The sequence below is a fragment of the Paraburkholderia dilworthii genome, from assembly GCF_000472525.1.
Lineage (GTDB): Bacteria > Pseudomonadota > Gammaproteobacteria > Burkholderiales > Burkholderiaceae > Paraburkholderia > Paraburkholderia dilworthii.
Window position 1 is genome coordinate 1 of sequence record NZ_AWZT01000020.1, and the last position, 57,671, is coordinate 57,671.

Below are 57,671 nucleotides of genomic sequence, written 5' to 3' on the forward strand. Positions count from 1 at the left end.
CATCCGTTCGGGACGATCAAGGCATGGATGGGCGCCACTCATTTCCTGACGCGGACCCTCGAACGTGTGAGCACGGAAATGAGCTTACACGTGCTGGCGTACAACATGAAGCGAGTGATCAAGCTACTCGGTTCAGAAGCGGTGATGACGGCGATGCGGGCGTGACGCCCGCCGGGAGGTGCTGCGCGGTCGCGATACTTTCGACTTTGATTTGACGTTTGGCCGCCGCAATCGAAAAGTCGCGACCTGCGGCAAGGCAGGTTTCGTTAATTTCCGGTGTCTACGCGTTTTGACACGCTCTGGGCCAGAAAGCGACGTTCACTTGATGACGCGGTTGGACATTCGAGCGTCGGTAGCACGCCGAAAGCCGTCACTGAACCTCCGAAAGTCGATGGCTGCTCATAGGCCATAGCAGTCATTTCGCTAACTATCGCTCGACGGCAGATCAGCATAGTAGAGCGGACATGGCCGTAGCCTACCGTGCTTTAATCTGAAACGAAGTGGTCAATCCCAAGAAGCGTGGCGATCCGCCGCTCCGGCCGGAAGTGGGTGGTTCCACTTGTCGGTGATCGTCACCTCTCGGCAAGATTGACGGAAACGACGCCCTAGGTTGAGTCAAAAGCCGGCACCGGCTGACACTAACATTTAAATGATCCTTGCGTGGTTATTGACCGGTCACAGAAGTTGTGGCGTTAGCAATGCGAAATCGAAAAGTCATTGTCTTCGGGAGAAGGATTCGGGCATGACGACGATGGAAGGATTCGAGCTAGAAGGGGCGGGGTATTTTGGGTGGCGTGATGAAGCATATCCACTCCGCATATACTCGATTGCACCAGACTTCACAATCGATGCCAACATCACAGCCAGACTGGCGCCCACATGATCACTTAGTCAGTTAAAATCCTAGAGAGGAACATAAATAGAATCCGAATCGAGGGGTCAAGGTGAAATTGCACGAAATTAAACCACGGGAACAAGCTGGCAGGGACACGCTTGCACGTTACAAGGCGCAAACGCGTGCGGCCGCAATTGCGGCACTTGCCATACTCGAGGCATCGTCTATCGATAGAGTTTACTGCGACTACCACGACGACTTTGTCGTACGGATGATTGCTAAATCTGGATTTCGTTATAAATTCTTCCAGGTCAAAACAAAGAAAAAACAGAACGCAAATTGGACGATAAATGAAATCTTCGGCTTCAAAAGCACCGTTAAAAATCAGGACAAGCAAGACTCCGATGCCATTCGGGATAGTTTCGCCGGAAAGCTTCTATTGCATACTGTGAATTTCTTCGACTCCTGTGAAGAAGTTGTTTTTCTTACCAACATCAACTTCGAAGATCGGGTTGAAGAACTGAACGTGGATATTAAATCATCAACGTTCTCTGATCCATACGCAATTGAGCTGGCCAAGCGATTTAATATGTGCTTTCCGTGTCCTACCGCGACGCCTGGTCAGCAAGAGATACATAATCTATTAAAAAAACTAACCTTCGAAGCCGATGTGGAATACATCAAGGAAAAGGAGGATGGTTTTTTTCCTTTGGCAGGACAAAAGATTTTTGACTATAGCGAAATTGATCTTTCCCACTCAGAAGCAAAGAAAATAATCAAAGATCTCCTTTCTCTCGTCGAGCGGAAATCGTCTGGAATAATTTCCGATTTTAGTGAAGCGAACATAGACCAGCAAGCCAGCATTGGCATCGTTGAATTATTAGAAATATTGGCAATATCAGCTGATGCATACGAACTGCTTCGCCAAGGCGGCGACGTCAAGGCCGTGAAGACCGCATCCGTTCTTCAGCGGATCATGGAATCGGCTGGCGCCGGGACAGCAGAAATCGAACTATGTGCTCGCTGCAAGACAGACTGGGACGTCTGGTTGAGAGAAAATCGCAACTCGATTAATGAGATCAACATCATCGCGCTCAACGCAGAGGTCGAAGACGTCTTTTCTTCGATGGTTGCTGTCACTGGCGCGTTTCGTGTATCGAAACTACGTGAACACCTTCAGGCGCTTCGGACCAGACTGGTCGACAAGAAGTTGATCTTTGATCTCCAGGATGAACAACTCCTTGGAGCCCTACTTTCGATCCTCGTACGGATCAAATCATGAATCTTACCCAATTCCTGAACAGCGCTGAGAAGCAGGATATCGCCGTATCAATCCGGCATGGACGTGCCCTCAAGCCATACGCACTCAGCAACGAAGCTTTATTTCACCTTCCGCTCATTGCAATGGTCCTGCTGATTCTGGCAAAAGATCGGCGCAAGCCGTTGGTTGCAGAACTAGGACAATTGGTAGGGGAATGTCTTGCTGCAACGGCTGATAGCTTTAAGGGCAGCGCTCATGAACTGGGCTGGTCAGCCAATCTCCGCGTTCGGACGGTAAAAGCCCTTAGCTTCCTGGAAGTCGCAAATCTTGTGAAAGTGGATAATCGAAAATCAAAGCTGCAAATCACCGAACTCGGAATTAAAGTCATCAACCTTGCAACAGAGGGAGACGACACTCTAGCAATCAAGCTCGCTCAGGTCCAGCGTGCATATCGCAATCTTATGGTCGAACGCCAACTGTCTTTGGGGCTTTTATGAGATTGGTTTCCCTCAGAATTGATCCGCGTGGAGCGAAAGGACTTTCGCTCCCACAACAGGTATTTGCCGCCGAAGTCACACAGCTTTATGGCCCGAACGGATCTGGCAAGACCCCTGTCGTCCAATCCATTGTTTACTGTCTTGGATTTCCGGTTAGCTTTCGCGCGGACATTGTTAGTCGATGCGAAAGCGCGTCGCTTGTCATTGAAATCACGGGCGACCAATATACGCTCAAGCGCCACATCAGTGCATCCGGACTTGATGTTGAAGTACTGGAGCCAGCAGGTACAACGCAGCACTTTTCCAATGAGAGAGACTACTCTGCGTTTCTATTTGAACTTCTCGGGCTAGACTTTCCGACGCTTGTTACCACGTCTAACGAACCGACTAGCCCATACATGGCAACGATCTTGCCATTCTTCTACCTGGATCAAGACGATGGGTATGGCACGTTCTACAAGCCACCCAAGATGTTTATCAAGGATCAGCTAGCGGAGATGGTGCGAATTCTCGGCCGGATGCCCTGCCGCAATTCGTTCGACGCAAAGAGAGATCTTATTCAGGCCACGAAGGAGCGCGACAGACTTGACAGGTTGGTGCTCGAAAGGCGTCAGGCGGTTGAGTCAGCAGGTGCAACCGAACTACACTTCTCTTCCGCTGCGTTGTCCGATCGCCTTAAGACAATGCGCGGGGAACTTGACCAGCTTCAACAAAGCGGCCTTACCAATACCGCCGCCATCGCTGCCCTCGAGCAACTGATCGGAGACCGTCGTAAGGAGTTGCGGGAGAACCAACTTGAAATTGCAGAGATCGACAAGCGTGCGGACAACATGTCGCAAATTGTCTCTGAAATTGAATCTGAGATTACTACGCTCAATTTAAATGAAGAGGCAAAGCGAGTATTTTCGTTGTTCAATGAAATATGTGGGGTGGCCGGCTGCGGGCTCTTCGCATTTAGCACGGATTCGTACGCGAAAAACCTTCTCTATCTTCGAGATCAAATCAAAGATCTTGAACGAATTTCTGTAACCGAAAGTACGCGGCGAGATGCCCTGCTTCAGCAAGCAGAGCAGTTGCGCACGCACATCCACGATCTGGAAGGACAAAGAGTCCGGTCCGCGACAGATACCGTTACCGTAGCGACTCGTACAGCTCTTGACGCGCTCACTAGCCAGGTTCTTGAGCTAGAGATACAAAAGCGCGACGTGCAGCGCCGCGAGCTGTTGCTTGAACGCTTGGTGGATGCCACCGCACAGCGCGAAGCTGCGGTAGATAGAGTGCAGACCCTTGCAAACCCTTCGACGCTGACGCCCAGCGTGGCGAGTTTCCGTACGGCGCTCAAAACCGCCTTGATACGTTGGCTCGATGTCCTTCAGATCAGCAATGTTTCAGCAGAGGTACGTTTTGTCGATGATTTCGTCCCGACGTTTGGCAACGAGGCCCTTGCTCAACTGAAAGGTAGCACGCGAGTTCGTGCAGTACTTGCATACCATGCAGCCCTGCTCGAAGCGTTGCTCTCTACGAGCAACAGCCTCCCCTTTCAATTCGTCATCATGGATACACCGAAGCAACACGAGATGCACAATGTCGATATTGGACGGTACATCGATGAGCTTAAGGAGTTTGGACATCAAAATGGTCTTCAAGTCGTTTTTTCGGCGACTGAATATCGTCATACAGGAAACGATGAGGATAGGGAATGGTCAGCATCATTCTCGGGTGAAAAGCACGAGATGTTCCTTGGTTAGCAGGTGCTTTCCATAGAATGAACTCGTATCGACCTAGCCGGGCGAGGATGCCTCTGGCCTGCCGGGGTAAAACGGCGCATAGAAGCTGGACTTGCGTCTTCATCGCGACACGTTGAAGTAGCTGTAGGCGTGCCTAGTACCGTTCGCAACTTGGAACGGCCGAACAACAGCCGTTCGACGCTTGATACTTCCTTTGACCGCTCAGGGTCGAAAGTGTGTTTCTCAGGTAAAGGAATCTGCCAGTGAGTTGCTGGATTCCACCACCGTCAGCAATGAACCAAATTACTGCCGCATAACCTAGCATGCTCTAGTGATCGCTATGGTTGAGAAGCGGCAGGCGACCCCGCGTCAGCGAACGGCCGTTGGGTTTTGAGAACCGTCGTTGCCGCCCCGTCGACGCGAATGACGGCAAGGGGTCGGGAGTACGCACTGACGACTGGCCGCTCCAGGGCAGCGGAATTCCACTGGCCGCTTTCCAGCGATGAGTTCGAAGAGATGACTGACGCAGCCCGACCCACTCCCGTCGGTCAATTCAGCGATGTATTTACGGCTGCTCCCTGACTAGGAACAGTCGGTCGTCCGAGCGTCGAAGTCTGCACGCTTGAGCGTTTGAGCGTCGCGCTTACCTGTTTTCGCAAGGCCCTCTGTCCGTTGTTTCCAAGTGCTTGTTCAATGTCAAAGGCGCGCGCCAACGGCGCGCCGGCCATATACGCTTGTCAAGCGCACTACCCGCCTGCGTCCAACGTGCACGCTAAAAGCAGTAACGCGGTCAACAGGCCCGCCATTGAACACCAATGGCCGCTAATCGCCCGCTCTCGGTCCCGCGTACATCTCCTTATTCCCCACGCGAGAGATTATCTGCCGACATTCGCCGGCCAAGGTCGACGCTTCAATGCGAAGTGATTTCTGAATGGACATTTTTCTTGAAAAGGCATACTTCGAAATAGCCTGCCACAGCTTTTCAGCGTCAATCGTCCCCACGTACGTCTGCGCGCGCTCTCGAGCCTTGTTTAGGTCCGCTACGTTTAGCTTCTTCGCTACAGGTAGCATTTCGCGATCCGCTGGACCAAGTGCCTCATCAGCTGACTGCTCGCACAGCAATAGTTGCTGGCGTGCGTACTCAGCGGCGGCTACCGGCGCCAACTCCTGCATCAAACGGCTCAGTGACGCCGCGTTAAAGACCTGAGAATCGTCCTTCGCAACAGCGATCGCAAATTCTTTGGCGGCCCAGTCGCTTATCAATGCCTGAAGTGTCGCCGCAGGTTTTCGTTCGACTCGCTCATCGAGAACAACTTCGACAACGTCGGGTGCAAACGAGGCGAGGTCGACTCGGCCTTCGACGAATTCACCAACGAGTCCTTCACAAGCCTCTGCAGGAGTTAGTCCCGCCGCCGCAGCGAGCTTGACAATAGAACTAGACGTTTCTGTACGCATCTTTTTGACTTGTTCACCAATCTCCTGCCACTCTGAATCTCCGAGGGCGCTTATCCCCCCCTCTTGCACACGTTCGTAGAAAACGAGATTGCGCGACCTAAAATCCGACAGAGCTTTCTCGGCTCGGACTGGAGCGTATGGTTTGCAAGCTATGAGAATGGCTTCGTGCCCGGCATACATTCCAAATCCGAAACTGTAGAACCATACGCGCTCCAGCGTGTTAAGCTTTTGAGTATCGACGTGCTCATCCTCACGGGCCGGGTCCGCTTGAAAGTCTATGGCGCGCTGAAAAACTCGAAAACACTGTCGGGCCGGGATAAGCCACTTGATGTATTCGTTACTCCAATCTGTGATAGCCTTGTCAAAGGCTACTAGATTTTCAATCAGCTCCTTATTTGAATCAGTCATGAGTGGCGCATTTTTATCAAGGAGATGCGCCGTGTCTTGCTTTTGGTTCGAGAGTGGGTAATGTTGTGCAACTAATTTGTTTCCTATTTCGGCAATCCGATGATTAGCCAGCCTGAACATGTTCGACAGCTGTTCCATATGACATTCGTCGGCAAGGCTTGCAAACACCCTGATAGCTCCTTGCTTTGCCTCTTGGGTTGTAATAGAGGCGTGCCGCGCTACGAGTGCATCATTGGTTCGATTCAAGCCCTTATCAATCGCATCCATTTTTGCAACCGCAAGATCAGAATATGAGTAGTACAATTCTGTCGGCACAAGAGCTCCATTAATGCATTTGCTATCCGCTCTATTAAGCTTGGCGGTTGGCCTTTGGCAGCGGGAGAGAAGCGCCGCATTTTCCTGGGCGGAACTTGCGAGATATTGAGCGCGTTTCAAACTTTCATCTATTCTTAGATACACGCCGAATGTGTCGCTGCCCAAGGCTGTCTTCACAGCTTTCAGTGTTTGGAGATCAGCGCTGCTATCAGCAAGCAGTGTCAGCTCGGGGAGATTCGCCGCAGTGGCGCCTTCAGGTGCTGGTGGCAGTTTTTCAAGATATTCCGCCGATATTGCCCAACCAAGGCCACCACCCGACTCTTCTTCTCCGCCAGAAAATATACCAATCACGGCTCCATCAACGATGACTGGACCACCGCTCATTCCATGATTGAGAGTGCCATCTATAGCAATCAGGTTCACTTCTCGCTTGGCGGAGAAGACGAAGCGACGAGCGCCGCTCTTTCCACTGAGAGAAGACCATTGGCTGGACAGAATAGTGGAGTCGCGGGGAAAGGTGACGTGAATCGCGAAATTCTGTTTCATGTCGGGATGTCCCAACACATATCCAGTGCGGGTTGTGAGTGCCGAAGGCAGGCGACCTAAACGAAGAAAGGACTGATGCAGCCCTGCTGGAAGCCGGACGGACAATACAGCTAAGTCTAAGCTGTTGTCGTACATTTTCAATCGGTATGTGCTAAACGATCCAGAACTGCTTACGATTTGAAGGGAGCGGGCGCCGCGAATCACGTGGTAAGCGGTAAGGATATCGCCGTTTTCCGAAATGAAGAATCCTGTACCGGCGACCTGGGCGGTACCAACGTCCGCGTAAATCTGAACGATTGACGGCAGGTATTTGGACATCGCCTCACCCGGTTGTTTTTGCGCGAGTGCGCCAGGTGATGTTGCCAGGAGCAGAACGGCGCAAATAAACAAATATTTAGTGCTCATTTTCTTGCACCATCAGTAGCTGCCTGACGCAAGGCGTCATACTGTTTATTCCGGCATAGCGCTTCCAGCTTATCAGCGTAAGAGGATGGTGAACTCTTGAGATATGGTTCGGACACGTCAGTGCGCGCCGCGGGAGTAACATCCATAAATCGATTGACTTTTACTGCGATGCCAGCGGATAGGCTCAGAATGAAGCCCGCGGAGAAAGCAACAAGCGCTTGACCGGCAGTGGCTCTGTCCTCGAGCCGCAATTTCCCGATGAATGAAACGAGGCTGCCGCCAATTAGGGCAAACAGCGCGGCCAGAAGCGGCAATGTGACTGAGGCGCTACTTAAGCCGCATGCGAACCCGATGCTCGCGCCAAGGGCAAAAAATCCGGTTGCTAACCACCTCGCCGCTGACCTCGTCTCGGAGCAATGGCTTGCCCGATTACCAGACGGTATTTTATTCATACGATCATCCCGCAGTGGGGCTGCACGCAAAGGCAAATTGTTACCGGAGTTTAGGCGAAAAACATCTATGATGTATCTCTTGGCTCGCCACGGTGATGTTCGGGTTAACGTTGGACGGCGCCGGGGCATTCTTCCACCGGTCTTGTCGATATTCATTGCAGCCGCTTGCCGTCTTCTATCAACGGGGCTTCTCGTATAGCCGTTTCATTAACTTCGATTTCGAGCGTGGACTCGATCATCGGGATCGCGGAGTCGACGAGTTGCTCGTATTGGCGCCTCGCATTTATCGGAACGAGGTTTCCCGCCTGCGCCAAGGTTCCGGTCAGCAGTTTGCCGTTCTCGTCGGTGTCCGTCCCACGCGAAGCCGCTTCGTTGTAGATCTCCGCGGCGCCACGTAGTTTAGTCAACGCTTTATCTAGATCTTCGGTTGCGGGCGGACGGACGAGAATGCCGCCTACGAATACGACTTGCGATAGGCCGAGAATTTGCAGCATGGTCGGCGGAATCTCAAACGTCGCGAGGTGAGCGGCGCCGTCGATGACTAGCGCAACGGCGACGGCGACGCTGAAGACGATGGTCTGAAGCTTGTAGACATCGAATTCCCGGTTGCTCAGCACGAGGTCCTTCCATTGCGGTCCTCGCTCCTCCTCGTTCTTCAGTACGCCGTGCGCCTCCAGCCACGCCCAGTTCTCGAAGCTCAGGCGTGTCTTCGAGGTGTACGTGATCTGCGAGACGGCCGCGCCGATGCCGGAGATGCCCAGCAGTGCAACGACAGTCCCGGACAGGTCAGTCAGCGCACCCGTTCTCATGACGAGGGACAGCACGAGACTGCCGACGATGAACGAGAACATCAGCACCTGGAACTTCTGCACGCTCGCCTGATTGAATGCGTTCGCGGTGAGCTGGATCGGATTGACGAAATCGAACCACTGGAACTGCTTGGCAGAGAAGACAGAAGGATACTTGCCGGCGAGTCTTCCTGCGGTCTTGCCCTCGAGCACGACCTTGCGCGATCGGTAAACCGCGTACGTTGAGAGAAGGAACACGGCCGTCGAAACGGGACCCCATAAATATGCCACCCAAGGCGAACTCACGTACGCCTGAACCGATGCCCACGACCTGAATTGACCCGCAGAACATTCCACGACGATGAAATCGCGCTTATGAAACAACGGCCACAGATGCTCTTGACGAGGGATCCAGACATGGAGCAGCACACTCTCGCCGGCGGCATAACCTTCGTTGACGGCGTTGGCCAGCGTTGCCACGGAGACGACGCTGAGCTGCGCCCTGCGGTCTGGTTCGAAGATGCGAAAGCGCTGCGGATTGGCGGCATCCAGTCGCTTGCCATAGACGATGCGCGCATCACCTTCCGCCGGAAGCGCGTTCGTTGCGGCCTCCGCGAGGACGAAGCCCACGTTTTGTCGTCGGGCCTGCACGGGGTCCGGGGTATCACTACAGAGGGCCGCCACCGCGGCAGGGATGACCGGTCCGGCGGCGCACGCCACAGTCATCCATGACAACAGGGTCAACACCGTCACGAGGCCGGTCGCGATTCTCCCACGACCGGTGTGCCGCGTTTCAAAGCGTTGTCGCATATCCGTCGGCTCTCTTCGGGAGGTGCGTCGAGCGCTAGCCCGGAATCAGGCCCAAGCCACGTTGATAAGCATCCTCGAATCGATCAAGTCCGTTGCAGCCGCCGTTCACCAGACTGCGTGCCAGACGCATATCGCCGGCGAGCAGCGCGGTCTTAATCTGCAATTCCTTGTCAGAGAGGAACCGAGCCAAGACGTCGGCCGCAACCCCAACATCGCCTGCGCGCTCGGGGTCGCCTATCAGATCAACCGGCTGCATAAGCCGTGGCCCGTAAGTGGCGTAGTTGTGCCGCCCGGTCAGTTGGACAAACCCCCGTCCCTTGAACGTCGCGCCATCGGGCGCGCCAAGGTTGCCGAGATCGCGGCGGTAGTCGTAAAGATCGAAGGGATGCCCTGCAGGCGACGTGTTGTACCGCGATTGCCCTTCGCTGATAGGCGCAAAGCATTCGACCTCGGCGCGCACGGTCGCGAGCGCCATAAGGATCATCGGCTTGTCCGAGACCTTATTGCTGACGAGCGACGATAAAACGGGCGGCAAATTCGCCTTGATGTTACCAATCGGGGTCGCCGGAAACATGCGGCTCACCACTTCGACGGTTACCTCCGCGACTGGCGAAGGCAAGGCGTTCGAATCGACCAGTCCGAGTGCGAACATTGTGCGCGGCCCGGTGACCCCGTCGGGCAACAGTCTTTCACTCTTCTGGAATGCAAGCACGGCCGCGACCGTGCCCTGCCCATACTCGCCATCGATCGCGCCAGGGTTGAAGCCGTGCTGAAGGAGCGCTTGCTGGAGGTGCCCAATATCATCGCCAGTGTCGCCTTGAGGAAGCGATTCTCTGTCCACGGCTGTCTCCGTAAGAGGACCACTTCGGCGATCGCCATAAGTGGATATTCGTTCGGTACCGGCTACTTCGCTGCGATCTATCATCGATGCCATGGCTGACCAAAGAATTCGATTTGCCGATGCGCGACATGCCATTGGTATCGGATTTGATGACCCCCTGCACTAGCGATGGACCTTGGTCGCCCCGGACTGCCCGTCTGATGGGTCGACGTCCGGGGGCATCCTTGGCTTTTCGGGTGCGCCAACTGTGACGTCGTTTAGGCGTTGTTCACCATTAACCCGCGTGATACGCGACGGTCCCTGAAAACGAACAGCTATGGTCGGATCTGAACACTTGCGGAGAAATATAGAGCACCCTTGGCCTAAGTGTCAGGGTGCAATTCCATCCATTTCCGCCACTGTTCCGTGGGAATGAGCCTTGGACAAGTATCTACAGCTCAGACACAGTGCCCTGTCCTCATCTTGATTTCCGAGTCTCTGCTTTTGACAGCGACTTCGGGCGACTAGCGGGTGTCGGTGTCAATTGCGGAGTCGACCCGGAAGTGTCCGAGCGGCGATACCGGCGAACGGTCGCTAATGGCCGATGTTGTTGAAAAGTCGCTGCGCTACTATTTCAAATCGCCGGTGAAAAAATCGACCTCTCAGGTCGGTTCCAAACCGCTCGCGAACGCCGGCTAAGGGCAAGCGGATTCCGGTGACCTTGAGGTTCGCGAATGCGGCCCGCAGCGAGCAGGCCTAACATAGGATGGAACCAAATACTTTCGCCATCGATCTGTTGGACGCGGCCGTTGACGAGGGCGGAGCGGCCGTCCCATCGACCAGCGCGAGCACGCCGGCGAGGTCCGTTGATGGCCGGACCCGGAAGTTCGGCCGGCGCGGTGATCTCCGCAGCCTCGCGTCGGGGGTCCTGCTTCTGTAGTCGACCCTAAACGGCCCGTTGAGCAGCGCGACATATTGGCCGCTCTTTGAGCTTAAGCGGCGTGCGTCGAGTCACACCGGGCGGCAGAGTTCGGCAACCCCCGACGTTGTTCCGCCCGAATTGAGCGGGCGCTGACGTCTTCTCTTTCTTGTCGGCAATACCTATCCTCTTCTTTAATGGCAACGGCCGACAGCACGCCGTAGCCTGAGATGCTGTTTTCACATGTCTCGCTGGCTATGAAAGCATTTCGATCTCGCGCGCCGATCCGTCTTCATGGAAGTCAGCCGCAGTATATCGTCCGGGGATCAATATGCTTTTCAAAAGAGTTTTCGGGTTCGCCGTACGGACGGTTCCTTTTCTGTGCCTGCAGAGTTGCTTTCGAAAGTATGCGGACTTCTCGGGCCGTGCGAGCCGGCAGGAGTTCTGGTGGTGGCTATTGACGCTCTTTTGCGTGTCAGACCTCACGGAGTTGCATCGGCTGTTCATGCTCCCTGCAATGGCGATGCTAATCCCGACGGCCGCGGTAGGTGTTCGACGACTACACGACAGTGGTTTCAGCACGTGGTGGCTGCTGATCATTTCAGTGCCGATCATCGGTTGGGTAGTTTTGTTTGTTATGTTCATGCTCAAAGGCACCAGGGAAGCGAATCGGTTTGGTCCACCTCCAATACTTAACCGCCAACCAGTCCATGAGCCTTCTTACGATGAAGCAAAAATGCACTCGGACCGCGCGCTCGTAAGCGCCGGCGTCGAACTGTCTAAGAAGGCCAGCGAGGATGGCGGGCCGCAGCCAGCCTCCCGACGTGGTCAAAGGAAATCGACGGCGCTAGGGGACGCGATCATTCTCGTGCACGGTACGTGGGCCAACGACGCTACATGGATCAACGATACAAGCACCATTTCATTGACGCTGAAGGCCCAGATTGCGGGCGCCACGGTTATTCCATTCAGGTGGTCCGGCCGGAACTCCCCAAAAGCTCGATCCCAGGCGGGCAACGAACTAGGCGAGCTCGGCGCGAGCCTCTACGCGCAGGGTTTCGAAACAATCTGGCTTATCGGACACAGCCATGGCGGGAATGTCGCATTGCTTTCCTTGCGGAATGCGGCCATGCGAGAAGCCGCAGCTGGCATATGCTTTCTAGGAACGCCCTTCTTGAACGTGAGGCCGCGACCGGTCGAGCGCTTCTCAAACGTTGTTACTCAAACAATGTCCTGGATGGCGTTGTTCCCTGGCTACTTGCCATACGGCGCGATGGCGCTAACGACATTCTTAGGGACTTTAAGCGCCTTCGCTGGCGGGTTTATGCTGTTTTTGGGCAACGCCATGCTGGTTCTGGTCTATCTGATCCTTCGCCCGCGGATCCGGAGGGTTGTCCACCGCCACTTGCAGGCATTCCTCGTGCGCGCCCAGGATTCCACCTTCAGACGGCTCTCTGCGCCTAACCCCGAATGTCCCTGCCTCATTGCATACATAAGCTGGGACGAAGCTGGATTCGTTCTACGGACGTTTGACAAGCTGACCTTACTGCCGTGGAAACTTTTCGCACTTGCGGCACAGTTCGTCTCCCTGGTAGTCGCCGGATCGATAGCGGCTTTCTTCTGTGCAACGGTAATACACGACTCAACCGTTCTCAATCTGCATTCAAGTTCGCTCTTGACGGAAATCGGGACGATGCTTCCTCTCATGATTCTTGTTTCACCGATCGTGATCACGCCCATAGTCGCATTTCTCAGGGGAAACCCGGTTGCGTTCGGATATGAGGGAATGCTTGGCGCTGCAACGTTGCATATCGAACCGTCGCATATTCCGCAATGGGCAATGCGAGGTGCTCACGAACAGTTCGTCGCATTGTCGACGCCGGGGCTGCGAGGGCTTCGCCACTCAAGCTTTTACGATAACGACACAGTTATTCATGCTTGCGCCGACTGGATACTCAAAAAAAGAAATCAAGCGGAGCTTCCGGACGTCAGGCCCTCTGTGCCATCCTCCGTCCCAAAAAAGTCTGCACCGAAGAAGAAGTTGCTCGCTTTTGCAGCGATTTTTGTTGCGCTGTTGGGGGTCAACGAGTGGAGAATGATGAACGAAATTAGAGAAGCCTCCGTGCTCAAGTTCGACGAAGAGCAGAATTCTGCACTCCTTGGCAACCACGCTGTCCCGCTTCTCGACGTTGACAAAGATATGCCCGGATCGGAAAGGGACATGGGCGTCGACACGGTGCCTAGCGAAACGATCGACCCCAAGTTCGTCATAAAGAAAGACGAAACATGCATCGTTGAGGGTAGGTTCTCGTTCAGTAACTGGGGAACGACAGTCGGAATCGCCCTACACAACACAACTGCGGCTGAATATACAGGTTCCGACTTCGATGCCAACACGCCAAACCACCTCAAACGCGTCTATGGTTTCTTCAATGAAAAACTTTATAACGGAATCTGGGAGTGGTACAGCGCAAGAGGTACTGAGGTACGCTTCAGTCGCGTAGTTCTGAACGATTTCGATGCGCCGGGAACATTGCTGATCAAAATCTGGAACGAAAGCAGGGATCCAGTTCACATTCGAGGAACCGTGAACGTCGCGTGCGGCAACGGCTAGTAGTTCGGCAGCCCGCTTGTTGACTTGCGCCTGCCTTGAAGCTTTGCCGATGCGTTGCCGAGCACGCAGAAATAGTCGTGGCCGTCCTTTTCAAGCGCGAACGCCTATTCGATCAAAAGCGCACGGCGCCGCGGGACGCGATCTTTATCCGGACGTATTGTCGCAAGTGCTGACCGTCGGTCATGGAAAGACGTCATTGGTAGCACAATTTTTCGCGTACATGTGTGTGCTAGCCGACATTGATTTGCCGCATACCCGACACAGAAAGCCTATAACTGATCAGATGATAGTTTGCTAGGCATCAACTGCGGACCATGCGTTGAGTTGATAGTCCTTGCGGCCAACCCAGGGTTCCATTTCCAGCCTGCGCTTAAGAACGTTCGGGGATACGTATGAAGACGCTTTGGTTGATGGCAACTGCATTTCTGGCCATGACTCTAGCTACCGCCCTGCCCGGCTTGGCTGAAGAGAAAGCCAACGACAGCTATTTCGTCCACAGCACCGGAAACAAAGCTAATTCACTGGTCATCTTCGTGCATGGCGTATTAGGTGATAGCCGTGATACTTGGCGTCGCTCTCCAAGCAGCGTGGGTTGGCCCGAGTTGCTCGCCGCGGATCCCGCAATGCCTGGCGTCGACACCCTCGCAATTGGTTTCAAGTCCGCGCCTCTCAACTCGTCTTCCAACATCGAAGAACTCGCAAATCGCTTGAGTCAAACGCTGGTAGATCAGCGCATTTTCGAGCGCTATGACAACGTCGCCTTCGTGGCTCACAGTATGGGCGGACTTATCACTAAGCGCGCCGTTCTGATTCTGCGCACCAAGGCGCCCGAATCGGCCACTCGTATCAAGGCCGTCATTTTTCTCGCCACCCCCGCGGAAGGATCGGACAAAGCCGCGCTTGCGAACTGGCTCAGCGCCAATCCGCAGTTCGGCGATATGCGCCCGGCGGACCTTAATTCGTTTTTGCAATTGTTAGATAACGACTGGAGCTCGATGCTGCGCCGCAGGGAACTGGCTTCTCCCTATCCGAGGTCGTTTTGCGCGTATGAGACTCAATCGACCGCACTTTGGAAGGTGGTGCCGAGGTCGGCCTCGGAAAAGGGCTGTGACGATACGCCGATCGCCTTCGACCGTACGCACTCCAGCATAGCGAAACCCACAGGCCGCGACGACGAGGTCTATCGCTATGTTTTTGCACGCCTTGCGGACGGCTTCGATCCCAAGCTCATCAAGCAGCATGTGCTCGTCGAAATTCAACGCATCGACGGCAAATTACTCGGCCCCACAGACTTCCTGCGCAGCGGTGAACAATATTCGATTTCCGTTAAGGCCATTCGTCCGGCATGGTTCTATGTGTTTGTCAGGGACAGCACTGACAACGTGCAACGTTACTATCCGACTGGCACTGACAAGCAAGACGCAAAGCGCCGTACGATCAGGGTGCCGGAGCACGCCGATTTGTTCGTCACGCTCGATCGTCACCGAGGCACTGAGCTTATTTATGTGTTCGCGCTCGATCAGCGCGACGAGAAGCTAGAACACGCTGCGACTCAGGTCGGCTCCAGCACCAACGTCGCAACAGGCCACGCGACGAAAAAGGTCCTGCTCGAAGCGGCAAAATCGCGTGGTGGCACAATTGAGAAGGGCAAGGTGGGGCGGGTTTCGTCATCGAGTCTGAGCGAGTTCGGCCAGGACGTGGCCGCGTTTTATCAACTCGAACATCGCTGAGATCGACCAGAGGCACCTCGCGGTGCGTCGCTGGCGAGTCTGAGCTGTGCGGCAGCAGCAGAGGTGAGACCACATGAACGACGCATCGATCCAACGGGGCAGGCCCTGGACGCTCAAGCTTCAAAAGGCGGCGGGGGTGGTCGTGCTATGCGTAGTCTCGCTCTTTGCAGTGTCCGCTTTCGCTCTAGTCGACATGAAAAACGGCAACTATTCTAACGAATGGGTCGATCTGCTGTCACCCCGCAAGGACGGCTCTCTCGTCGAAGGCCGCGGATCGATCTTTGATCTTCGGGTCTCGCGCTCGTACAACAGCCGAAGCCTGTACGACGGCATCTTCGGCTTTGGATGGTGCTCGGACTTCGAGACGATTGTCCGTCCCACGGCTGAAGGAAATGTCATCGTTGAATGGTGCGGTGCCGGAAAGATAGAAACGTTCCAGCGCGCGGATTCCTCCCCGGAAGAGGTATCCGCTATGGCAGTGAAAATCGCTAACTCGCTCAAGGCGATCCAGGAAAAGGACAGTACAAGTGTCTCATCGCTGATCGGGGGCTTTGTGCCGAACGCCTGGAACGCGCTGAAGACAAAACTGATCGAGGACGAGGAGCTTCGCACGCTGTGGGCGCTGCGCCTCGGCGTCGCCACGCCGGTACTTCCAGGCACGGTTCTAAAGCGGTTCGGCTCGGGTTCGGCCACCGTTTCTGTTGTCATGGATGGCTACGTGTTCGTTCCCGGAGATGGCAAACAATATCGTTTCGACAAGAATGGTCAGTTGCAGGAGGCGCGCGACGCATCGAGCATCTCCTTGCGCTTCACGCGCGGCAACGGCCACATCGAGCGCGTCGAGTCGTCGGACGGGCGGGCGCTTGTCTTCACTTTTTACTCGGACGGCAAGGTCAAGAAGATAGAAGGACCGGGCGGCATCGCCGTCGACTACAGGTATCAGGACGGTAACCTGACTGGCGTCAGGAACGCGTGGCTGAACGTCTATCGCTTTGAATACGATGACCTGCACAACCTGACCAAAGCAATATGGCCTGACAAGACCTATATTGAGCTTCGCTATGACAGGGAGCATGATCTGGTGGCCGGCTTTCGCGATCGAGAAGGCTGCTTAGAAGACTACTTGTATGAAACAGGCGATCCATATCATTACATGACCTTCGTGCTTAAGACATGTGCAGACGGCCGCGTGATCGCAAGGAACAGCTACGAATTCAGGCATACTAAGAGGCCTGATGGCGACTACGCGCTGACTTACGTCAGGGCGAAGAGCGACTGGGAGATGCGGACGTCCGATACGGCGATTTACTATGATTTAGACGGCCGTCCCGTGAAGACCATAAGAAACGCCGACATAGCGACTTTCAGCTACGATGATCGCGGTCTACTGGCGAAGCGAAGCATGGGCAACAAGGAGTGGGTTTTTCAATACCCTCCTGATGCATCCGTGCCGGACATGGTCATCGAAAACACGCTTGATGACCAGCGAACCGTCGTCGGGAGCCGCCGCTTCTATTATGATCCATGGCCAGCTCCCTATGGAACAACCGAGCCCATTCCCGCCTCGGCCTCCAGCCGAATGCCCGACCCCCTCAGTCCCGTTTTTCAACAACAGCGCGCAAGCGACCGCCTCTCGGAAGCAGCGCAAACGCTGGCTCGCTGGGACGAACAACTTGCCCGGGGTAAGGATCACAGTGGCCGGACCGCACTCGCCGCGCTCGCGATGACGCTGGGTGCTGATTGCGCTCGTCAGCAAAATTTACAATGTGCGTTGACTTCGTTCGATCGCGCGATATCAATCGCGAGCGCCAACCATCTGACGGAGACGCACTATCATGCGCTCGAATGGAAGGCCCGCGTCTACATGAAGAGCGCTCTTCCGGCGGACGCAATTATGCCGTTGCGGCAAGCCATCGACCTGATCGACGGGACCAAGGCACGTGGCTCTACGGACGAGATTCAACTCGTTCGCTATCTGATCGAGGCCTATAAGGTCGCCGAGCAGTATTCGAAAGCCTACGAGACACTTGGCCGTCTGTCGGCACTTGGCTTCACGGATGAACAATACGAGGACCTGAAGGCCGAGATATACACGGACGTGGGGCTGTATCAGCTTGCATTGACTTCCTATCGCGCCTCCCTTTCGCTTCTACTGGTCGCGATCGATCGTCGCAGGTTTGACACCGAGGAACTGATTGCTAGCGTCGCAGATGTGTTCTACCAGATGGGTGACCCGGACAAAGCGATTGCGGTGTTGGACTCCGAACTGGCGATCCACATGGCGAGCGAGCGGCCGTCCAACGGAAGTGGCTCGCTGATGTCGTCAAAGGCGCTCTATCTGACGCAGGCACGGCGGTATAGCGAAGCGCTCAAGGTCATCGGAGAAGCCATCGACGCGTTGCAGAAGGAACATGCGAGCGACATGCGGCTGGGCGATGCGTTCAACAACCAGGGCATCCTGTTCAGCTGGCTTGGCAATGAAGATCGAGCCGCGCAAATATACAGGCAGGCAATCGTCCTTCAATCCCGCAATACGACCGGCCGCCTCGCCGCCGCCTCGACGATGGCGAACCTGGCGGTCTCGTATCGAGGCCTCGGCCGGTATCGTGACGCAGTCGATCTACTCAATCAATCCCTCACCATACGGCGCAGTTCGTTTCCGTCGGGGCACTGGCTTATCGGCAAAACGCTCTGCGAGATTGGGGAAACCTATCGGCAATCCGGAGATTTGCAGCTTGCGCATCGGAACCTCGCGCAGGGCAGCGCAAATCTGCAAGAGGCACTCGGATTCAGTAATTCGCGCTTTGCGTTGTGCCTCGATTCGCTAGGGAAGACCGAGCTGGCAGAAGGCAACTTCGCCTCGGCACGCGCCGATATCAGAAACGCGCTTCAGGTCGCCATCAGAACTGGCGATCCCGAATCCGTTTGGGCAGCCGAACGGAGCATGAGTCAATTGCTCCAGCACGAGAAACGACCAGATCTCGCGATCTTTTTCTCCAAGGAGGCCATCGGAAACATACAGCGCCTGCGCTCGAACCTGAGCCGCGCCGACCCGGCGATTCAACGCTCGTTCCTGCACAGCAAGGAAGACGTCTATCGTGAAGCGGCGGATCTGCTTATTGACGAGGGGCGACTGCTTGAAGCGCAGGATGTGCTGTCCATGCTCAAGCAGGAAGAGTACTTTGACTTTCTGCGCCGCACCGGCCCCTACGCGGCTTCGCAAGCACGAGCCGCGACGCCTCAGGAGAAGACATGGGAGGCCCGCTATCGCGAGATCAATGCGCAGCTTGCCCGGTTGGGCGAGGAAGAAAGTGCGTTTCGCCTGAAGGCCAAGCTCGGAACGCTTTCTGGCGACGAGATGAAACGCCGCATCGCAGTGCAAGCCGACCTCGACGTAGCGAATCGCGCATTTGAGGCCTTCATCGGTGAACTCGAGCGTCAACAGTATCTGGCTGTACGCTCCAGCGCGACTGTTTCTCAAAGCTCGGATGCGCGAGGTTTTCGCTCTTTCGAAGTCACCCTGCAGAAACTGGGCCACGGAGCGGTGGTGATCGCTTACGTCGTGGCCGCGGACAGAGTGTCGATTATGCTGACCACGCCGAACGTGCAAATCGCGCGCACGACCCGTATTTCATCGAGAAGGCTCAACCAGCAGGTCGCACGCTTTCGCATGGCGGTACAGGACCCGCGCTCCGATCCACGCCCTTACGCAAAGCTTCTGTACGACGAATTGATCGGGCCGATTGCGGATTACCTGCGCGACGCTAAAGCCGACACGCTGATGCTGAGCCTTGACGGAACCCTCAGATACGTGCCTTTTTCCGCTCTGTACGATGGCCAGAAGTATCTGGTCGAGCGCTTCAAGACTGTCATTTATGCGGGGGCGACGAAGGACAAGCTGCACGACTCGCCTCAGCAGCGATGGAGAGTATCCGGGCTGGGCGTTACGGAGACGTTGTCAGGATTTAAGCGCTTGCCCGGCGTACGTGAAGAGCTCACCGGAATTGTCCGACAGGGCAACACGGGGCTTCTCCCCGGCGTTCTCTATTTCGATAAGGACTTCACTGACAAAAATTTGCGCGACGCGTTGGACCGACAGTATCCCGTCGTCCACATCGCGAGTCATTTCGTATTTACGCCAGGGACTGAGGACGATTCGTTCCTACTGCTGGGCGATGGGACGCGCTTGTCGCTTTCAAGGCTCCGTTCAGTCGCGTACAACTTCGGGAACGTGGATCTCCTTACGCTGTCCGCTTGCCAGACGGCGATCGGCGAGGGTCGGGACGCCAATGGCAAGGAAATCGAAGGCTTTGCGGTACTAGCGCAGGAAAGCGGAGCGAAAGCTGTACTCGCGACCCTATGGTCCGTGGACGACGAAAGCACGGCGTTCGTCATGCAGGATTTCTATCGAATCAGGCAAGCAACCCCCGGCATCACCAAGGCCGCAGCGTTACAGCGCGCGCAAACGGAGACCATGAGCGCGACTTCAAGCAAGATTGCGGAGAACCGGGGCGGCACACTGCAAAGAGCCAAGGCGCCCGCGGATAGCGTTCCGTTTAAGCATCCGTATTATTGGGCGCCTTTCATTCTCATGGGCAATTGGTTGTAGATAACAGCATAGAAGTGACCGCTCGTTTGGCTTGAATGGACGTCAGGTGTTGGAACGAGACGGTCATTCAAGAGGCGGTGGGATCGAGGTGCCGAACGGCCGGAATTGGCCTACTACTGCCTCATGCGTCATGCACCATACAGCGGTGCCCCGACGTCGCGGGGCGAGGGACTGGGTGCGACCCTGAACCGCCGTTCGCACTTGTCCCATTGCAACGACCGTTTCTGAGGTGCAGCCGCCGCACGCCGCACCTCGTCGATCGGCAATTTATCGGCCGTTAGCGGTGGTTCGCGAATCGACTTCTGCAAGGCACGCAAGTGCGCACGTTCCAACCCTCATGCCTCCGTGGGGGAAGCGCTTGTTCTTCTCCGGCGCGTCGCCTTCACCGCTCGTGTCTCTATTAGCAAACAAGACCTGACTCAGGTCGCGAGTGCAGATCCGGCGGCCGTATGGCTGAGCATTGCCACCCCCACGGTAGACACCCAGAGATTGCCTGACCGTTCAACGACCTAGTTCCATGAGGAATTCGTCGACGAGGGCAAACACATAGTCCGCAGGGTCATCGTCGTCGTCGCGGAGCTCGAGCATCTTGCAAATGTCGGTATCGTTGACGTGAATCAGCAGCTTCTCGCCGTCTCGCATCGCACCTCTTGACGCTTCAATGGCATTGCCGTTCGGTCCAAGCCTCGAAAAAATGATAGCAACGGACCTAAACGCTTCCTTGAAGAGATATTTCTCTGTCGAATACACCTGGTTCTGTCCAATTTTCCCGGCATAGTTCTTCAGCTCGAACACCATGTACCGAGTGCGGCACTCCTTCAGGACGAAGTCCCAGAATGCCGTTCCTCCCCTCACTCGGCAAACCAGGTCAAAGATGTGTAGCCCGTCTGCGTTGCGCTTCTGTGGTCGATGCGTTTTCCAGTCCAAGCCTTCCTGGAACAGGTACTCGAAAATCCGCGCGCCGAGGTTTTCGAACTTGCTCGCTGTCGTCTTACCCTTTGCGAGAGCGTGCAACTCTCGACATAAGTCACGACCTGTCGTGCGAGGGGGCGAATGTGGCTTATTTGCCGCTACTGTGACGAGTGAGAGCAATCTATCCAGCAGCGGGGCGGCCAATCTTTGCCTCTGCAGCGATTCTTCAATGGGAGTCGCAGATGCGTCCCGAAGCATTGGTAGCAGTTGCTCGAGCTGGCCGGCTAAGTCTGGGAAATCCTCAGCCCATTTACGCAATGTCAATGCGTCAGCTACGAAAACCCCGTACTTGGCAGCAAGAGCGTCAATATGGACTGCTTCAACAATGGATGAGACCACCAGTATCGCGCCCTGATACTGTCGATGGGCGGCAACGAACGCACTCAATCTCGCCGCGGCATCGTTAATGATGCTTTTAATCGCACTAACCGTTCGAAAATACTTGACCTCGATCGCCACAAGCATCTGTTTATACTCGATCGTGAAGTCCAGTGGATCCCGTCCACCAAGTTCTTTCACCGGGTATTTGAAGCGACCGAGCAAGTCTCCGATCCAACGCTCAAAACGCTCGGCGTCGGACCAGTAAATTCTGTTCTGATTGTCATCCATTTTTGTTTGCCTTCGTTCTTTTTGAAATCGACGTCCGGCCAAGACGTTGGCCAAAACCTAGGTGCCAAGGAAAGTCCGGCAGCTAGCCCGGTCCCCGCCACAGTTAGTCGTAAGCTCGACCGCGTTCGAGAAGATTTGGGTTTACATCCAGTGCGCTAAGTCAACCAAGTCCTGCGGCGAAGTCGCGTGGTTCAGGTTGCCGTTCTGCCGCGCGGTGTTGACGAACCCAATGCGGGCAGTATCTTTCTTTCCGATTCCGAGGTGGGCTTCGATGGCCCCGCCGGACCAAATCCAGATGCCATGTGCTCGCAGAGCCGTCACGATGCGGCCCACTTCGGCAACCATCACCTGTGCCATCTGCGCGAAGGCCTCCGCGGGTTTCAAGGTCGACCAGACACCCTGAGGGCTTTGCTTTGTCGGAAGTCCGTCATCGCCTAGGAAAACATTGAATTGCGCGGCATTGGCGGCAAACCATGCCTTGCAGGCTAAGATATCCGGGTCAGCAGGGGCGATGAGCCCGGAATTCGGTGCCACCTTGAAGGCGAAGTCCAGGTCTGCGAGTGCCTTGGGTGTGTAGCCCACCGCGCGCAAGATGGTCATCATCGGCAGGAGCGAGGAGCTGCTGGAGCCCGGGACCAGGCAGCCCTTGTCGTGCACGTAGGAGTGACCCCGCACGACTTGATAGATCGATGGCACCAGCATCATCTCTGTCTTGCCTTCCACCAGTAGGACCTTCTCGGAGAACAGCAGATGAGTCGCCGCCTGCAGCGAGAACACCACCTCAGCCTGGGCTGGGTGAGCATGTAATGCAGTCGCTGCCGACTGCAACTTCTGGCGCGCCGCCGTGCGGTTGTCAGCGCCCTTATAGATCATAAGGGTCTGCAAGGCGTGGGCATGACCGATGAGCAGCGGCGAATGCGTCGAGAAGATGACCTGGAAGTTTTGCGTCGAAAGCAGCAGCAGGGATTCCCGCAGCAACTCCACCGCCTGCGGATGCAGGCACAACTCGGGCTCATCAATCAGCAGCACGATAGTGCCGCCGGGATTGCCGCCGGCGACACTCGTCATGTCGGCAAGGAGCTTGATGAGCGCCATGTGCGCACTGCGCTGCGCACCGTGACCGAACGACGAGATGGGTCGGGGGCTCCCCTGAACGTCCGACAAGGTCACAGTGGAGGTCTTGAAGATTTCCTCGATGCTCGGCGTCGCAAAGTTCAGGTGCAGAGACAATCCCGGGAAGAAGGACGCGATGGCATTGCTTGCATCGGTCTCGAATATGGCGAGCTCCGCCATACGGTTCTGCCCCGCAAGAAAGGCCGATACGTCGGAAAAGGCGGCCTGCATGGCGGCGATCGCCGGCGCATTTTGGGCATGGATCTTTGCCAGCACCTGCTTGAGCAATAGGCCGATAGTGTTTTTTGCGGCAAACTTGCCGATATCTTCGCCGGCGTTTTCCATTGCCTCGATGTAGAGCGGCTCGGGAAACAATACGGTCAGCGCATTGTCGAGCCCAGCGGGGTTGTCGGACCAGTCGTTAGTCGTATGGTCGAACACCTCGACCTTGACCTGGCCCACCGGACAGCCAGGGAAGGGCTGAATTCGCCGGACTTTCAGCGCGCCCCCAATGAGAAACGGAGCCACTGCTAACTGCTGGTTCTGCGGCAGCAGTGCTAGGTTGACGTCCTCGATCACGCCGGCCACCCACATCGGTGCGGCTGCATCATGGAACATGTGCGCCGGCTGAACGGCCTTTTTGAGCAACCAGTTGATTGCCCGCAGAATGTTTGATTTGCCCGAATTGTTGTATCCAACGATCGGGTTGAATCCAGCCAGCGGGACGGTCAAATTATGGCAAGAACAAAAGTTCCTGATGGTGACTTCTGAGAGCCTCATTCGTGTTCCTGATTTTTGCTCGAAATATTAGGCAATGTCCGCCTCGTGCCAACTAAGGTTGATGCCCTTCATATTGGCGCGAGTATGAACCGTGGCGCGGTGACCGGCCAAGTGCGCCCCGTTATGCCGGCCGCCATTTTACGAGGCGTGCGGCACTTCCGAAATGGCTCACCATCACCGGTATCTGGTAGTTTTTATGTCGGGAGAATACGGCAAATGACTGCGCGTGAATATAAACCGCCCTTTTCTCGCGGCGTTGCAAGCAGATTTCGGCGTTTGCGGGGGCAAGTGGCCAATGAGCCGTCCGGTGAACGTCCGCTGTTTGAGCGCAACCACCGCTTGAATGGCCGCGGGGCTGATTCGGTGAAGGACGACTGCTGGCCGGACTACGCCTGTGGCACAGGAGGCTTGGTCATTGCGTTGCCAAACCACTTCGAACCAAGGGCACAGTTACACTTGAGAGTAAGACTCTGCACTCCATTTACCTCTCGTGAACAAACGTATCCGCCGGCCTTTGCATCCTCAATGGCCCTTTCCGCCAAGCCGCAATGTCGCTGGTCGCTCCTTCGGAGATCTCGTCGCGCTTCAATATTGCGGCGCGGAGGTGTGGCTCTGGCGATGCCGGTGCGGCCGCCAAGTGACCGCCGCGCTAACGATCGTGGAGAGCGGTGAAGTGCGTGATTGCGGCTGCCGTGAGCAGCGTCGTGTGTGGCGGTCGCGACCGGGCTCACCTGCGCTGAAGAGCGGCGAGGTTTTCGGCCAATTGACCACGGAGCGGTACGAGGGCGATGGATTGTGGACGTGCCGGTGCGACTGCGGCGCTGAGGCGACAGTGAGCGCCGGACGTCTGCGAACGGGCAAGGCGCACTCGTGCGGCATTTGCCTCGTCGCTCAGCCGACCGGGCCACGTAGCCCCTTGGCTTGATTGCGCGGCTGTCAGTGGACAACCCGACGCCGCCGAATTACCGAAACTTCCCCGATACGGGCGCCGCGGATCCCTTCGATCATGCAGCTGAGCCTCTCTTTTTTCGACGGACCGCCCTCGACCCAACCCGGTCATTGCGTCGCGTTTGCTGTTGACGTCCGCTTCCAAAGAAAAGGACATCGGTCATTCGATTCGGCGATATGATCGGTCCATTATCGGTCTTTGCGGTCGCTCGCCGAGTTCCACCAGATTGTCGGCCAGTTAGAGAGCCAAAATGAGCTTACTAGTTTCGTCGGGGTCAAACATGCCGGGACGATCCTCAGGATCGCACCACGTCCCGTAGACATCGTCCAAGAGACCATCTGAGGTCATCACCTCAAGTGGCGCGACAGTCTTCCAACCCTGTACAAATTTTCTCAATCGGAACTGATCTGAGGGGTCCCGCTTAGGAACGCCAGCGAGCTCATATGCTGTCGCCCAATCATGATCATTTATGGATCGAACCGACAGGTCCATCGACGAATGCTTGCACAACGCTGCGTCGAGGCATTCGCTATTCAATGAAGCGAGCTCCGCGATTAGTCGGCCCAACGAGGTTGCAGCCTCCACATCGAGCGCACGATCACCAGCCAGTTCCGGTCCTGAGAGGGGGAAACGGTACGAGAAAAGCTCTCGGTGTTCGCGAAGCTCCTCGAGCTGTGTGCGCCATTCCTGCATTCGCCCTGGATTGAGCGAGCGCATGTAGTCGGCGGTGCGATTGAGGATGTTCTGGTGCGTCATCTTGACCGTCTTTTCACCTTGCCACACAACTTGGGGAGAGGTGAGGAGGAAGGCTCGACATGCGCTCAGAACCGCATAATAGTTGAAATATGGAACACCAAGCATTAGGTTGTGTTCGTATGCGTATGCTGCTGAGCCAGCGAGCATATTGGCGGCGGTTGCGAATTTTATCGCTAGATAGTGACGCAATATCCAGTGGCTATTTGCATCGACGTCGAACGCCTTCGCTATCGGCGCGAAGAGCGCGCGGCGATCGGTGCAGTATGACTGGATCATCGCCAAATCGGCTTGGCGCGGCAGTTCCTCATAGCTATAACAATACGTTGACCCGGTTGCGTTGCGGATGTCTTCGAGAGTGACTGTGCAGGAATTATTCATGAGCATGAGTCCGTTTCATTGTAGTCGGACGTTTAGGAGGCGATTCTTAAATCAGCTAAGAGACGGTGCATGCATCTTGAGAAAATCGAATCCAGCATGACGATAGCTTAGCTTTGGACAAATTTGGCAAGCTTACACTCGCTTTCCGTGTGAGGGGCACACCGACTGACGATGTACTCACCGGTATCTGACGGGGCTTGCGCCTGTCATTCCCCCCATGAACTATCGCCACTCCGAGAAACTCGGCAAAGAGACTTGAACTGCTCAGTCCGACCCAAATAGGGCGTTCGCAACGTCTCGTCGCGGATGTTCGTGAACGTACTTCAGTAGCCCATTCTCGGCGAAGTGATACCCTTCACGTCCGAGAGTTCGCTCACGCCCTTCGCTCGGACTTCAACAACTCGGAACCGATGGCCAAGATCTACACTTCCCCAAACCATCTCGCCGGCTTCTTCTCAGAGCGGTTAGGCATCAAATCAGGCTTGGCACTCACTAGGGGCGAGATCATTGCTCACCTTGATCCCGGCCGCGTCGCCAGCATAATCGACACGGAAGATGATGGCGTTATTTCGGTTGCATCATCCGATATACACGATTCGTTTCAAATTGCTCTATATCGTTTGGGCGTGATACCGACGAAGTTCGTTGGCCATGCAATGACGACCCTCTCGATAAAACATGCGAACGACGTTGAACATCTTGCTAAGCTGAACTCGGTCGTGGACCTCCTTGCAGAATGCGTCCCCAAGATTGGTTTGGAAGGGCTGGGAACGTCATTCGTGGAGGCAGAGTTTCTCGACTTGGTTGAGACACGCATCGGTATTCCGGCCGTCGCCGTCGCCATTGAGTATCTCTCGCATGAGAGAGCAAATGAGCAAGCGAACCCGTGGTTATGGAAGCAAGCGTCGAACGGTAACTGGGAAGGCTTGGTGTGTCTGGGCGACCTCTTTCACTCCGAATCATTGAGCGCGGAAAACGGGCGCTTTATCGACCAACGATTCATTGATTATCTGGGGCCGAACTTTGAACGAATCGGCGAAATCCATTGGCGCCAATTTGAAGCCCTCAGCGCGGAATATTTCCAGCGCAACGGATATCACGTGAAGATTGGCGAGGGGCGTAACGATGGCGGCGTCGACGTCAGGGCATGGAAGGAAGACGAGTATGGGACACCTTGCACGATACTCGTGCAATGCAAGCGACAGAAGGCCAAAGTCGGAAAGGTCGTTGTTAAGGCACTTTATGCGGACGTGCTTGACGAGCGCGCGACAAGCGGCATGCTTGTCACGACGTCCAGCCTGGAACCCGGAGCACAAAGCGTATGTACTCAGCGTGGATACCCCATCAATGTCATCGACAGAGTGAAGCTACGAGCGTGGATTAATGCGATGAGGACGCCTGGCCGCGGCGCAGAACTCAGTACATGACGGTTCGGAACACCACAACACGCCGTCCCCAGCGATTGTTGGCGGTTCCTTCACTCCCTGAACCATCACCGGCCGAGGGGCGCCGTTCAAAGTGACTTTGAGCGGCTCGGTTCGATCCGCTTCCGTCTTGACCCTGCCGAATTGGATGCCGAAAACCAACCATTAGAGACGCAATTTCATATCTCATTTACTGTTTTTGTATGATGTGACGTTATCGCCTCAAGGCGGAGTGGAACAAGGAACGATTCGCCCCCTAACTGCAGCACGTTCTATATATGATCGACGCCAACCAACCAAATACAGAAGAGCAGAGCACCTCTACGACTGAGGTACCAGTGCCGGGATTCAGCAAGTCGCTACTACACCTTGAGTTTTTGTATCGCCACGACTGGGTAGTCTCGGAGGTTATTTCGGAGCTTCAAGACTGTCTGCAGAAGCTCGGAGCCGACCCCACGCAGCTTAACGCTGTCCTGAGTCTTTCGAGGATTTTGAAGGAGGAATCGGATCCGGCCGTGTGTGATCATGTTTTCGATCTCATTGCGCAAACCTATCCTGGTGACTCTGAATACCCTGCTGACCTTTGGCTTGCTGACTCAGGGACTCCGGTTCTCCTGGAACTTCTGGATGTGGTCGTCCCATTCAAGCGCATGGACGACATACCGAGGCTCATCGGCATGCTCATGTGGGACCTATTTCAAATTCCGAGCCATATTCTCATGCTGGTAAGGAAGCACGATTGGGACGAGTTCTGGAATACCGCGAATGCACGCTTCGACATACGTGGTGAATACGATCCGATGATCCGCGCCCAGTGGGCAATGTGTTCCGAAGCGTTTGGTGGCGTTCGCGCGGAATCGCCGCTCCCGACTGAGGTGCGGAAGGAGTTAAGGGCGTTACGAGACTCACAGAACGCCAATGCCCAACCTGTGCTGTATGTGGAGGGAAAGACTGATCGCATGATCTTGGAAGTGGCGTACGAAAAACTGTACGGCGGACAGCCTAGGCCCTTCCATATACGAGAGTGCGACGTTGTCGGTGATGATCAAGGAGGTGCAGGTGGCGCACACGTGTTGGGTCTTTTGATTTCTGGGATCCGCCCAGACAGTCCTCATGCCGCTCTAGCGCTGTTTGACAACGACAAAGAAGGCATCGACGTCTACAACAAACTGCCGGCGTATTTCGTCGATCGCCACGAACCCAAGTATCACCCAGGGAAAGTCTCGAGGGGTGGTAGGGCTGCTGCTTTGCTACTTCCTGTGCCTGCTGGGCGGGAGGCATATGCCAAGCTACTCAATCTGCCGATCGAATTCATGTTCAGCGATGAAGACCTTGCTAAGCGCACTCACGACGAAAGAGGATTGGATCTGAAGTTCCCCGATTTGGAGATCCGGGTTCGGCGTCACGGAAATCCAATAATTGAAACTCGCAAGAGTGATCTTGTTGAGACGCGCGAGGTCATTGGCGGCAAGCTAGTGTTCGCTACTGAAATAGTCCCACTGCTGCCTAGCGAGAGCTTCAAGGCTTTTGAGAAGCTGTTTTGGATCGTGCAAGATATCTTATTGACCGAACTGCGGCCAAGACGCACAAGAGCCATTGCAGCATAAGACCGAAACCGGAATCACTTTCGGCGGAATATCGCTCTGTCGTCCAGAACTTCGTCGATTTTCTGGAACTCATCTTCGGCGATCAGGCGATTTCGGATATGTTGGTGGCTGCCGTGCAGCACGTCAAAGAGATGCACGGCGACGTCAAACGTCTGTGAGGCAAGCTGTACGGGAAGGGAAAGAACCTCACCACTTCATCCATCGCGCGGATGAACCTGTTCCGGCATGGAAAAAGTCGTTTTTTGGTTTAGGGCGCGAGCTTTAGCAGTACGTTTCGAGTTGACGCGTTCAGCGAGGCGCCGCTCTTGCAACGTGCGACGCCCCCCGTTTCTCGTCAAGTTGCTGCCTGCTTAGCTTCAGGCGTGAGCCACTTGGCCATTCTTCGCAGATTTTGTGCAGTTGCTGCCAGCAGAAACTCATCATGAGCACCGCTTGGACCTCGCAGTCGCAAGCGATCGAGTTTGAGGATGCGCTTGAGGTGCGCGAAGAGCATTTCCACCTTCTTTCGCTGCCGTCGAGACTGTTTGTATTCTGGGGTTGTCGCGATGCGTCTCGCTTCATCACGTGCGGCTTCATGGATGCTGCGCGTGATTTTGCGAAACGACATATTCGGGCAGCATTGGTTCTTCATCGAACATCGGTTGCAGTTCTTTTCGCTCGATCGATACACGATAGTGTCAGCTTTCGTGACGTACGTGCGTGGATTCTTCAGTGGACGCCAGTCGCTGCGTAGCGCGTTCCCTGCGGGACATCGATACTCGTTGGCCTCTTCATCCCAGATGAATTCGCTACGGGAGAACGTATTGTCCTTGCGCTCTGTTTTATCCCAGACTGAAACGTGTGGCTCAATGTGCTTCTGTTCAACCATCCAGCCAAGCAGCGCTGCTGTGCCGTACGCGGTGTCACCTACCAGTCGGCGAGGTTTCAGGCCTCGTTGGTGTTCAACACGATCGATCATTGTTCTGGTTGATTCAACCTCTTGTGACCGGTTCGCCGGCGTCGCTTCGACATCCACAATGATTCCTGCCTGCAGATCAATCAGGTAATTCGTCGAGTAGGCAAAGAACGCGGGACCACCCGGTGCGGCCGTCCATCGTGCTGCAGGATCGGTCAGGGATATCTTCTTTGGAGGCGTCGGTGAGGCTGCTGGTTCGGACGTATCTGCTTCCACCGGATTGGTTTGTTCCAGTGCCTTAAGATATTCCCGCACAGCGCGGCTCTGGCCGTCGGCGCGTCTCCAGTCGATAGGTTCGGTTCCCGGCACTCCGCGCGCAGGACTCGCGTCCGCTCTGATGATGCTTGCGTCAATGGCGAATCCCTCGCCCTTGACGAGCCCCTCGACCATGCAGCGACTCAACACTGATTCGAATACGTGACGTAGCAGATCGCTATCGCGGAAGCGCCCGTGACGGTTCTTTGAGAATGTCGAGTGTTCCGGTACGGCGTCTTCCAGACCCAGGCGGCAGAACCACCGGTATGCCAGGTTCAGATGCACCTCTTCGCATAGGCGTCGCTCGGATCGGATGCCAAAGCAGTAACCCACGATCAACATGCGAATCATGAGCTCCGGGTCAATCGATGGACGACCCATTGGGCTGTAGAACGGCGCGAGGTGCTGACGCAGATCTCGCAGATCAAGGAAGCGATCGATGCCTCTCAACAGGTGCGATTGCGGGACGTGGTTGTCGAGGTTGAACGAGTAGAAGAGCTTGTCCTGTCCGCTGTCCAGTCGACCCATCATGACGATTCACTCCCGTCGTTTGATGTCTTCCAGGATACCCAACATTCCGCATCCACGGCGACTTTTTCAAATGTGAGGGACTTCCCCATCCCGAGGCGACGTTGAGTCGCGCGGCATCGAGTGCCAGGATTGAGGTGTCAGCCGTCAATCTGAACAGGAGGGGAAGTCATGAACCAGCTTACTACCGTCGGTATCGACCTGGCAAAGGATGTCTTTGCAGTCTGTGTTCTCGACGTGACGGGTGCCGTCATTGAACGACGCGTGTTGCGACGCGATGCGTTTATGAAGTGGGCCGAACGGCTGTCCTCATGCCGCGTTGCAATGGAGGCCTGTGGCTCAGCCCATCACTGGGGCCGGTGGTTTTCAGCACGCGGTCACACGGCGTGTCTCATCGCAGCCGAGTTTGTCAAACCGTTCAGGCTCGGCGGCAAGAACGATGCGGCCGACGCCGAAGCGATCGCCATCGCGGCCCGCCAGCCGACCATGCGGTTCGTTGCAATCAAGTCTGTCGAGCAGCAGGCGATTCTTGCCTGGCACAGTGTGCGAGCAGGCTGGCAGGAAGAGCGCACGGCATTGTTGAACCGGACACGCGGGTTGCTCGCTGAATTTGGCGTGGTGATCGCGCGCTCTGCGGACCGGCTTCTTGCCGCATTGCCTGGTCTGGTCGAAGACGCCAGACTGCCTGACCCGGTGCGCACCATGTTGCTGGAAGTGCGTGAGCAACTGGTCGCGCTAAATGCACGGCTTGCCGGCTGCGACAGGCAGATTGCCAGTCACGCGCGCAGCAGTGACGTCGCACGGCGTGCCAGCGAACTCCTTGGCGTCGGCCCTGTGACGGCAAGTGCGCTGGCCGCTGCGGTTCCTGATGCAAAGGTCTTCCGCAATGGCCGGCAATTTGGTGCCTGGCTGGGCCTGACGCCACGACAGCACAGTTCAGGCGGCAGGATACGACTGGGGCACATCAGCTTGCGCGGTAACGTGTATCTACGAACGCTGCTTGTTCAGGGAGCGCGAAGTACGTTGCAGTCAGCGCTGCGTGGTGACCCCGCGCACGCAGGCCGTCTGCAGCGGTGGATCAGGCAGCTACACGAGCGGAAGGGTTACTACAAGACGCTGATCGCGATCGCCAACAAACACGCCCGAATGCTGTGGGCGATGCTCGCCAGGGGCGAGCGCTACGATGCTGATGCGTGGCAGCGTCACCCCATGAATCTATCTGTACGACCTGCAACGGCATGACCGCCTCACTTTGAAACTCAACTACTGCTCGACGCGATAGCAAAACGAGGTTGGACCGAACGGGAGAAGAACCCGACGATTCTGTTGGCGAGTCATTACCGCACGCAACGCATCGCTGCATGCCTGATCGCCGGTTTTCAAATAGGGTTCTCCTGTGCGGCTCATATCGTGGCCCGCCTAGTACGTTCCGGGCAACAAGGCCGTTTGCAAAGACGCAGTCTATTCCTTGGTTTGCATTGCAAAACAGCAGTGGAAGAAATCGGAGAACTGTCATGGCCTAGCAACCAACGGGGCCACCTGCGTCCGCGCCCGGCATTGGCTGACATCCACAAGCAACCGAGCTTGACTCTCGGGGGAAGTCCTTGCAAACAGAATCGGCCGTGTACGGAAATTCGCCGATCAGCCTGATTGAAGGTTGGCTACGCAATCGTTGATTGCCTGTGCGAACCGTGGATTGGATAAATCGATACCGACACGCGCTAGCGAAAGCAACAATTGCTCGACGCCTTCAACAACCCCTACGATGCGTCCGTTTTCGACGGGATCACTAAAGCTGGGGAGCGCTTCCGGCAAGTCGGATTCGATACTTGCGATTCCGTCTTCAACCCTGAGATCGATTCCGAACGGTAGCAAGAATTCTCGAGTCTTGTTCATATCGGCGATCTCCACGTCGTCAGGCGGCCTCATTGTCGACGATCTCGGGACCACCGTCGACTGACCGAAGCTGGCCGACGTGGAAACTACAGGCCGAGAATCGTGACACAGCTATGCCCGTACTGATTGTCACTGGTCCACATCTCCATTTGCGATATCAGCGCGCCGAGGACGACACAGTTCTTGTTCAGATTCTCAGTAAATCTTTCTTTTGAATCGGTGAAGAGGAAGCCGATCCGCTCCAGCATGGCCGGTCTGAAGGTCTCGACTCCCAGCCCGCTTCGGATGTCCGCAAGGGCTTTGACTATCTTTACCCAGTCATGCGTGCTGATTTGAGTGAAAGCGTAGTGATCGTAAGTCGGCTCGTATTTTTCGATCGTCGGTTCGATATACCCAAACACCTCTTCCTCGAAGAACAACGAACCATCGTTCCAGCATCTATTTGCGTAGGCGCCTGCCATGACTTCGACATAGGCGGTACCTTCCAGCGATGCGCGGTCTGTGATCGCCCGGAACGGGTAAGCCGAACGCATTGATTTGACCTCCTCGATAATGTACGGATCTGGATTGTCAGCGATCCAGCCAGCGACGTCGAACGGCCGTGGCCGTGTGAAAACGCGGGTTTAATGCGGCATCCTGAGAAATCGACCCTTCAGATCGCGCTGGATTGACTTGCTTGCCACTCGAGAATGGTAAAGCGACACCCGAAAACTGAGTACTTTCGCGTTTTCACACGGCCTCGGCCGGTTTGCGCCCGAGCCCAGGAACAGCAGCGGACTTCACGTGCAAAGTTTTGCATGCAAGGCTGGCAGCACGGCAGTGGTCCGGCGCGGGGCTGGGAAGTCGGCGGGCACACGGCTCGACGCTTCGACGATGAAAAGCGCCGCTGGCTCTCGGCGAGCGGGATCGGACGTTGGGAAAAGCTGGGTGGTTCATGGGGCGGCGGCGAAGGCAGCCAAGGCATATTGCGGCTCATTTTCGAAAGGCCGAGCGGGCGGACTTTCGACAGAGCGGCGTTAGAATAGCCGCCTGACGAAACGGCGCGACGACAACAAACCGGAGAGGGGCATGGCGGCGAGACAGTACGTGGTAGAGGTCAAGCCCGATTTTCTTGAAAAGATCACGCGCGCGAAGCCGGTAACAGCCTTGTCCGAACTGATCTGGAACGCGTTCGACGCTGACGCGAAGAACGTCGATGTGTCCTTGGAGTACAACGACCTCGATACGCTCAGCGCGATCGTGGTGAAGGACGACGGCGACGGGCTTCCTTGGGCAGAAGCGGAAGCTCGTTTCATCTCCCTTGGCGGCTCCTGGAAAAAGTCCCGTTCGCACACCGGGCTGGGTCGGTTCCTCCACGGGCAGGAAGGGCGCGGGCGATTCAAGGCGTTCGCACTGGGCCGCGTGGCCGAATGGGCGATCATCTACCGACGCGATGAAAAGCTTTGGACCTACACCATCCACATGTCCGCGATCGATCTCGATCACGTCAACATCAGCGACGAGACGGAAGTCACGGGGACCGCGAGCACCGGCACCATCCTCACCATCGCCGAGCCCATCAGGGACTTTCGCACCTTCACCACCGAGGACGGCCGGCAGGAACTGACCGAGGTCTTCGCGCTCTACCTGGCTGACTACGAAGACGCGAAGATCGTGCTCGACGGCACGGCCATCGATCCGGGCGCGGCCATCGGTGGGCGCAAGTTCTTCAACCTCGCCGACATCGTGATCGACAACAAGCACCACCGGGTGCGTCTGGAAATCGTCGAGTGGAAGACGAACGGCAACCGAGCGCTATACCTCTGCAATGAGCAGCGCTTCCCGCTTCTACAGGTCGATCGGCGCTTCCACATCCTCGGGCAGTTCCAGTTCTCTGGCTACCTCGCATCACCCTACCTTGATCTAGCGCAGAAAGAAGGGACTGTGGACCTGGCCGAAATGCAGCCGGGCGTCCTCGCTGCGATCAGCGAAGCCCAGCAAACCATCAAGGATCATTTCCGTGCGCGAGCAGCCGAGGAGGCTCGCTCCGTCGTCGAAGAATGGAAAGACGAGGCGGTCTATCCGTTCAGCGGTGAACCCGCGACGCCGGTCGAGAAGGTGGAGCGGCAGGTCTTCGACATCGTGGCGGTGAACGTCGCTCGCCACTTGCCGGATTTCGGCACAAGCCAGCCGAAGAATCGGAGGTTCCAACTCCGTATGCTGCGCCAGGCCATCGAGAGAAGCCCCGAAGACTTGCAGATCATCCTGGACGAGGTATTGCTCCTGCCGAAGAAGCAGCGCGAAGATCTCGCTCACCTGCTCCGGGACACGTCGCTGTCGGCGATCATTAGCGCTGCAAAGACGGTTGCCGACCGGTTGAAGTTCCTGACCGGCCTGGAAGCGGTGCTGTTCGACCCCCAACCCAAGAAGCGGTTGAAGGAGCGCTCCCAGTTGCATCGGATCATCGCGCAGAACTGCTGGTTGTTCGGGGAAGAGTTTGGTCTGTCGGTGGACGATCGGTCGTTGACCGAAGTCTTGATCGCCCATAAGAAGATGCTTGATCCCAGCATTGTCATCGACGCACCGGTGAAGCACATTTCACAAACGCGCGGCATCGTCGATCTGATGTTGTCGAAAGCCACAAAGCGGCACATCGCCAACAAGTTGACTCACCTCGTGGTCGAACTGAAAGCGCCGAAGGTGGACGTTGGCGCGGCGGAGATCACGCAGATCGAGAGCTACGCGTTCTCCGTGATGAACGATGAGCGGTTCAGGCAGGTCGGCACGACCTGGGTTTTCTGGGTCGTCAGCGACGACCTTGCGCCTTACGCTCGGAACCGTGTGCTGGATGAAGCAGGCCTGATCCACACCAAGGACAACCTCTCGATCTACGCCAAGACGTGGGGGCAGGTCCTCGACGAGAACCGGGCACGGCTGAAGTTTTTCCAAGACGCGCTCGAGGTACAGGTCGATCTCGACTCGTCGCTGAAATACCTGCAGGAGCGCTACGCGGCGCATCTCGAGGGCGTGTTCGAGGTGGACGACCCCGAGTCGGAGAAGGAGGCAGAAACCGAGACCGAGACCGACGCGGAAGGCGCCGCGTCGTGCTGATCCTCCGTCCTACATCCCTTCCCTGCGATGGTCATCGGCGTTGTCGAGCATCGTGTTGATCGACTGAAACTTTTCAAGGTAGATCTTCAAGCCGTGATTGCCCTTTCGCACGTCGTGCGATGCGGCAATGCCCGCAAGGTCCGCCCGGTCGATCGGATCGTCCTTCCCCTCCGGCCACGAACCAAAGCCGTACACGATCAAAAGGGAGGGCGGGGAAAGTCCAGGTTTGTGCTCAGCGTGGTTCTCGTCATACCAGCCCGGCTGGCGCAGGGCGTACATGTCGATCGCGAGGTAGACGCGATGGCGCCAATACTCCTCATGGTCCTCGCAGAGCACCTTGTGCGACGGCTCGGTCACGCCTTTTTTGAGCACCTTGTAGGTCTCGATGTGCCGGGCGGCGGTCAACCAGACCACCCGGTCCGGTCGGGCGTGCTCGCTCCGTCCGTCGTCGGTCAGGGCCGCGTGGGCGCGTTGTAGCGACAGGATGGCCCTGGTCGAGGTGGTTCTTGCTCTCGCAATCCCGCTGCGGCGTCTTGATGGCAGTCCATGCAATGAAGGCCGATACGCCCATCGCGATAACCGCGACGATGGGCGATGCGATCGAGGCGATCAGTTTGACCGTCTCCAGCGGGTCGGCGACGACCCCGGTTGGGTCAGCCATGGAGCGCCACCGGTCGCAGGTCCACTTTCAGGTCGTACTCCATGAGGCGAACGTTGGGCACCTGCGTCGCCGCATACAGGAGTTTCTGCGCGATGTCGGACGCAACGATGACCCCGTAGACCTTCTTCTCGCCGGCCAGGTGCTCTTTCACCCAGCCCATGTAGCGCAGGATTTGCCCCAGCGTTGCGTCGGGGCCGCGACCCAGTTTCAGTTCGAGCACGTAAAAATCGCCGTTGTTCGTGGCGAGGATGTCGATCGGCCCGACGTCCGTCTGGAACTCAACACCGTCACGGTCGTCGGTGCGGTAGAGGGTCAGCGGTGCGGTGTGGTCGGGGAGCTTGGGCAGGTTTCTGGCGAGGTAATCGCGCAGGTGCGCTTCGAGCGCGAACATGCCGTACGCTTCATCCGTCGCTTCGACGGTTTCGACGACCGACGATGGGTTCTCGCCAACACCGTCCGCCAGACGCACAACCAAATCCCCGTCGGTCGCCTTGGCGATCTCCCAGACGCCGTGCTTTTCCGGCTCGTACCAGACGACCTTGCCGCGACCGGTGTTGAACAGGTAGTCGTACGGCGTGTCGGAGATCCGGGGCTTCTTGTTCTCGTTGTAATGGATGCGCGACGGGTGGTTCACCGCGCCCGAAATGATGCTGCACGTCATCGAACTGTCGTTGACTTCGCTCCCGTACATGGCGCGGATCTTGGCCTTGATGGCGGGGTACGTGCATTCCCCGTTCATCTGCTGGACCGCTTCTTTGACCATTTGCCAGACCGGCGGCTTGTTCCCATTGCTCATTGTTGCCCCTCGCATTCGTTCGCGGTTTTGTCGGGACCGGACTAGCCCGCCCCGCTGCGACGAGCATTCTTACACGAGGCAAAAAACCGCGAAACCGACCATGGCGACGCGGTCGCCCTCGATCTTTTCTTAAGCAGACCGTCGTGGTCACGGTCCTCATGGAAAGCCCCGGCGTCGCGTCACGACCGGGGCCGCACGAAAGGATTTGTCTGCGAGTCAAGCGAAAAACATTAAACGCGAGCGCAGCATCCCACATCATGTCGCTCTTGATATCGTCGCTAACGAAACGGGCTATCAGAACATTCGGCATGCCCAAGAGCAGTTACAAGCTGGGATTGCACAAGGTTTTAAGGTTTTTCTGACTGCGTATTGGTTTTCCGGAAGAGCAGCGGGCGGTCGGGAAACGATCAGTATTGAGTTGTCGAAGCCCTTGGGCGACATCATCGCGCGGCATCAGATCACTGCTGCCCGTATCGGGTGATGCGCGTTCACGGCTTGCTGCTACAACGCAAACCTTCGCCACCACGGCCGCAGCGTCGACACGATGGCAAGGTCGCGGTGGCGAAGAGCAACCAGCGGTGGTGCTCTGATGGGTTCGAGTTTCGCTGCGACAACGGTGAGCCATTGCGCGTGACGTTTGCCCTGGATTGCTGCGACCGTGAAGCGATGAGCTGGGCGGCGACGACCGGCGGTCACAGCGGCGATATGGTACGTGACGTGATGCTTGCAGCTGTCGAGAACCGATTTGGTAAAGCCTGAAGGCGCCGGCTGAAATCGAGTGGTTGACGGACAACGGTTCGGGCTATACGGCGGAAAAGACTCGAAGCTTCGCATCGTCCATCGGGCTAAAACCATTGACCACGCCGGTCTGCAGCCCGCAAAGTAACGGAATAGCGGAAAGCTTCGTGAAGACGATGAAGCGTGACTATGTCGCCTTCATGCCGAAGCCCGACGCAGCAACTGCCGCGCACAATCTCGCCGTCGCGTTTGAGCACTACAACGAGCGTCATCCTCATAGTGCGCTGAAGTACCGATCGCCACGCGAGTTCAGGCACAGGACCGATTCATCAACTCAAGTGTGAGGCGGTGTCCGGAGGTACAGGGGCAAATCCAGGCGACGCGTCTCGGTCCGTGAGCGAGCCTCACATAAGAGCGTTGTGGATCCTCAAGTGTTTGGCTACTGTCCAATCGTGGTGCTGTGGCCGCGCCGGCGAAAAGCGATCGCTCGACACCGTTGTTCATCACCTTACGGTCGAAGCGCCTCACTAGCAGGGTCTCGTGCAGTCCGATGCGCTGGTACCGGAACCTCTGCAACACAGAGCACGCGCTTCTTTGCGAGTGTCATCGCGATGAAGTCGCGCGATGACAAAAATGGTGCGGCGCTCCGGCAGTTTCGCGATCTACCATTCGACTGCATCGTCCATTTTTAGGGATACGGTCCGGCCTAAAGTTTAGCGAGATGCTTTTCAATTTTGTTTCGCAACGACGCGAAATCGTCCATCGCGGCTCGGACAACACCCTGTGCATCCTCTCCTCCCTTTCGCAATGCTCGCCATACTCGGTTCATCTTCGAACGGAGGTGGCCCAAGTCGCGATCCAGCGCGACGATTTCCTCACTGCTTTTCAGTAAGCCCAATTCTTCGTAAGCAGGCGCCACATAGGCTAGAAGACTTTCCACCCTTTTGTGCCCAGTCTCCTGTGCTGTTAAACCCAGTACCGTCATTAGATCTGCTAGCATCTTTCTCTCAGTGGCAGTGGTCGGAATGTCGATTCGATAGTCCTTCAGCCTTATTGCGACACGGCGTGTGATGAAACGGTGACGGAACATGCTCATGCATGCCCTGTTTGAGAGGCCTGCTTCCTGAGCAATTCTCCAAAATTCTTTTGTTAAGGTAGGCGCAGTTAGAGGTAATCCATCCTGAGTTAAGAAAAGACGATTCTGTTCCGCGACTTTCGCGAACTCGGTCGCGGGTAGGTTCTCAACGAGCTCTTGTCGAGCATGAATGTAGGAGAGGAGCGCGGTGGCCGCTTCCAATGAAACCGCAACCTCTCGGAGCTTGAGGTCCCCGCGCTTTAACGTAATCATCCTGACCGATGAAGTGTGCAAGACTCTTATCTGATGATCGAGACGCATCGCACACAATTCGCCTGGACGAAGGCCTGTTTCTTGAAGGAGAATAAATGTTAATAATCGGCGTTCGCGTAAGAACTCCTGTCGAAGGTCAACCTCATCTTCACTCAGTGAGTCCACGCTGCCGATGGCGTCCAAGTGTTTCTCAAGGACATCCCAAAGCTTTGCTATAGCAAAGTGCTGAATCGGACGCTTTGGGTGCGCTGCTTCCTCGCCGGGCTTGTAGACAAATTCAAAAGTTCCGTTCAACTCGTCATTGGACTCAAACAGATGACGCCCTCGTGGTCTTTGCTTTGACGTCGTGAGTCTAATTTTCGCACCATCTTTCCGTGTTCCGACAATCGGTGTTTCGCTTGGAAAATTTTCTTGCAGCCAGATTAGGAACCGAAGCGAAGTGTCGATGATTAGTCGAAGCATATTTCTACCGCGCAGGGGTTCTCCATATCGGTTTCGGAGGTTTTTATCACGAAGTTCGTCAACGAAGAGCTGGAAATCGGCAGATGTTATATTTCTAAAATCGATGCTGTGGTGGTAGCAAAAGCGAACAATGTGGCTTAATTTGCTCGCCTCCGCTCTCAGAGTGCCCCCATACGATGACTCAACACGGACCTCGTCCGCGCGCTCCAAAAGAAACATCTCTGCCAGAACGCATGGCTGCCCCGACGGCCACGCGAAGCTTATAAGAAGTTGGTGTCTTTTTATTTTAGCTTCCCATATTTTCTGTTCAGGATCGTAACGCGCAGTGTCAGGTAATTCGACGCTTCGTATTATTCGAAACAGCTGGCCCGGGTCTTTCACTTCAGTTCTCCTTGATAGCCTTGATTGCTAAGTCGGCTTCAAAGGTTGCCTGCAGACGAGCGATTTTCTGAAGCCTTTCAGGATTCTGGTCGGAGAACTCCCTCGCCAAAGCGATAGCGTCTAGAAAGGCTCGATAAACTACTGCGCGAGCGCGATAGTCTCTATCTATACGATCCTCAACGCGCCGGGTATGTGCTCGAGAAGCTTGAAGTGGTGATAAGCGCTTTGGCGCCGCTTGAACCGTTTGTCTGAGTTCTATGCGCAGGCGGTTCAGCTTATTCCAGCCGTCAGTACCCAGGGTGCTGTCAGCCGCCCGCTTGAGCGTGTTGAGCGACATAGCGACTATTTTTTCTGCAGGATTACAAAATTTGGCTAGGTCTTCTTGCGTTGAGCATGCTTCTAGAAGCTTGCCAGATGGCGGAGAATCCTTATTCAATCCAGCGATCATGAGCGCGTATAGCCGCGAGACGCTTGTTGCGGAGGAAGAAGGATCACGAGCAATTTTTCTTGCCATGTCGACCTCTAGATGTCACAGGTGCGTCGAGTGCGCGATCCAAATGCTTGATTGGTGACGGCCGCTTCTGCCGAACATGTAGCGGCTTGTTTCTGCTGTTTTCGCAAGCTGTTCAGGTTGTGCTAGCCGTCGCCACCAAGCGTGCGGTCCGCAGTCTGTTTGAGCGTGTGGAGCGACATGGCGACTACCCTCTCGGCGGGACCAAAGAATGCAGCTAGGGCTTCCTGCGTCGAGTATGCGGCTAGAAGCTGGATGGCGACAAATCCTTCTTCGAGCCGCACTGCACGGGCTCGTATAGCCGACAGGACCCTTCTTCGAAAGAATGAGGATCACTAGCGCCTTTGCCTGCCGTTTTGGCTTCTAATCACGAACGCCACACTTTCGGCGGAAGAACCCAATTCTGAAACGATCTCTACCTCGTATAGATCGCCCTTGAAAGCTTCCAGGATAAAGCGCTCAAGATCATTTTTCTTTACTGCACTTATTTTCCGAACGCCAAATCGTCTACAAACGTCAGAATAAAGCGATGCAGCATTGGAAGTTTGCTCACCTCCGCCGTTATTCTCGACATTCCACAATTCTTCGTAGGCAAGCGCTGCCTCTACTTCAACCAGATGTTCTCGTGGCAAATTTGTCTTCAGGTAGGCGAATATTGTCGAGAGATCCGCATGTCCGGCCATCCAGCGGGTCGCGTCTAGTCCACCGAATCCGGTGCAGTAAAAAAAGTTAATAAGAAAGGACTTACGAATCTCGTGCGGCCTAACATACCAGCGTCGTCCCAATGGGTCGACAGGAAAGCCGCAATAATCGCAGAATCGCTCAAGGCATGATTCGAGCCGACTCCTTGTAATGCGGCGAGCGGAAAGATGTGCAGAACGATTTGCCGCTGGAACAAAGAAAAGGACTCGTCCGTCCTCATGAGTTTTAAGGTTCATCAATTCTCGAAGTCCATCGGACAACTGTTTAGCCATCGAGAATGCACTCGCAACCACGTTCGGAATCGGCCGAGCTTTGTCCATTAAGAAATCGTTAACGTTACGCTTGTGTTGACCCCGAGCCAACCAATACCCGTCTTTTTCGAGCAAATACAGATCGCCGACCGTGAGGGAGATAATTTCGGCGGCTCTCAACGGGCATACAGAGACAATCAGGTAGACAATTGCTCCCAGCAGTACATCAATGATGTCGTGCAAACCAGGCGCGGTTCGAAGTTTTGTGTAGGGAGACTTTCCTGAGGCCGCAAATACTGAACCCCAGCAGCTCAAGCCCAAGGCTTGCAATGACTGCGGAACGTTGTCGATCACCCAGCAATTGCGCTTCTGTAGCGTTTCTTTTTTGTCAGAGTCCGAGGATTTAATAGAGAACAACTTATTTTCCTGACAATGTCGAGTCCCTGCTAGGTAAAACCGAACAAGTTCCTCGCCACTGTTGACAATCAATTCCAGCGCCGCCTGCGCATACCCTAACGATAAGGGTAGAGGAATCAGTGGGGTGTGCCCAGGAGTATCGGTGTTATCAGATATATATTTCCTGATGGGTTTGAATCGAGGGATAACATCGGCAGAACAAAGTGAAGGAATATGCCGTCTAAGTCGATATATGCTTTCGATGCTCTGCATGACCGCTGATGTCCCCGTAAAGCTTGATTGTGAGCTGCAAATTTCCGATATACGAGCGATGCGATGCGAGTAAAATTCCGTTCTGGTCCCGCTGGCGGGTATAAGGAGATCGCTATTTAATGCGAGCAGTTCGGGTTCGAACTGCCGCGCGAATGCTGAAAATTTGGGAGTACTTGACTGGGGCGCCGGCATTCCTGCGAGGCCACAAAAGGCTGTGCGCTTGAGGCGAACATGTTCCTTGCGCCGCGCATTTGCAGCCTCATAAAAATCATTCTGTTGCAACCATTTGCATATTTTCTTTCGATCGGCGTCCGGAACGTTGAAAATGTTTTGTTCGAGCCCCTTTGGTACGCCATTCTCGATGGCATTTGCATAAAGCACACGCAAGATCCTCTGCGGGTAACCTAATGCCCACGCTGCTCCTCCAACAATATAGTCACTGACCAGTTGATGGATTCCAATCTCGTCAAGTTGTGAAAACAGGAAACGGTCGGGGTTATAAATGTCTTGGTAACGATACATCCAAGAGGTAACGAACTGAATATCTGACAGATACGGAATATGGCTTTTGGCAGTTGTTATGCCAAAACTTGGTAATGTTCGAACAAGAAAGCACATTTCTTGCACCGCATGGCGCATGCGTAAGTGTTTTGCATCGGCAAAGTTGGTGCCGTCTGGAAGTGCAAAGTCCCATGAAACAGTGTAGACGGCGGTTGCGCCGGGATCTCCGAATGCATCGGGTGTCGGAGTTCTCAGATTCTCTTCCTCTTCAGGTTCGATAAAGTCTGAGGAACCGCGGAGTTTCAACTTCCATTTAAGATCGTGTGCATCGCCGTTAAGCCAAAGCGCAGTCCACGGTCCTTCATAAGGTCGGAGGGAAAGCTTTCCATGTTCTACTAAGATTGCCGCTATAGTTTCTGGATCCGAATGAGCCCTAAGACGTTGAGCCGACCCCATTCGAGAATCGGTGGAGTGAAGGCGTCTCATGGACACTCTCGTACTAGCGAGATGTAACGCGAATCATCATTTCGTCCCACCTCAGCTTTTGACGCAACCGCGGCAGCTCGTCGATTGCCTTGGCATGAGCGGCCCGATGATGTGGATCGCGATCGTTTGGGAGGCGCGCCCGTGTCATTTCGGCCAATGCGACAAGGGCCGATGGGCGTACATCGTACTCGGTTGCGGTTGGCCGATACGTCAGGTCGTTGAAGCCACAGTCGATCGCGCACTCCTGATATAGATAAAGCGCAGCAAGCGATGTTGGTGAAACCGACACTATCAAATGCTTGGCGCTCGGTTCCGGGCTAGTCAATTCACCTAAGTAAACGAACTTTTCGGCAAGAGCTTCGCCCAAGGACGCGCGGTTAAAGGGGGCCGACGCAAGTGCTGCAGTTATGAACTGATGTATTTCATCAATGCTATTGAAGTCAAGCAACTTTAATAAGTCGCTGTTCGGTGGCGCGGCTGCCGCTAGGAAAAGGTTGTGAAACCGTCTAACAATGCGTGTGTTCCAGGCGACGATGAGCTGACGCGGAATGTAATGCTCGATCACCACTTGTGAGCCGTTGCTCAAACGACGCGCGGCAGCATTGACGGAACCGGTCTTAAACCATTCGAGGACTGCCTCCGTCGCTCGCAATGTAGTGGTATTTATTGTTGCTCCGTCTACGCAAACGGTGGAGGCGACATCCGGAAACCACATGCCCAGCCATGCCCAGTCAGGGTTCTCCGGATGGCACTTGTAGTACTGATGGAGGGCTTCGGGACAGCGACGAGGTTTTCCCATGGCTCCGACGATGAGCAAATAGTTGGCCGCGGGATCGTTCGCCGCGCGCAGTCTTGCTCGATGCGGCTCTGTCATCGTGCAAATGCCTTCCAAGATTTGGCTTGAGACTGGGTTTAATGTTGCATCTTTTGTTAGTCTGGCCCGCCTCTTAACCACCCGCAAGTGTCGTTCGAAAGGGCCAATGGTCACAAACGGTGAGCCTGAGCGATCGCTAACCTTTGCATCGGTAAATGCAGAGCCGCTAAGGACGGGATGCTGCATGACGAGCAATAAGTGAATATAAGCGTAGTCCTCAGTGTAGAAATTTCCTAACATCCAATTCAAACGCCTAAGCTTTCCAATTCCATCAATAACAGTCGGTGCAGATTCGGGTAGTTCAGCTGTACTTAGATGCGGAATTGCTGCGATGCTTCCGAATTCCGCTTTTGTACACGTGCGGTCATAAACATGTGCAAAAAGAGAAAGTAAGATAGCTAGCGATTCCTCGCTCTTTCCGTTGGCGCGATGTGCGGCTCCGACCCTTTCTCGCCAATAGGCTGGATCGTCCAGTTTCGCTGCATATGATGGCCAGTCGACGGAACTTATCAATCGCTGCCCGAACTCGAAGTGCTCGCGCATCATTCGCCACCACTCTTGACAGGCTTTTTCGAGGGTGGCGCGACGCAGAGACAACGTGTCCCTGACAATATCCAGATACTCAGCGTCTGAACGACTGAGAGATATCGCCATTAATACTTTTTGGTGGGTGTTTCAAAGGGCTTGAATTTTGGGTCACCCAACAGCCGTTGCTTATATTCGTCGGCCTCGTCGAGAGCTGTCCGAATACTTGGTCGAGGAAATTCAACATCAAGGGGGATAATATCTTCTGCATCACGAAGTCTTTCGAGCGAAAAGCGAAGAAAGTTCCACGTATCAACTCGTGACTTTAAACTCAAGTGTGTCCGGTTCAGCCATTTATCATATAAGTTTATGATAAATTCTTGCCATTCCTTTGATGTAATTGGCAGTGTTAGATTACATAAACCCTGCGACAATCGGCCAAAATCGATGAGCACTCTCATCGCACTCGACTGCGTTTTCTCTTCTCTTCCGTTGTAATAGTAGATGATTGCTTGGATTAGATTCGTGCTATCGCTCCCAAAGGCTCGATAGACATCCGTCATCGAGAGCTCCACTGGCTTTCTTCCCTCTTGGGACCAAAGCACGAGGGGTTCGCCAACTTCGACAAGTTTGAGCACAACAAGTCCTCCGGCAACCTAAGTCGTCAGTGCTGTGTGTGCTAGGCCTGTCAATGCCCGTGCAATCTGCCTCCCAAAGCATAGGCAAATTTGACGAAAAGGCTAGTCTGGAAAAAGACGATAATGCGTCGGACCGGAAAGTCGAAGTCGCAGTTTTGAAGCGCCGCGCGTACGCGTTCGCGGCTTTCGCGAACTTCCAGATCGGGAAGTCCGACGATCGAAAAGGACGGTAACCCGTTCGCGAGGTGCACCTCGACGGTTACTTCGGGCGCGCGGCCAGAGGCCGGCGCGCGACTGCGCACCACGGCAAGCGACATGTTTCCTCCGTCGGACGGCGCGGCTCGCGCGCTCGCATCCCCTTAATACGCTGATGACGTCACGGCTCGCTTGCCTGTGATGTGCAGCTGAATGCAGCTACTGCGCTGCGAGAGCGAAAAGCGTCAGGAGGTCTGCGTCACCGGAAGTTTCTGTTCGAGCTCCGCGACGCGGCGCTCCAGTTCTTCCAGGCGCGCACGCGTGCGTACGAGAACTTGCGTCTGCGTATCGAATTCCTCGCGCGTGACCAGATCGAGCTTCGAGAAGCCCTGCGACAGCATGGCTTTCACATTGCGTTCGACGTCTTTGGCCGGCGAATTCTTGAAGAGCTCGCTCATGCGCGCCTGAATGTCGTTGAAAACGTCGTTCGGTTGTTTCATGGTGTTCCCCTTGGTGCACAAAAAATGTGCAGCGTTTCGTTACGTCTGTGCCTTGCATCCGGCGATGCGCCAGCTTGGTGCGAGCGCTCCAGCCGCCCTCGCCAGCATGAGCCCCTTTGGTGCGCGCCCTTGCTTTCGGAACCTGCGGACACTCTAGCAACGATCCCTGCGCCGCGCCACCGGGCGGCAGTGCGTTGGCCATCTGGACAAGGCCTGCTGGGCCCCTTTCGGGGTGCGCAGGAACGGGAGTCTGACACAGCATGGCATGCGAGTTGCTGTTAATGCCCCGCGCGCACTGTCGGCAGTATTTTCCGGCAGCGGAACGAGACCACGCGGACGGGTTACAGGTAGCAGTCGGCCTCGGGTAGCAGGTTATAAACCGGCTACGCAACGGGCGGCAAACGGCTTACGCAAACGGGTTACGCAACTAAGCGAGGGATTTCATGAAACTCATCACCGCAATCATCAAGCCGTTCAAGCTCGATGAGGCGCGCGAAGCCTTGTCGGCGATCGGCGTCTCGGGCATCACGGTCACCGAGGTTAAGGGGTTCGGCCGTCAGAAGGGCCATACGGAGCTGTATCGCGGCGCTGAATACGTCGTCGATTTCCTCCCGAAGGTGAAGATCGAGGCAGCGGTCTCGGACGACATCGTCGATCAGGCGATCGAGGCGCTCGAGCGCGCGGCGCGCACCGGCAAGATCGGCGACGGCAAGATTTTCGTCACGCCGATCGAGCAGGTGGTCCGGATCCGCACCGGGGAAACCGGCGCCGACGCTCTGTAATACCAAAAGATAGCGACACAGATAGCGACAAGAGGAAACGAAAGATGCGCAAATTATTGATGTCCCTGCTGATGGCCAGTTCGCTGCTCGCGGGCGGTATCGGCGCCGCCCTCGCGGACGACGCTTCCGCCCCCGCAGCCGCTTCGGCCGCTGCTTCCGATACGGCCGCGAGCGCGCCGGCACCGGACGCTTCGGCCGCCGCCGCAGCTTCGGCACCGGCCGCCGACGCATCGGCTGCACCCGCAGCGAGCGCCGCCGCAGCTGAACCGGCCGCATCGGAGGCCGCTCCGGCCGCACCGACGGCACCGTTCTCGGTCGATTCGTCGAAGATCAATTCGGGCGATACCGCCTGGATGCTGACCTCCACCGCGCTCGTGCTGTTCATGACGATCCCGGGTCTGGCGCTGTTCTACGGCGGCATGGTCCGCAAGAAGAACGTGCTCGCGACGCTGATGCAAAGCTTTGCGATCACCTGCCTCGTGACGATCATCTGGACCGTGGTGGGCTACAGCCTCGCCTTCACGCCGGGCGGCTCGTTCATCGGTGGCTTTTCGCGCGTCTTCATGGCGGGCATGAGCTACATCAAGGGCGACAAAGCCACGACGTTGACCGTCAGCCACCTGGCACCGACGATCCCGGAAACGGTCTACTTCGTCTATCAGATGACGTTCGCGATCATCACGCCGGCGCTGATCACAGGCGCGTTTGCCGACCGTATGAAGTTTTCGGCGATGCTGGTGTTCATGGCGCTGTGGTCGATCATCGTCTACTCGCCGATCGCACACATGGTCTGGGAACCGACCGGCTGGCTGGCTAGCGCGGGCGTCCTCGACTTCGCGGGCGGCACCGTGGTGCACATCAACGCTGGTATCGCGGGTCTGGTCTGCTGTCTGGTGCTCGGCAAGCGCGTCGGCTATGGCAAGGAAGCGATGGCTCCGCACAACCTGACGCTTACGCTGATCGGCGGCGCGATGCTGTGGGTGGGCTGGTTCGGCTTCAACGCGGGTTCGGCAGTCGCAGCAGACGGTCGTGCCGGCTTCGCGATGTTCGCAACGCAAGTGGCAACGGCTGCTGCGGCACTCGCCTGGATGTTCGCCGAATGGGCGGCGAAGGGTAAGCCTTCGGTGCTCGGTATCGTGTCGGGTGCGGTTGCAGGTCTCGTGGCGATCACGCCGGCTTCAGGCTTCGTCGGTACGCTCGGTTCGCTGGTGATCGGTATCGTGGCCGGCGTGGTCTGCTTCTGGTCGGCAACGTGGCTCAAGCACAAGCTCGGTTACGACGATTCGCTCGACGCGTTCGGCGTGCACTGCGTCGGCGGTATCGTGGGTGCGCTTCTGACCGGCGTGTTCGCGGTCAAGGACATCGGCGGCTACGATGGCAGCGTCCTGCTGCAAGCCAAGGGCGTGCTGACGACGCTGATCTACAGCGGCGTGGTGAGCTTCATCCTGCTGAAGATCATCGACATGACGATGGGCATCCGCGTGACGGAAGAGGAAGAACGCGAAGGCCTGGACGTGAGCCTGCACGGCGAACACGTCGAATAAAGCACGACAACGCTTGGCGAGCCCGCGCTCCCGGGCTCGATGATCACGAGCAAACACGAACAAGCAACAGCAAGCAGCAGCAAGCAGCAGCAACAAGCGCAGCGATTTGGCCCGCCTTTATGGCGGGCTTTTTTCTTGCTCGTCATCCCGTTAACAGCACTTTTTCCTGTCTATCAGCGCGATAGCGAGAATGCATTCCGGCTAGCTTGCGAACGGAGAAAGCGTCCCCAAATGGGCAAAGCATTTGCTCTACAATCTTTTTTCTCCAGTCTGCGAGTGATCAATGGTTCCGCACCTAGTTACGGCGTTAAACGGCCCGCTGCTCGATCTTGAGCGGAAGATCCTCGACGCTACTCCCGCAATCGAACGCTGGTTCCGGCTCGAGTGGCAGGAGCACACGCCGCCTTTCTACTGTTCGGTCGACCTGCGCAACGCGGGTTTCAAGCTCGCGCCCGTCGACACCAATCTGTTTCCCGGCGCTTTCAACAATCTGCCGCAGGAAGTGCTGCCGCTTGCCGTGCAGGCCGCGATGGCGTCGATCGAAAAAATCTGCCCGGACGCGAAGAACCTGCTGGTGATTCCCGAGCGCCATACGCGCAACGCGTTTTATCTGGAGAACGTCGCCCGGCTGGCCGCGATCATGCGTCAGGCAGGCTTGAACGTACGTTTCGGCACGCTCGACGAAAGCATCAACGGACCGGTCACCATTGCTCTGTCCGACGGCCAGAAACTCGTGCTCGAACCGCTCGAGCGTTCGCAACGGCGCCTCGGTCTGAAGAACTTCGATCCGTGCTCGATCCTGCTGAACAACGATCTGTCGGGCGGCATTCCGCCGGTGCTCGAAAATCTGCACGAGCAGTATCTACTGCCGCCGCTGCATGCCGGCTGGGCCGTTCGCCGCAAATCGACGCACTTCTCGTGCTATGACGACGTCGCGAAGAAGTTTTCGAAGATGGTCGAGATCGATCCGTGGATGATCAACCCGTACTTCGCGCATGTGGAAGGGGTCGACTTTCAGGAGCGCACCGGCGAGCAGGCGCTGGCCGATGCAATCGACGGCGTATTGAAGAAAATTGCCAAAAAGTACCGCGAGTACGGTATCTCCGAAAAACCGTACGTCGTGATCAAGTCGGACGCCGGTACGTACGGCATGGGGGTGATGACCGTGCACGACGCGTCGGAAGTGGCTGCGCTCACGAAGCGCGAACGCGCGAAAATGGCGGCCACCAAGGATGGCCTGGAAGTGCACGACGTCATCGTGCAGGAAGGGGTGTACACGTTCGAGCGCATCGGCGAGGAAGTGGCCGAGCCGGTCGTGTATATGATCGACCGCTACGTGGTGGGCGGTTTCTACCGCGTGCACGGCAGCCGCGAGCGCGATCAGAACCTGAACGCGCCGGGCATGCACTTCGTGCCGCTCGGCTTCGAACACACGGCGCTGCCGGATGCGCATGCGAAGCCCGGCGCGGCACCGCCGAACCGCTTCTATATGTATGGCGTGGTGGCGCGACTCGGGTTGCTGGCCGCATCGGTCGAACTCGAAAAGACCGATCCGGAAGCGATCCAGGTTTAAACATAAGCCACCGAGGCCGGGATGCATGAGGCCGCGGGTGGCGCGCGTGCCGCCCGCGCCGTTTTCACCGACGACATTTACGGTCAACTTCACGGTCAACTTCACGATCAACGCCAGGCTCAGCAGGGCGCAACGGGACCTTCATGGACATTCTTTTCATCGCCGATCCGCTCACGCAGTTCAAGATCTACAAAGACTCGACTTACGCGATGATGGCCGAGGCCGCGCGCCGCGGTCACACGCTGTACACGTGCGAGCCGAAGCATCTGGCGTGGACGGGCGGCGACGTCGAAGCAAACGTGCAGCGCTTTGCGATCGGCGGCGACGTGACCGACCTGCATCGCGAACTCTGGTACGCGGCCGAAGCCGCCGTGCCGCGCGCGCTCAAAAGCTTCAGCGCCGTCGTGATGCGCAAAGACCCGCCGTTCGACATGGAATACGTCACGTCGACCTGGCTGCTCGAAATGGCCGAGCGCGCCGGCGCACGTATTTTCAACAAGCCGCAGGCGATTCGCGATCATTCGGAAAAGCTCGCAATCGGCGAATTCGCGGAGTTCGTCGCGCCCACGCTGGTGACACGCGATCCGGCGCGCCTCAGGACATTTCACGAGCAGCATGGCGACGTGATTCTCAAGCCGCTCGACGGCATGGGCGGCATGGGTGTGTTCCGCGTGAAGCCGGACGGCATGAACCTTGGGTCCATCATCGAAATGCTGAGCCACGACGGCGCGCGTTCGGTAATGGCGCAAAAGTTTATCCCCGAGATCAAGGACGGCGACAAGCGCATTCTGCTGATCGGCGGCGAAGCCGTGCCGTATTCGCTCGCTCGCATTCCGCAAGGCAACGAAGTGCGCGGCAATCTCGCGGCTGGCGGGCTCGGCGTTGCCCGGCCGCTGACCGACCATGATCGCAAGATCGCCGATACGCTCGCGCCGGTGCTTGCGGCACGCGGTCTGCTGCTCGTTGGACTGGATGCGATCGGTGACTGGCTCACCGAAGTCAATGTGACGAGCCCGACGTGCTTTCGCGAGATCATGGATCAGACGGGCTTCGACGTCGCCGCCATGTTCATCGACGCGCTGGAGCGCGCGGCGGGCTGAGCCGCTGTCCTTGAATGTGAGCCGCCGCCCCCAAACTAAGTAGCACGAACAGCACCGCGTCCGCTGCGAGCGAGCATCGGCTTTGGCCCGGAAACGGGCCTGCTACAATGCCCGCTCCCCGCGTCGATTTTCTGGCGATGGCCTCCGCGTGGAGCCATCGGCATGAATAGCGGACCTTGAACGAGCGGGTTCTGCATGCGCCGGCATGGCGTCATGCGTGTGTGGTCCCGCCCATCAAGTGGTGCATTCCCGGCTCTCATGGCCCACGGCCGGCCGAGGGCGCGCGCGTTTCGGACAGCGTTCCGATCCACGTTTGGGGCCGTCTTTTTGCAGTAAGGCTGACATGGCAGGCATTCTGATCATTGCGCACGCTCCGTTCGCCACCGCGTTGCGCGACTGTATTTCGCATATCTACGGCGGCTTGCCGGCTCGCATCGGCGTGATCGATGTATCGCCCGACTGCGATCCCGCACAAATGGTTTCTTTCGCAGAGTCGGAGATCGCGCGTCTGAAGGAAGAGAACGGCGCGCTCGTGCTCACTGATATGTTCGGCGCCACGCCCGCGAATATTGCAGGGCGGCTGGCGTCAGTGCCGGACGTGCGCGTGCTCTGCGGCGTCAATTTGCCGATGTTGGTGCGCGCGGTCTGTTATCGCGCGACGCCCCTCGACACGCTGGTGGACAAAGCGCTAGCCGGCGCGACCAAGGGCGTTCACGCGATCGGGCCCGCCACGCCTGTGCCCGCCGAGGCGTCCGCGGCTTCCGGCGACTGTTTGCCTGCGCTGCCTTGCGGCGCGGACCTCGTCCAGAAGACCGGGCCGGCGGGCCTGTAGTCGCTGTAGTTGCTGTAGTCGATCACATTGCAACTGCATAACCACTGTTTGGCAGTTTCACTTTCACAACAACACTTACCCGCGCTTCGGACCATTACATGCTGCAACAGGAAACGACTATCGTGAACAAGCTGGGGCTGCACGCGCGCGCGTCGGCCAAGTTGACGCAACTCGCGGGCAACTTCCAGTCGGAAATCTGGATGAGCCGCAATGGCCGCCGTATCAATGCGAAAAGCATTATGGGCGTGATGATGCTGGCCGCAGGTATCGGCAGCACGGTGCTGATCGAAACCGAAGGCACCGACGAAAAAGAAGCGATGGACGCATTGTTGAAACTGATCGCCGATAAATTCGGCGAAGGTCAGTAAGCTTGCGAATCCACATAGTGATGAATGAAAACGCCGCGGCTGTCCGCGGCGTTTTTTTTAGCGCGCGACAATACACGGATCTCGCCGCCGTACGCGTCGATACGCTAACGCCGCCGCGAGCAACGCGCGCCGGCAAGCGTGTCGTTGCGTCGACCACCTCATTAACTACGGCGTTTCGTGCTGCATTGCACACAGCATTCACTCACGTGTGCGACGGCGTGGAATTTATAATGACGGCGAGAGTCTGAGAGCATTGCAGCGGTTTGCCGCGGCATCACACAACTAGAGGAGGTGCGCGTGTCGTTCACGCTGCATGGAATTCCCGTGTCACGCGGTATTGCCATCGGGCGAGCCTATCTGATCGCCCCGGCTGCACTTGACGTAGACCACTATCTGATCGAACCCGCGCAGATCGAGAGCGAGGTCGAGCGATTTCGCGCGGCGCAGCAACGCGTGCACGAAGAACTCGACGCGTTGCGCGCCGATCTCGCTGCGGATGCGCCCAGCGAAATGGGCGCTTTCATCAACGTACATTCAATGATTCTGAACGACGCCATGCTCGTTCAGGAAACCATCGACCTGATTCGCACGCGCCGCTACAACGTGGAATGGGCGCTGACGGAACAACTCGAGCGGCTGTCCCGCCATTTCGACGATATCGAAGACGAATATCTGCGCGAACGCAAAGCCGACATCGAGCAAGTGGTAGAACGCGTGTTGAAGGCGCTAGCGGGCGCGTCGGGGGCGCTGGTGAATGGCGTGCATGGCGCGTGCGACGAGATGATCGTGGTTGCGCACGACATCGCGCCGGCCGACATGATGCAGTTCAAAACGCAAACGTTTCAGGGTTTCGTCACGGATCTCGGCGGGCGGACTTCGCATACGGCTATCGTTGCGCGCAGCCTGGGTATTCCGGCCGCGGTGGGCGTGCAGCACGCGAGTGCGTTGATTCGCCAGGACGACCTGATCATCGTCGATGGCGATCATGGCATTGTGATCGTCGATCCCGCACCGATCGTGCTGGAGGAGTACTCATACCGGCAAAGCGAAAAAGCGCTGGAGCAGCGCAAGCTCCAGCGCCTCAAATTTTCGCCGACGCAAACGCTGTGCGGCACGCGCATCGAGTTGTGCGCGAACATCGAGTTGCCGGAAGACGCGCGTGCCGCGCTCGACGCCGGTGCGACCGGCGTTGGCCTCTTTCGCACCGAGTTCCTGTTCATGAATCACAAGGACCGCATGCCCGAAGAGGAGGAGCAGTTCGGGGCTTACCGGCGCGCGGTCGAGTTGATGAACGGCCTGCCGGTCACCATCCGTACGATCGACGTGGGCGCCGACAAGCCGCTCGATTCAATGAGCGGCGGCGACGGCTACGAGACCGCACCGAACCCGGCGCTCGGGCTCAGAGCAATTCGCTGGAGCCTGTCGGAGCCGCAGATGTTCCTCACGCAACTGCGCGCGATTCTTCGGGCGTCGGCGTTCGGCACCGTGAAGATTCTCGTGCCGATGCTCGCGCATGCGCAGGAGATCGACCAGACGCTCGACCTGATCCGCGAAGCCAGGCGTCAGCTCGACGACGCAGGGATTGCGTACGCGCCCAACGTGCAGGTCGGCGCGATGATCGAGATTCCTGCGGCCGCGATTGCGTTGCCGCTCTTTCTCAAGCGGCTCGACTTTCTGTCGATCGGCACGAACGATCTGATCCAGTACACGCTCGCTATCGACCGCGCGGACAACGCGGTCGCGCATCTGTACGATCCGCTTCATCCGGCGGTGCTGCATCTGATCGCCTTCACGCTGCGCGAGGCGAAGCGGGCAGGTGTGCCGGTGTCCGTGTGCGGTGAGATGGCGGGCGACCCCACGTTGACACGTCTGCTGCTCGGCATGGGTCTTACCGAGTTTTCGATGCATCCGAGTCAATTGCTGGAGGTGAAGCAGGAGGTGCTGCGCTCGCATCTGAAGACGCTGGAAAAGCCGGTGGCGGATGTGCTCGCTTCGTTCGAACCGGAGGAAGTGCAGGCTGCGCTCAAGCGCGTGGCGCAAGCCTGATCGAGATTGGTTGAGTGAAATGAAAAACGCCGCACATGTGCGGCGTTTTTCGTTGTGACTTTGGATCTGTTCAAGCCCGGTGGCGTTGTCCACATACCGGGCAATCCGGCTGACGCGCAATGCGCATGGTGGTCCATTCCATCCGCAGGGAATCGAGCATGGTCAGCCGGCCGGCGAGCGGCGTGCCGATTCGGCCAATCACCTTCAGGGCTTCAGCCGCCTGCATTGAGCCGATGATGCCGACCGTCGGCGCGAACACGCCCATTGTCGAACACGCGACTTCCTCGAACGGCTGGTCTTCGGGAAACACGCACGCATAGCACGGCGATGCTTCGTCGCGGAAATCGAACGTGCTGATCTGGCCGTCGAAGCGCAATGCCGCGCCCGACACCAGTGGCACGCCGTGCTTCACACAGGCGCGATTGATCGCGTGGCGCGTGGCGAAGTTGTCCGTGCAATCGAGCACGACTGTGGCGCCGGGCACCTGGCGGTCGAGCCACGCATCGTCGACGCGTTCTGCCACCGCGTTCACTGTCACTTCGGGATTGATTTGCGCGAGCGTGTCGCGGCCGGACTCCACTTTCTTGCGCCCGACCGACGCGCTCACGTGCAGGATCTGCCGTTGCAGATTGGTTAGATCGACGGTATCGGCATCGACCAGCGTCAAGCGTCCGACGCCGGCCGCCGCGAGATACATCGCAGCGGGCGAACCCAGTCCACCCGCCCCGACGATGATCGCGTGCGCATCGATAAAGCGCTGCTGCGCCTCGATGCCGATTTCGTCGACGAGAATATGGCGGGAATAGCGAAGGAGTTGATCGTCATTCATGGCGGGCCAGCGTGTCTTCTTCGCTACGTGTCTTCGCGGCGGGTTGCGCCGCGAAGACGCGCGAGTCGTGCTGCTTACTTGCCTTGGGTGGCCGGAGCCGATGCCGGCGCAGGACCCGACGCACCCGGCACCGGTTGCGTCGGCTTTACGGCGACCGGCGCGGACGCCGACGTAGCCGGCTTGTTCTGCGCGAGGCGTCGCTCGGTCAGCGACTTCGATTCTTGCACCGGCTTGCCTTCGAGCTTGTTCAGAGCTTGCGCCAGCATGAAGTCGTCGGCGGAACCGAATTCGACCGGTTTGCGCTCACGATCTTTCTGACGCTGTTCCGGCGTCTTCTTGTCGTTCTGCTCTTCGAGCTGACGCAACTGGTCCATGCGATCCTGCTCGCGCTTCTCGGCTTCCTTCTTCTCGTTCGGGTCTTGCGTGTTCGCAAGGTGATTCGAGTAGTCGACTTCGCGCGTGACGAGTGCGTCGTCCGGATCGCCTTCCGCGTATTGATCGACCGCGATGTCGGGACGGATGCCCTTGTTCTGGATCGAACGTCCGCTCGGTGTGTAGTAGTACGCCGTGGTCAGGCGCAGCGCGGTGTCCGCAGTCATGGGCCGCACGGTCTGCACCGAGCCTTTGCCGAAGGTCGTCTTGCCGACGATCAGCGCACGGTGCTGATCCTGCAACGCGCCTGCGACGATCTCCGACGCCGACGCCGAATACGCGTTGGTCAGCACGACCATCGGCACGGTCTTGAAGATCGGCGGTTCGTCTTTCAGCGGATCGGTGTCGAAGGATTGCAAGCGGTAGTTGTCGTAAGTATCGCGATAGACCTGCTTGGAATCCGGAATCTGGCCGTTGGTGGACACGACTACCGAGTTCGGCGGCAGGAACGCGCCGGCCACGCCAACCGCGCTTTGCAGCAGACCGCCGCCGTTGTTGCGCAGATCGAGCACGAGGCCCTTTAGATTCGGCTGCTGACGCGCGATGTCCTGCAGCTTTGCGGCGAGATCAGGCGTGGTGCGTTCCTGGAAGCTGGTGATACGCACGTATGCGTAGCCCGGCGCGAGAATCTTCATCTTGACCGACTGCACCTTGATGACGGCACGCGTGACGGTGAGCGGGAATGTGCGGTCGTCGGTCTTGCGGAAGATCGTGAGCGTGACCTTGGTGCCCGGCTCGCCGCGCATCTGCTTGACGGCCTGATCGAGCGTCATGCCGCGTACGGGCTTGTCGTTGATGCGCGTGATCAGGTCGCCCGGACGAATGCCGGCGCGGAACGCGGGCGTGTCTTCAATCGGCGAGATCACCTTGATCAGGCCGTCTTCCGACGAAATTTCAATGCCGAGGCCCGCGAAGCGACCTTTGGTCTGCTCCTGAAGTTCTTCGTAGTCGGTCTTGTCGAGGTAGGACGAATGCGGGTCGAGGCTCGACACCATGCCCTTGATCGCGGCAGTGAGGAGCTTTTTATCGTCGACAGGTTCGACGTACTCGTGCTTGATCTGCCCGAACACTTCGGCAAAGAGCCTGAGCTGGTCCAGTGGCAACGGCGTGGCGGCGGCGCTGGCGGGCTGCTGCGCCGAGGCCGAAAGTTGCAAAGTGGCAAATACACCGGTAGCAAGGCCCGCGGCGATCAGGCCGATATTTTTCAGGTTCTTTCGCATAGAGTCTGTTGCGGTCGGAAGCGCGTGGCAGCGTCGATAGAGATGGGGACGGACAAGTATAACTGCACACCCGCCCACTCAGGGCCCGGCGAAGGCAATCGTGATTCGACAGCGCGAAGCGTGCCGGGTTCGGCACAACGCGTGTGCGACGCCGAAGTAATGTGCTGTAACGATGGATGGCGGCCGGAATGGACGCGATCGAGGGAAATGCAATGCGTTGAGCGGTATGTCTTGCCGGTCGGCGCAGTCTGTTGGCCGCCCCTCGCCGCGCCCCACCGCTGCGCTTGCTGCGATGCCGGCTGCCGCATTCGCTGACACAATCTTTAACAAAGAAACGCAGGAATGCGGCAAAGGGCTGTGATGAGCTGCAAGCTCGCAGCAAGGCTCAACACGCTGGCGCCGGCGGAATCAGCCGGCCTTGCCTTGCTTTGCGACGGCTGCCTGCGCCTTCGCGATCGCTTCCTGGTCGCCCAGATAGTAGTGCTTGATCGGCTTCAGGTTCTCGTCCAGTTCATAGACGAGCGGCACGCCGTTCGGAATATTGAGCCCGACGATGTCCTCGTCCGAGATGTTGTCGAGGTACTTCACCAGCGCGCGGATCGAATTGCCGTGCGCGGCGATCACCACCTTGCGGCCCGACTTGATGGCCGGCGCAATCGACTCGTTCCACAGCGGCAGCACGCGCGCCACCGTATCTTTCAGGCACTCGGTGAGCGGCAGCTGTTCGCGCGGCACCTTCGCGTAGCGCGGATCGTCGTACGGCGCGCGCTCGTCCGTCGGTTCGAGCGCCGGCGGCGGCGTGTCGTAGCTGCGGCGCCAGACCAGCACCTGTTCGTCGCCGAATTTCGCTGCGGTTTCCGCCTTGTTCAACCCCGACAGCGCGCCGTAGTGGCGCTCGTTCAGGCGCCACGAATGCACGACCGGAATGTACATCTGGTCCATCTGATCCTGCACGTGCCACAACGTGCGGATCGCGCGCTTGAGGACCGACGTGTACGCGATGTCGAACGTATAGCCGGATTCCTTCAGCAGCACGCCCGCCTGCTGCGCTTCACGGTTGCCCTGCTCGGTGAGGTCGACGTCGACCCAGCCCGTGAAGCGGTTTTCCTTGTTCCACGTCGATTCGCCGTGGCGGATGAGAACGAGTTTGTACATAAGATTGCCGGTCGGTAGTAAGGAAGCGGTAAAGCGCAGCGAGGTGCTC

At 56.9% G+C, this 57,671-nt stretch carries 39 protein-coding genes and 3 pseudogenes; 20 read left to right on the forward strand and 22 right to left on the reverse strand.

All coding sequences use genetic code 11. The annotated features are described in order from the left end of the window. From F759_RS42215 to F759_RS0118260, 4 genes and pseudogenes are all read left to right on the forward strand, one after another. Positions 1–165 (forward strand): annotated as a pseudogene (locus tag F759_RS42215) (IS5/IS1182 family transposase); the annotation flags it as partial. A 779-nt stretch (positions 166–944) separates the two neighbouring features. Beyond that, a complete protein-coding gene (locus F759_RS0118250; protein ID WP_027801154.1) occupies positions 945–2,117 on the forward strand; it encodes a dsDNA nuclease domain-containing protein in 1,173 nt (390 codons plus the stop codon). After that, the gene (locus tag F759_RS0118255) at positions 2,114–2,593 is read left to right on the forward strand and encodes a hypothetical protein (protein ID WP_027801155.1); all 480 of its coding nucleotides are present in this window, start codon (positions 2,114–2,116) and stop codon (positions 2,591–2,593) included. Before F759_RS0118250 ends, F759_RS0118255 begins: the two co-directional genes overlap by 4 nt. Continuing rightward, the gene (locus F759_RS0118260; protein ID WP_027801156.1) at positions 2,590–4,341 is read left to right on the forward strand and encodes a hypothetical protein; all 1,752 of its coding nucleotides are present in this window, start codon (positions 2,590–2,592) and stop codon (positions 4,339–4,341) included. Before F759_RS0118255 ends, F759_RS0118260 begins: the two co-directional genes overlap by 4 nt. Before the next feature lie 801 nt (positions 4,342–5,142). Here the strand turns inward: F759_RS0118260 and F759_RS0118265 are convergent. The 4 genes from F759_RS0118265 to F759_RS0118275 form a co-directional block, all read right to left on the reverse strand. Further along, complete coding sequence (locus tag F759_RS0118265) at positions 5,143–7,449, reverse strand: S1 family peptidase (RefSeq protein WP_027801157.1); 2,307 nt, start codon at positions 7,447–7,449, stop codon at positions 5,143–5,145. Beyond that, complete coding sequence (locus F759_RS42225; RefSeq protein ID WP_152530668.1) at positions 7,446–7,901, reverse strand: hypothetical protein; 456 nt, start codon at positions 7,899–7,901, stop codon at positions 7,446–7,448. Before F759_RS42225 ends, F759_RS0118265 begins: the two co-directional genes overlap by 4 nt. Positions 7,902–8,053: 152 nt before the next feature. Beyond that, positions 8,054–9,319: a hypothetical protein gene (locus tag F759_RS40145; protein WP_027801158.1), complete on the reverse strand. Its 1,266-nt coding sequence runs from the start codon at positions 9,317–9,319 to the stop codon at positions 8,054–8,056. Between the two features lie 214 nt (positions 9,320–9,533). Further along, positions 9,534–10,340, reverse strand: a complete 807-nt coding sequence (locus F759_RS0118275) for a peptidoglycan-binding protein (RefSeq protein WP_027801159.1) — start codon at positions 10,338–10,340, stop codon at positions 9,534–9,536. Between the two features lie 1,229 nt (positions 10,341–11,569). Here F759_RS0118275 and F759_RS40150 point away from each other — a divergent pair. From F759_RS40150 to F759_RS0118300, 3 genes are all read left to right on the forward strand, one after another. Next, positions 11,570–13,852 (forward strand): alpha/beta fold hydrolase, encoded by a 2,283-nt coding sequence (locus F759_RS40150; protein ID WP_051377337.1) that lies wholly within the window; start codon positions 11,570–11,572, stop codon positions 13,850–13,852. A gap of 392 nt (positions 13,853–14,244) precedes the next feature. Then, positions 14,245–15,582, forward strand: a complete 1,338-nt coding sequence (locus tag F759_RS0118295) for an alpha/beta fold hydrolase (RefSeq protein ID WP_084534284.1) — start codon at positions 14,245–14,247, stop codon at positions 15,580–15,582. A 73-nt stretch (positions 15,583–15,655) separates the two neighbouring features. Next, complete coding sequence (locus tag F759_RS0118300; protein ID WP_027801161.1) at positions 15,656–20,191, forward strand: CHAT domain-containing protein; 4,536 nt, start codon at positions 15,656–15,658, stop codon at positions 20,189–20,191. 501 nt (positions 20,192–20,692) lie between these two features. On the opposite strand, the gene F759_RS0118305 is transcribed toward F759_RS0118300, so the two are convergent. The 3 genes from F759_RS0118305 to F759_RS0118315 all read right to left on the reverse strand — a co-directional run bounded on the left by F759_RS0118305 (position 20,693) and on the right by F759_RS0118315 (position 25,748). Further along, complete coding sequence (locus F759_RS0118305) at positions 20,693–21,772, reverse strand: hypothetical protein (RefSeq protein WP_027801162.1); 1,080 nt, start codon at positions 21,770–21,772, stop codon at positions 20,693–20,695. 141 nt (positions 21,773–21,913) lie between these two features. Beyond that, complete coding sequence (locus F759_RS0118310) at positions 21,914–23,665, reverse strand: ATP-dependent nuclease (RefSeq protein ID WP_027801163.1); 1,752 nt, start codon at positions 23,663–23,665, stop codon at positions 21,914–21,916. Positions 23,666–24,851: 1,186 nt separating this feature from the next. After that, complete coding sequence (locus F759_RS0118315) at positions 24,852–25,748, reverse strand: hypothetical protein (protein ID WP_152530669.1); 897 nt, start codon at positions 25,746–25,748, stop codon at positions 24,852–24,854. Positions 25,749–26,158: 410 nt separating this feature from the next. Between F759_RS0118315 and F759_RS40155 the strand changes: the two genes are divergently transcribed. Continuing rightward, positions 26,159–27,175 carry a restriction endonuclease gene (locus F759_RS40155; protein WP_051377339.1) on the forward strand — a complete coding sequence of 339 codons (1,017 nt, stop codon included), beginning with the start codon at positions 26,159–26,161 and terminating at the stop codon, positions 27,173–27,175. A 275-nt stretch (positions 27,176–27,450) separates the two neighbouring features. Further along, entirely contained in the window at positions 27,451–28,779 is a 1,329-nt protein-coding gene (locus tag F759_RS0118325) for a hypothetical protein (RefSeq protein WP_027801165.1), read from the forward strand. A 334-nt stretch (positions 28,780–29,113) separates the two neighbouring features. Here F759_RS0118325 and F759_RS0118330 read toward each other — a convergent pair whose 3' ends face one another. Then, positions 29,114–30,520: an IS1182 family transposase gene (locus tag F759_RS0118330; protein WP_027801166.1), complete on the reverse strand. Its 1,407-nt coding sequence runs from the start codon at positions 30,518–30,520 to the stop codon at positions 29,114–29,116. A gap of 168 nt (positions 30,521–30,688) precedes the next feature. On the opposite strand from F759_RS0118330, the gene F759_RS0118335 reads away from it, so the two are divergent. Beyond that, positions 30,689–31,759 carry an IS110 family RNA-guided transposase gene (locus F759_RS0118335; protein WP_027801167.1) on the forward strand — a complete coding sequence of 357 codons (1,071 nt, stop codon included), beginning with the start codon at positions 30,689–30,691 and terminating at the stop codon, positions 31,757–31,759. 399 nt (positions 31,760–32,158) lie between these two features. Here F759_RS0118335 and F759_RS0118340 read toward each other — a convergent pair whose 3' ends face one another. Both F759_RS0118340 and F759_RS0118345 read right to left on the reverse strand, forming a co-directional pair. Further along, entirely contained in the window at positions 32,159–32,413 is a 255-nt protein-coding gene (locus F759_RS0118340) for a hypothetical protein (protein ID WP_152530670.1), read from the reverse strand. An 86-nt stretch (positions 32,414–32,499) separates the two neighbouring features. After that, a complete protein-coding gene (locus F759_RS0118345) occupies positions 32,500–32,946 on the reverse strand; it encodes a hypothetical protein (RefSeq protein WP_027801169.1) in 447 nt (148 codons plus the stop codon). Between the two features lie 535 nt (positions 32,947–33,481). Here F759_RS0118345 and F759_RS37970 point away from each other — a divergent pair. Then, a complete protein-coding gene (locus F759_RS37970; RefSeq protein ID WP_036024715.1) occupies positions 33,482–35,503 on the forward strand; it encodes an ATP-binding protein in 2,022 nt (673 codons plus the stop codon). A gap of 9 nt (positions 35,504–35,512) precedes the next feature. Here F759_RS37970 and F759_RS0118360 read toward each other — a convergent pair whose 3' ends face one another. Further along, the gene (locus F759_RS0118360) at positions 35,513–35,917 is read right to left on the reverse strand and encodes a hypothetical protein (protein ID WP_027801171.1); all 405 of its coding nucleotides are present in this window, start codon (positions 35,915–35,917) and stop codon (positions 35,513–35,515) included. Between the two features lie 239 nt (positions 35,918–36,156). Further along, positions 36,157–36,960, reverse strand: coding sequence for an endonuclease NucS domain-containing protein (locus F759_RS0118365; protein ID WP_036024718.1), 804 nt, complete (start codon positions 36,958–36,960; stop codon positions 36,157–36,159). 205 nt (positions 36,961–37,165) lie between these two features. Between F759_RS0118365 and F759_RS0118370 the strand changes: the two genes are divergently transcribed. Together F759_RS0118370 and F759_RS37975 are read left to right on the forward strand one after the other, a co-directional pair. Further along, positions 37,166–37,441, forward strand: coding sequence for a hypothetical protein (locus F759_RS0118370; RefSeq protein ID WP_027801173.1), 276 nt, complete (start codon positions 37,166–37,168; stop codon positions 37,439–37,441). Beyond that, a pseudogene (locus F759_RS37975) lies at positions 37,432–38,042 on the forward strand (DDE-type integrase/transposase/recombinase); the annotation flags it as partial. The gene F759_RS0118370 and the pseudogene F759_RS37975, both read left to right, overlap by 10 nt. 362 nt (positions 38,043–38,404) lie before the next feature. Here F759_RS37975 and F759_RS0118380 read toward each other — a convergent pair. The 7 genes and pseudogenes from F759_RS0118380 to F759_RS0118420 form a co-directional block, all read right to left on the reverse strand. Beyond that, complete coding sequence (locus F759_RS0118380; RefSeq protein WP_027801174.1) at positions 38,405–39,889, reverse strand: site-specific integrase; 1,485 nt, start codon at positions 39,887–39,889, stop codon at positions 38,405–38,407. 1 nt (position 39,890) lies between these two features. Then, positions 39,891–40,403, reverse strand: a complete 513-nt coding sequence (locus F759_RS42230) for a hypothetical protein (protein ID WP_152530671.1) — start codon at positions 40,401–40,403, stop codon at positions 39,891–39,893. 332 nt (positions 40,404–40,735) lie between these two features. Then, on the reverse strand, positions 40,736–43,009 hold the full coding sequence (locus F759_RS42235) for a site-specific integrase (RefSeq protein WP_152530672.1): 2,274 nt from the start codon (positions 43,007–43,009) through the stop codon (positions 40,736–40,738). A 13-nt stretch (positions 43,010–43,022) separates the two neighbouring features. Continuing rightward, the gene (locus F759_RS0118405) at positions 43,023–44,537 is read right to left on the reverse strand and encodes a hypothetical protein (RefSeq protein ID WP_152530673.1); all 1,515 of its coding nucleotides are present in this window, start codon (positions 44,535–44,537) and stop codon (positions 43,023–43,025) included. Continuing rightward, positions 44,537–45,046 (reverse strand): hypothetical protein, encoded by a 510-nt coding sequence (locus tag F759_RS0118410; protein ID WP_027801177.1) that lies wholly within the window; start codon positions 45,044–45,046, stop codon positions 44,537–44,539. Before F759_RS0118410 ends, F759_RS0118405 begins: the two co-directional genes overlap by 1 nt. Before the next feature lie 116 nt (positions 45,047–45,162). Then, positions 45,163–45,363: pseudogene (locus tag F759_RS37980) on the reverse strand (magnesium chelatase domain-containing protein); the annotation flags it as partial. 123 nt (positions 45,364–45,486) lie between these two features. Next, the gene (locus F759_RS0118420; RefSeq protein ID WP_020067052.1) at positions 45,487–45,741 is read right to left on the reverse strand and encodes an accessory factor UbiK family protein; all 255 of its coding nucleotides are present in this window, start codon (positions 45,739–45,741) and stop codon (positions 45,487–45,489) included. A gap of 443 nt (positions 45,742–46,184) precedes the next feature. Between F759_RS0118420 and F759_RS0118425 the strand changes: the two genes are divergently transcribed. The 7 genes from F759_RS0118425 (at position 46,185) to ptsP (ending at position 53,986) form a co-directional block, all read left to right on the forward strand. Beyond that, positions 46,185–46,523: a P-II family nitrogen regulator gene (locus tag F759_RS0118425; RefSeq protein ID WP_013088261.1), complete on the forward strand. Its 339-nt coding sequence runs from the start codon at positions 46,185–46,187 to the stop codon at positions 46,521–46,523. Between the two features lie 44 nt (positions 46,524–46,567). After that, entirely contained in the window at positions 46,568–48,067 is a 1,500-nt protein-coding gene (locus F759_RS0118430) for an ammonium transporter (RefSeq protein ID WP_027801179.1), read from the forward strand. A gap of 283 nt (positions 48,068–48,350) precedes the next feature. Beyond that, the gene (gene gshA / locus F759_RS0118435) at positions 48,351–49,640 is read left to right on the forward strand and encodes a glutamate--cysteine ligase (protein ID WP_027801180.1); all 1,290 of its coding nucleotides are present in this window, start codon (positions 48,351–48,353) and stop codon (positions 49,638–49,640) included. Positions 49,641–49,783: 143 nt separating this feature from the next. Then, positions 49,784–50,740 (forward strand): glutathione synthase, encoded by a 957-nt coding sequence (gshB, locus tag F759_RS0118440; protein ID WP_027801181.1) that lies wholly within the window; start codon positions 49,784–49,786, stop codon positions 50,738–50,740. Positions 50,741–51,083: 343 nt separating this feature from the next. Continuing rightward, entirely contained in the window at positions 51,084–51,572 is a 489-nt protein-coding gene (locus F759_RS0118445; RefSeq protein ID WP_027801182.1) for a PTS sugar transporter subunit IIA, read from the forward strand. A 98-nt stretch (positions 51,573–51,670) separates the two neighbouring features. Further along, positions 51,671–51,940 (forward strand): HPr family phosphocarrier protein, encoded by a 270-nt coding sequence (locus tag F759_RS0118450; protein WP_027801183.1) that lies wholly within the window; start codon positions 51,671–51,673, stop codon positions 51,938–51,940. 297 nt (positions 51,941–52,237) lie between these two features. After that, positions 52,238–53,986, forward strand: coding sequence for a phosphoenolpyruvate--protein phosphotransferase (gene ptsP / locus F759_RS0118455; RefSeq protein ID WP_027801184.1), 1,749 nt, complete (start codon positions 52,238–52,240; stop codon positions 53,984–53,986). 70 nt (positions 53,987–54,056) lie between these two features. On the opposite strand, the gene F759_RS0118460 is transcribed toward ptsP, so the two are convergent. The 3 genes from F759_RS0118460 to gpmA all read right to left on the reverse strand — a co-directional run bounded on the left by F759_RS0118460 (position 54,057) and on the right by gpmA (position 57,622). Continuing rightward, a complete protein-coding gene (locus tag F759_RS0118460) occupies positions 54,057–54,815 on the reverse strand; it encodes a HesA/MoeB/ThiF family protein (protein ID WP_027801185.1) in 759 nt (252 codons plus the stop codon). A gap of 74 nt (positions 54,816–54,889) precedes the next feature. Continuing rightward, entirely contained in the window at positions 54,890–56,467 is a 1,578-nt protein-coding gene (locus tag F759_RS0118465) for a S41 family peptidase (RefSeq protein WP_027801186.1), read from the reverse strand. Positions 56,468–56,875: 408 nt separating this feature from the next. Continuing rightward, the gene (gene gpmA / locus F759_RS0118470; RefSeq protein ID WP_027801187.1) at positions 56,876–57,622 is read right to left on the reverse strand and encodes a 2,3-diphosphoglycerate-dependent phosphoglycerate mutase; all 747 of its coding nucleotides are present in this window, start codon (positions 57,620–57,622) and stop codon (positions 56,876–56,878) included. Between the last annotated feature and the right edge of the window lie 49 nt (positions 57,623–57,671).

What these genes read in the sequence shown, in the direction of transcription:
- F759_RS0118420 (WP_020067052.1), bottom strand. Translation starts at nt 45,741, where the DNA reads ATGAAACAACCGAACGACGTTTTCAACGACATTCAGGCGCGCATGAGC.
- F759_RS0118345 (WP_027801169.1), bottom strand. Translation starts at nt 32,946, where the DNA reads ATGCGTTCGGCTTACCCGTTCCGGGCGATCACAGACCGCGCATCGCTG.
- F759_RS42225 (WP_152530668.1), bottom strand. Translation starts at nt 7,901, where the DNA reads ATGAATAAAATACCGTCTGGTAATCGGGCAAGCCATTGCTCCGAGACG.
- F759_RS42230 (WP_152530671.1), bottom strand. Translation starts at nt 40,403, where the DNA reads ATGGCAAGAAAAATTGCTCGTGATCCTTCTTCCTCCGCAACAAGCGTC.
- F759_RS0118325 (WP_027801165.1), top strand. Translation starts at nt 27,451, where the DNA reads ATGATCGACGCCAACCAACCAAATACAGAAGAGCAGAGCACCTCTACG.
- F759_RS0118445 (WP_027801182.1), top strand. Translation starts at nt 51,084, where the DNA reads ATGGCAGGCATTCTGATCATTGCGCACGCTCCGTTCGCCACCGCGTTG.
- F759_RS0118255 (WP_027801155.1), top strand. Translation starts at nt 2,114, where the DNA reads ATGAATCTTACCCAATTCCTGAACAGCGCTGAGAAGCAGGATATCGCC.
- F759_RS0118340 (WP_152530670.1), bottom strand. Translation starts at nt 32,413, where the DNA reads ATGAACAAGACTCGAGAATTCTTGCTACCGTTCGGAATCGATCTCAGG.
- F759_RS37970 (WP_036024715.1), top strand. Translation starts at nt 33,482, where the DNA reads ATGGCGGCGAGACAGTACGTGGTAGAGGTCAAGCCCGATTTTCTTGAA.
- F759_RS0118300 (WP_027801161.1), top strand. Translation starts at nt 15,656, where the DNA reads ATGAACGACGCATCGATCCAACGGGGCAGGCCCTGGACGCTCAAGCTT.
- F759_RS0118460 (WP_027801185.1), bottom strand. Translation starts at nt 54,815, where the DNA reads ATGAATGACGATCAACTCCTTCGCTATTCCCGCCATATTCTCGTCGAC.
- gpmA (WP_027801187.1), bottom strand. Translation starts at nt 57,622, where the DNA reads ATGTACAAACTCGTTCTCATCCGCCACGGCGAATCGACGTGGAACAAG.
- F759_RS0118295 (WP_084534284.1), top strand. Translation starts at nt 14,245, where the DNA reads ATGAAGACGCTTTGGTTGATGGCAACTGCATTTCTGGCCATGACTCTA.
- F759_RS0118335 (WP_027801167.1), top strand. Translation starts at nt 30,689, where the DNA reads ATGAACCAGCTTACTACCGTCGGTATCGACCTGGCAAAGGATGTCTTT.
- F759_RS0118305 (WP_027801162.1), bottom strand. Translation starts at nt 21,772, where the DNA reads ATGGATGACAATCAGAACAGAATTTACTGGTCCGACGCCGAGCGTTTT.
- F759_RS0118465 (WP_027801186.1), bottom strand. Translation starts at nt 56,467, where the DNA reads ATGCGAAAGAACCTGAAAAATATCGGCCTGATCGCCGCGGGCCTTGCT.
- F759_RS40155 (WP_051377339.1), top strand. Translation starts at nt 26,159, where the DNA reads ATGGCCAAGATCTACACTTCCCCAAACCATCTCGCCGGCTTCTTCTCA.
- F759_RS0118330 (WP_027801166.1), bottom strand. Translation starts at nt 30,520, where the DNA reads ATGATGGGTCGACTGGACAGCGGACAGGACAAGCTCTTCTACTCGTTC.
- F759_RS0118425 (WP_013088261.1), top strand. Translation starts at nt 46,185, where the DNA reads ATGAAACTCATCACCGCAATCATCAAGCCGTTCAAGCTCGATGAGGCG.
- F759_RS40150 (WP_051377337.1), top strand. Translation starts at nt 11,570, where the DNA reads ATGCTTTTCAAAAGAGTTTTCGGGTTCGCCGTACGGACGGTTCCTTTT.
- gshB (WP_027801181.1), top strand. Translation starts at nt 49,784, where the DNA reads ATGGACATTCTTTTCATCGCCGATCCGCTCACGCAGTTCAAGATCTAC.
- gshA (WP_027801180.1), top strand. Translation starts at nt 48,351, where the DNA reads ATGGTTCCGCACCTAGTTACGGCGTTAAACGGCCCGCTGCTCGATCTT.
- F759_RS0118430 (WP_027801179.1), top strand. Translation starts at nt 46,568, where the DNA reads ATGCGCAAATTATTGATGTCCCTGCTGATGGCCAGTTCGCTGCTCGCG.
- F759_RS0118365 (WP_036024718.1), bottom strand. Translation starts at nt 36,960, where the DNA reads ATGAGCAATGGGAACAAGCCGCCGGTCTGGCAAATGGTCAAAGAAGCG.
- F759_RS0118310 (WP_027801163.1), bottom strand. Translation starts at nt 23,665, where the DNA reads ATGAGGCTCTCAGAAGTCACCATCAGGAACTTTTGTTCTTGCCATAAT.
- F759_RS0118405 (WP_152530673.1), bottom strand. Translation starts at nt 44,537, where the DNA reads ATGGCGATATCTCTCAGTCGTTCAGACGCTGAGTATCTGGATATTGTC.
- F759_RS0118315 (WP_152530669.1), bottom strand. Translation starts at nt 25,748, where the DNA reads ATGAATAATTCCTGCACAGTCACTCTCGAAGACATCCGCAACGCAACC.
- F759_RS0118450 (WP_027801183.1), top strand. Translation starts at nt 51,671, where the DNA reads ATGCTGCAACAGGAAACGACTATCGTGAACAAGCTGGGGCTGCACGCG.
- F759_RS0118260 (WP_027801156.1), top strand. Translation starts at nt 2,590, where the DNA reads ATGAGATTGGTTTCCCTCAGAATTGATCCGCGTGGAGCGAAAGGACTT.
- F759_RS0118265 (WP_027801157.1), bottom strand. Translation starts at nt 7,449, where the DNA reads ATGAGCACTAAATATTTGTTTATTTGCGCCGTTCTGCTCCTGGCAACA.
- F759_RS42235 (WP_152530672.1), bottom strand. Translation starts at nt 43,009, where the DNA reads ATGAGACGCCTTCACTCCACCGATTCTCGAATGGGGTCGGCTCAACGT.